Origin of the sequence: Brevundimonas bacteroides DSM 4726 (assembly GCF_000701445.1) — a bacterium.
GTDB classification, from domain to species: domain Bacteria; phylum Pseudomonadota; class Alphaproteobacteria; order Caulobacterales; family Caulobacteraceae; genus Brevundimonas; species Brevundimonas bacteroides.
Genome location: NZ_JNIX01000005.1, coordinates 1 through 56346, shown reverse-complemented (window position 1 = coordinate 56346; position 56346 = coordinate 1). Strand labels below are relative to the sequence as shown.

The 56346-nt window shown below is 68.1% G+C and carries 53 protein-coding genes and 2 tRNA genes (1 of these 55 only partly in view); 28 read left to right on the top strand and 27 right to left on the bottom strand.

The window, feature by feature from the left end; all coding sequences use genetic code 11:
* On the top strand, positions 1-844 hold the 3' portion of the coding sequence (locus Q333_RS0102130; protein WP_029415103.1) for an acyl-CoA thioesterase. 8 nt of this gene lie to the left of the window's left edge; 844 of the gene's 852 nt are visible here — the last part of the coding sequence; its start codon lies beyond the left edge, outside the window; its stop codon occupies positions 842-844.
* Between the two features lie 58 nt (positions 845-902).
* Here the strand turns inward: Q333_RS0102130 and sciP are convergent, their stop codons facing one another.
* The 4 genes from sciP to Q333_RS17805 all read right to left on the bottom strand — a co-directional run bounded on the left by sciP (position 903) and on the right by Q333_RS17805 (position 5083).
* On the bottom strand, positions 903-1187 hold the full coding sequence (sciP, locus tag Q333_RS0102125; RefSeq protein WP_029415102.1) for a CtrA inhibitor SciP: 285 nt from the start codon (positions 1185-1187) through the stop codon (positions 903-905).
* 172 nt (positions 1188-1359) lie between these two features.
* On the bottom strand, positions 1360-2799 hold the full coding sequence (locus Q333_RS0102120) for a flagellar hook protein FlgE (RefSeq protein WP_029415101.1): 1440 nt from the start codon (positions 2797-2799) through the stop codon (positions 1360-1362).
* A 12-nt stretch (positions 2800-2811) separates the two neighbouring features.
* The gene (locus tag Q333_RS0102115) at positions 2812-3567 is read right to left on the bottom strand and encodes a flagellar hook assembly protein FlgD (protein ID WP_029415100.1); all 756 of its coding nucleotides are present in this window, start codon (positions 3565-3567) and stop codon (positions 2812-2814) included.
* Between the two features lie 4 nt (positions 3568-3571).
* Positions 3572-5083 (bottom strand): flagellar hook-length control protein FliK, encoded by a 1512-nt coding sequence (locus Q333_RS17805; RefSeq protein ID WP_245591461.1) that lies wholly within the window; start codon positions 5081-5083, stop codon positions 3572-3574.
* 370 nt (positions 5084-5453) lie between these two features.
* On the opposite strand from Q333_RS17805, the gene flgK reads away from it, so the two are divergent.
* The 8 genes from flgK to Q333_RS0102070 all read left to right on the top strand — a co-directional run bounded on the left by flgK (position 5454) and on the right by Q333_RS0102070 (position 14824).
* Entirely contained in the window at positions 5454-7574 is a 2121-nt protein-coding gene (flgK, locus tag Q333_RS0102105; protein ID WP_029415098.1) for a flagellar hook-associated protein FlgK, read from the top strand.
* Positions 7574-8503: a flagellin gene (locus Q333_RS0102100; RefSeq protein WP_029415097.1), complete on the top strand. Its 930-nt coding sequence runs from the start codon at positions 7574-7576 to the stop codon at positions 8501-8503. Before flgK ends, Q333_RS0102100 begins: the two co-directional genes overlap by 1 nt.
* A gap of 57 nt (positions 8504-8560) precedes the next feature.
* Positions 8561-9802: a putative DNA modification/repair radical SAM protein gene (locus tag Q333_RS0102095; RefSeq protein WP_029415096.1), complete on the top strand. Its 1242-nt coding sequence runs from the start codon at positions 8561-8563 to the stop codon at positions 9800-9802.
* 1 nt (position 9803) lies between these two features.
* The gene (locus Q333_RS0102090) at positions 9804-11249 is read left to right on the top strand and encodes a UdgX family uracil-DNA binding protein (protein WP_029415095.1); all 1446 of its coding nucleotides are present in this window, start codon (positions 9804-9806) and stop codon (positions 11247-11249) included.
* A gap of 108 nt (positions 11250-11357) precedes the next feature.
* The gene (locus Q333_RS0102085; RefSeq protein ID WP_029415094.1) at positions 11358-12476 is read left to right on the top strand and encodes an MlaE family ABC transporter permease; all 1119 of its coding nucleotides are present in this window, start codon (positions 11358-11360) and stop codon (positions 12474-12476) included.
* Positions 12473-13276 carry an ABC transporter ATP-binding protein gene (locus Q333_RS0102080; protein ID WP_029415093.1) on the top strand — a complete coding sequence of 268 codons (804 nt, stop codon included), beginning with the start codon at positions 12473-12475 and terminating at the stop codon, positions 13274-13276. The genes Q333_RS0102085 and Q333_RS0102080 overlap by 4 nt, the downstream gene beginning before the upstream one ends.
* A gap of 10 nt (positions 13277-13286) precedes the next feature.
* Positions 13287-14225, top strand: coding sequence for an MlaD family protein (locus Q333_RS0102075; RefSeq protein ID WP_029415092.1), 939 nt, complete (start codon positions 13287-13289; stop codon positions 14223-14225).
* Positions 14222-14824, top strand: a complete 603-nt coding sequence (locus tag Q333_RS0102070; protein ID WP_029415091.1) for an ABC-type transport auxiliary lipoprotein family protein — start codon at positions 14222-14224, stop codon at positions 14822-14824. The genes Q333_RS0102075 and Q333_RS0102070 overlap by 4 nt, the downstream gene beginning before the upstream one ends.
* 5 nt (positions 14825-14829) lie before the next feature.
* On the opposite strand, the gene Q333_RS0102065 is transcribed toward Q333_RS0102070, so the two are convergent.
* The 7 genes from Q333_RS0102065 to Q333_RS0102035 all read right to left on the bottom strand — a co-directional run bounded on the left by Q333_RS0102065 (position 14830) and on the right by Q333_RS0102035 (position 21033).
* On the bottom strand, positions 14830-15390 hold the full coding sequence (locus tag Q333_RS0102065) for a hypothetical protein (protein WP_029415090.1): 561 nt from the start codon (positions 15388-15390) through the stop codon (positions 14830-14832).
* A 10-nt stretch (positions 15391-15400) separates the two neighbouring features.
* The gene (locus tag Q333_RS0102060) at positions 15401-16804 is read right to left on the bottom strand and encodes an MBOAT family O-acyltransferase (RefSeq protein ID WP_029415089.1); all 1404 of its coding nucleotides are present in this window, start codon (positions 16802-16804) and stop codon (positions 15401-15403) included.
* On the bottom strand, positions 16805-17602 hold the full coding sequence (locus Q333_RS16815) for a GDSL-type esterase/lipase family protein (protein ID WP_029415088.1): 798 nt from the start codon (positions 17600-17602) through the stop codon (positions 16805-16807).
* Positions 17599-18483, bottom strand: a complete 885-nt coding sequence (locus Q333_RS0102050; protein WP_029415087.1) for an SGNH/GDSL hydrolase family protein — start codon at positions 18481-18483, stop codon at positions 17599-17601. The genes Q333_RS16815 and Q333_RS0102050 overlap by 4 nt, the downstream gene beginning before the upstream one ends.
* A 90-nt stretch (positions 18484-18573) precedes the next feature.
* A complete protein-coding gene (locus Q333_RS17800; protein ID WP_211249682.1) occupies positions 18574-19497 on the bottom strand; it encodes a peptidase in 924 nt (307 codons plus the stop codon).
* A 79-nt stretch (positions 19498-19576) separates the two neighbouring features.
* The gene (locus Q333_RS0102040) at positions 19577-19990 is read right to left on the bottom strand and encodes a DUF2177 family protein (protein WP_029415085.1); all 414 of its coding nucleotides are present in this window, start codon (positions 19988-19990) and stop codon (positions 19577-19579) included.
* A complete protein-coding gene (locus Q333_RS0102035) occupies positions 19987-21033 on the bottom strand; it encodes an SAM-dependent methyltransferase (protein ID WP_029415084.1) in 1047 nt (348 codons plus the stop codon). The genes Q333_RS0102040 and Q333_RS0102035 overlap by 4 nt, the downstream gene beginning before the upstream one ends.
* Positions 21034-21206: 173 nt before the next feature.
* On the opposite strand from Q333_RS0102035, the gene Q333_RS0102030 reads away from it, so the two are divergent.
* On the top strand, positions 21207-22571 hold the full coding sequence (locus tag Q333_RS0102030; protein WP_029415083.1) for an NAD(P)/FAD-dependent oxidoreductase: 1365 nt from the start codon (positions 21207-21209) through the stop codon (positions 22569-22571).
* 10 nt (positions 22572-22581) lie between these two features.
* Here Q333_RS0102030 and Q333_RS0102025 read toward each other — a convergent pair whose 3' ends face one another.
* From Q333_RS0102025 to Q333_RS0102015, 3 genes are all read right to left on the bottom strand, one after another.
* On the bottom strand, positions 22582-23559 hold the full coding sequence (locus Q333_RS0102025) for a chromophore lyase CpcT/CpeT (protein WP_029415082.1): 978 nt from the start codon (positions 23557-23559) through the stop codon (positions 22582-22584).
* Positions 23559-25940: a TonB-dependent receptor gene (locus tag Q333_RS0102020; RefSeq protein WP_029415081.1), complete on the bottom strand. Its 2382-nt coding sequence runs from the start codon at positions 25938-25940 to the stop codon at positions 23559-23561. Before Q333_RS0102020 ends, Q333_RS0102025 begins: the two co-directional genes overlap by 1 nt.
* Positions 25941-26104: 164 nt before the next feature.
* Positions 26105-27151 (bottom strand): nitrilase-related carbon-nitrogen hydrolase, encoded by a 1047-nt coding sequence (locus Q333_RS0102015; protein WP_029415080.1) that lies wholly within the window; start codon positions 27149-27151, stop codon positions 26105-26107.
* A 63-nt stretch (positions 27152-27214) separates the two neighbouring features.
* On the opposite strand from Q333_RS0102015, the gene Q333_RS0102010 reads away from it, so the two are divergent.
* The 5 genes from Q333_RS0102010 to Q333_RS0101990 all read left to right on the top strand — a co-directional run bounded on the left by Q333_RS0102010 (position 27215) and on the right by Q333_RS0101990 (position 32434).
* Positions 27215-28003: a GntR family transcriptional regulator gene (locus Q333_RS0102010; RefSeq protein ID WP_084175679.1), complete on the top strand. Its 789-nt coding sequence runs from the start codon at positions 27215-27217 to the stop codon at positions 28001-28003.
* A gap of 69 nt (positions 28004-28072) precedes the next feature.
* Positions 28073-28723: a hypothetical protein gene (locus Q333_RS0102005; protein WP_211249681.1), complete on the top strand. Its 651-nt coding sequence runs from the start codon at positions 28073-28075 to the stop codon at positions 28721-28723.
* On the top strand, positions 28720-30300 hold the full coding sequence (locus Q333_RS0102000; protein WP_051651064.1) for an FAD-binding oxidoreductase: 1581 nt from the start codon (positions 28720-28722) through the stop codon (positions 30298-30300). The genes Q333_RS0102005 and Q333_RS0102000 overlap by 4 nt, the downstream gene beginning before the upstream one ends.
* A complete protein-coding gene (locus Q333_RS0101995) occupies positions 30297-31724 on the top strand; it encodes an aldehyde dehydrogenase family protein (RefSeq protein ID WP_029415076.1) in 1428 nt (475 codons plus the stop codon). The genes Q333_RS0102000 and Q333_RS0101995 overlap by 4 nt, the downstream gene beginning before the upstream one ends.
* Positions 31721-32434 carry a DUF3108 domain-containing protein gene (locus Q333_RS0101990; RefSeq protein ID WP_029415075.1) on the top strand — a complete coding sequence of 238 codons (714 nt, stop codon included), beginning with the start codon at positions 31721-31723 and terminating at the stop codon, positions 32432-32434. Before Q333_RS0101995 ends, Q333_RS0101990 begins: the two co-directional genes overlap by 4 nt.
* A 6-nt stretch (positions 32435-32440) precedes the next feature.
* Here the strand turns inward: Q333_RS0101990 and Q333_RS0101985 are convergent, their stop codons facing one another.
* The 3 genes from Q333_RS0101985 to Q333_RS0101975 are packed head-to-tail and all read right to left on the bottom strand — an operon-like array spanning position 32441 to position 36144.
* Positions 32441-32986: a VOC family protein gene (locus Q333_RS0101985; RefSeq protein WP_029415074.1), complete on the bottom strand. Its 546-nt coding sequence runs from the start codon at positions 32984-32986 to the stop codon at positions 32441-32443.
* Between the two features lie 4 nt (positions 32987-32990).
* Positions 32991-33818: an alpha/beta hydrolase gene (locus Q333_RS0101980; RefSeq protein WP_029415073.1), complete on the bottom strand. Its 828-nt coding sequence runs from the start codon at positions 33816-33818 to the stop codon at positions 32991-32993.
* A gap of 10 nt (positions 33819-33828) precedes the next feature.
* Positions 33829-36144, bottom strand: coding sequence for a TonB-dependent receptor (locus Q333_RS0101975; protein WP_084175676.1), 2316 nt, complete (start codon positions 36142-36144; stop codon positions 33829-33831).
* Positions 36145-36287: 143 nt separating this feature from the next.
* Here Q333_RS0101975 and Q333_RS0101970 point away from each other — a divergent pair, with 143 nt between their 5' ends.
* Positions 36288-36983 (top strand): isochorismatase family protein, encoded by a 696-nt coding sequence (locus Q333_RS0101970; RefSeq protein WP_029415071.1) that lies wholly within the window; start codon positions 36288-36290, stop codon positions 36981-36983.
* Positions 36980-37576: a VOC family protein gene (locus Q333_RS0101965; RefSeq protein ID WP_051651061.1), complete on the top strand. Its 597-nt coding sequence runs from the start codon at positions 36980-36982 to the stop codon at positions 37574-37576. Before Q333_RS0101970 ends, Q333_RS0101965 begins: the two co-directional genes overlap by 4 nt.
* 3 nt (positions 37577-37579) lie before the next feature.
* Here Q333_RS0101965 and Q333_RS0101960 read toward each other — a convergent pair whose 3' ends face one another.
* The 5 genes from Q333_RS0101960 to Q333_RS0101940 are packed head-to-tail and all read right to left on the bottom strand — an operon-like array spanning position 37580 to position 42110.
* Positions 37580-38482, bottom strand: a complete 903-nt coding sequence (locus Q333_RS0101960) for a polysaccharide deacetylase family protein (RefSeq protein ID WP_029415069.1) — start codon at positions 38480-38482, stop codon at positions 37580-37582.
* Positions 38469-39419, bottom strand: coding sequence for a polysaccharide deacetylase family protein (locus Q333_RS0101955; RefSeq protein ID WP_029415068.1), 951 nt, complete (start codon positions 39417-39419; stop codon positions 38469-38471). The genes Q333_RS0101960 and Q333_RS0101955 overlap by 14 nt, the downstream gene beginning before the upstream one ends.
* Positions 39416-40294 carry an isocitrate lyase/PEP mutase family protein gene (locus Q333_RS0101950; protein ID WP_029415067.1) on the bottom strand — a complete coding sequence of 293 codons (879 nt, stop codon included), beginning with the start codon at positions 40292-40294 and terminating at the stop codon, positions 39416-39418. The genes Q333_RS0101955 and Q333_RS0101950 overlap by 4 nt, the downstream gene beginning before the upstream one ends.
* Positions 40291-40803, bottom strand: a complete 513-nt coding sequence (locus tag Q333_RS0101945) for a LeuD/DmdB family oxidoreductase small subunit (RefSeq protein WP_029415066.1) — start codon at positions 40801-40803, stop codon at positions 40291-40293. Before Q333_RS0101945 ends, Q333_RS0101950 begins: the two co-directional genes overlap by 4 nt.
* Complete coding sequence (locus Q333_RS0101940; protein WP_029415065.1) at positions 40800-42110, bottom strand: aconitase/3-isopropylmalate dehydratase large subunit family protein; 1311 nt, start codon at positions 42108-42110, stop codon at positions 40800-40802. Before Q333_RS0101940 ends, Q333_RS0101945 begins: the two co-directional genes overlap by 4 nt.
* A gap of 112 nt (positions 42111-42222) precedes the next feature.
* Between Q333_RS0101940 and Q333_RS0101935 the strand changes: the two genes are divergently transcribed.
* Positions 42223-43413, top strand: coding sequence for an acyl-CoA dehydrogenase (locus tag Q333_RS0101935; protein WP_029415064.1), 1191 nt, complete (start codon positions 42223-42225; stop codon positions 43411-43413).
* Between the two features lie 4 nt (positions 43414-43417).
* Here the strand turns inward: Q333_RS0101935 and Q333_RS0101930 are convergent, their stop codons facing one another.
* Positions 43418-45400 (bottom strand): acetyl-CoA carboxylase biotin carboxylase subunit, encoded by a 1983-nt coding sequence (locus Q333_RS0101930; RefSeq protein ID WP_029415063.1) that lies wholly within the window; start codon positions 45398-45400, stop codon positions 43418-43420.
* A gap of 195 nt (positions 45401-45595) precedes the next feature.
* On the opposite strand from Q333_RS0101930, the gene Q333_RS0101925 reads away from it, so the two are divergent.
* The 3 genes from Q333_RS0101925 to Q333_RS0101915 all read left to right on the top strand — a co-directional run bounded on the left by Q333_RS0101925 (position 45596) and on the right by Q333_RS0101915 (position 48327).
* On the top strand, positions 45596-47080 hold the full coding sequence (locus Q333_RS0101925; protein ID WP_029415062.1) for a hypothetical protein: 1485 nt from the start codon (positions 45596-45598) through the stop codon (positions 47078-47080).
* 100 nt (positions 47081-47180) lie between these two features.
* Positions 47181-47666, top strand: coding sequence for a peptide-methionine (R)-S-oxide reductase MsrB (gene msrB, locus Q333_RS0101920; RefSeq protein WP_029415061.1), 486 nt, complete (start codon positions 47181-47183; stop codon positions 47664-47666).
* 73 nt (positions 47667-47739) lie between these two features.
* Positions 47740-48327, top strand: coding sequence for a hypothetical protein (locus tag Q333_RS0101915; protein WP_051651060.1), 588 nt, complete (start codon positions 47740-47742; stop codon positions 48325-48327).
* A 46-nt stretch (positions 48328-48373) separates the two neighbouring features.
* Here the strand turns inward: Q333_RS0101915 and Q333_RS0101910 are convergent.
* Positions 48374-48448 (bottom strand) — tRNA-Thr (locus Q333_RS0101910).
* An 87-nt stretch (positions 48449-48535) separates the two neighbouring features.
* On the opposite strand from Q333_RS0101910, the gene Q333_RS17760 reads away from it, so the two are divergent.
* The 7 genes from Q333_RS17760 (at position 48536) to Q333_RS0101875 (ending at position 52863) form a co-directional block, all read left to right on the top strand.
* Positions 48536-48700, top strand: a complete 165-nt coding sequence (locus tag Q333_RS17760) for a hypothetical protein (protein WP_169738139.1) — start codon at positions 48536-48538, stop codon at positions 48698-48700.
* 119 nt (positions 48701-48819) lie between these two features.
* Complete coding sequence (gene murA / locus Q333_RS0101900; protein ID WP_029415059.1) at positions 48820-50124, top strand: UDP-N-acetylglucosamine 1-carboxyvinyltransferase; 1305 nt, start codon at positions 48820-48822, stop codon at positions 50122-50124.
* On the top strand, positions 50114-50629 hold the full coding sequence (locus tag Q333_RS0101895; protein WP_035293607.1) for a DUF2948 family protein: 516 nt from the start codon (positions 50114-50116) through the stop codon (positions 50627-50629). The genes murA and Q333_RS0101895 overlap by 11 nt, the downstream gene beginning before the upstream one ends.
* Positions 50626-51090 carry a UPF0262 family protein gene (locus tag Q333_RS0101890; RefSeq protein ID WP_029415057.1) on the top strand — a complete coding sequence of 155 codons (465 nt, stop codon included), beginning with the start codon at positions 50626-50628 and terminating at the stop codon, positions 51088-51090. The genes Q333_RS0101895 and Q333_RS0101890 overlap by 4 nt, the downstream gene beginning before the upstream one ends.
* 66 nt (positions 51091-51156) lie before the next feature.
* Positions 51157-52083 carry a hypothetical protein gene (locus tag Q333_RS0101885; protein WP_029415056.1) on the top strand — a complete coding sequence of 309 codons (927 nt, stop codon included), beginning with the start codon at positions 51157-51159 and terminating at the stop codon, positions 52081-52083.
* Between the two features lie 51 nt (positions 52084-52134).
* Positions 52135-52209 (top strand) — tRNA-Thr (locus tag Q333_RS0101880).
* A 21-nt stretch (positions 52210-52230) separates the two neighbouring features.
* On the top strand, positions 52231-52863 hold the full coding sequence (locus tag Q333_RS0101875) for a TetR/AcrR family transcriptional regulator (protein WP_029415055.1): 633 nt from the start codon (positions 52231-52233) through the stop codon (positions 52861-52863).
* Here the strand turns inward: Q333_RS0101875 and Q333_RS0101870 are convergent.
* The 3 genes from Q333_RS0101870 to Q333_RS0101860 are packed head-to-tail and all read right to left on the bottom strand — an operon-like array spanning position 52860 to position 55778.
* Complete coding sequence (locus Q333_RS0101870; RefSeq protein WP_029415054.1) at positions 52860-53606, bottom strand: prepilin peptidase; 747 nt, start codon at positions 53604-53606, stop codon at positions 52860-52862. The genes Q333_RS0101875 and Q333_RS0101870 overlap by 4 nt on opposite strands.
* A gap of 9 nt (positions 53607-53615) precedes the next feature.
* On the bottom strand, positions 53616-55505 hold the full coding sequence (gene feoB, locus Q333_RS0101865; RefSeq protein WP_029415053.1) for a ferrous iron transporter B: 1890 nt from the start codon (positions 55503-55505) through the stop codon (positions 53616-53618).
* Positions 55506-55778: a FeoA family protein gene (locus Q333_RS0101860; RefSeq protein WP_029415052.1), complete on the bottom strand. Its 273-nt coding sequence runs from the start codon at positions 55776-55778 to the stop codon at positions 55506-55508.
* Positions 55779-56346: the final 568 nt, after the last annotated feature.

The following is a 56346-nucleotide window of genomic DNA, read 5'->3' as shown; positions in this document are numbered from 1 at the left end:
GCAGACGCTCGCCGAGGCGATGGCCGTGAAGCCGTCGGAAGACGGAACACTGACGGCGCGGCTGACGCGGGACTTCTCCAACGCGCCCCTGGCGATGGACCCGGACCGGGGCGCGCCGTTCGGGGGACTGATGGCGGCTCTGGCGGCGCGGGCCGCGCGGGAAGGGATGGGAATCGCTCCGCCGTTGCAGACCCTGACGGTGCAGTATCTGGCGGCCGCCCGGTTCGAGGACTGCGCCTTCCGGCCCATGCTGCTGCGCGGAGGTCGGTCGGTGGCCTTCGCGCGAGTGGACGCCGGCCAGCCGGACCGGCCGGCGCTGTCGGCGCTGGCCACGTTCGGGCGGATGTCGCCGAGCCCGGAGGTGAAGCCGCTGCCTGCGCCGGTGACGCCCTTCGCTGATCTGGACGACACGCCGGTCGATCCGAACCTGGCACCCTGGTTCACACGTTACATCGAGCACCGCTTCGACGGCGGGCCGAGGCTGGGCGGCGGCAATACAATTGCCGACCCGACGCTGCGGCTGTGGATGCGGACGACCGATCACAAGCCACTGGACGAACTGGATCTGTGCTTCCTGCTGGACGGGATCTTTCCGTCCTACATGACGGTGATGCCGGCGCCGCCTGTGATCTCGGCGAGTGTGGACCTGCGCTTTGACTTCATCGGACCCTTGACGCCCGAGACGTCGCCCGAGGGGTGGGCGGTGTTCCAGTTCACGGTCCGGGATGTGGGTGGAGGATGGGCGCTGGACGACGGCGTGGCGTTCTCGCCGTCAGGAGCGCCGCTGGCGCTCGCCCGTCAGCGGCGCAAGCTGGCCCCGACCCGGCCCGCGCGGGAGGGCTGAAACGACACCGGCCGCCCCCGTCGCCGGGAGCGGCCGTCGTTTCCGTTCGGGAGAAGCCTCAGGAGCGGTAGTTCTGGATCCGCGTGGTGCGCAGGCCCTGCATGCCCCATTTGTCGATCGCCTTCTGCCAGGCCAGGAACTCCTCGGCCGTCAGGCGATAGCGGGTCAGGGCGTCGTCGAGCGTGATGAGACCGCCGCGGACGGCGGCGACCACCTCGGCCTTGCGCCGGATGACCCAGCGGTCGGTGTTGGCTGGCGGCAGATCGCGCATGGTCAGGGGCGTGCCCGTCGGACCGACCACGTACTGTTCGCCGTCCTTGTTGACGCGACGCTCTTGCAACATGGGCTTATGCCTCACTCACCACCACCAATGAGCGTGAATGTAGCGGGCGCCCGCTAAGGCCGAGTTTAGCGGCGTGGTGAACCAAGGGATAACAACCCTCATCGGTCCAAACGTCCGTTTCATTGATCTTTGAGTAAGAGTTCATTCAGTCTAACGAGGCGTTACCTGAAGATCAGCGTTTGATGCTGATCAATTCGGCCAGCATTTCATCGGCCGTGGTGATGATCTTTGACGAGGCGGAATAGGCCCGCTGAGTGGTGATCAGGCCGGTGAACTCCGCCGACAGGTCGACGGTGGAGGCCTCCAGTTGGCCCGCACCGATCAGCCCCGCGCCGCCGGTTCCCGGGGCCTTCAGGTTGTAAGTGCCCGAGCCTTGGCTGACCCGATAAGCGTTGCCGTTGGCGGTTGTCAGGCTGTCGGCGCTGGTGAATGTCGCCAGGGCCACCTGGGCGATGCGACGCGTCACGCCGTTGTCGAAGATGGCGGTGACATAGCCTTCGTCGTCGATCTCGATGTTCGACAGATTGCCGAAGGCGGTACCGTTGGTGACCACGGCCTGAACGATGGAGTCTGAGTCATACTGCGTCAGGCCGCCGGCCGAAGCGGTCAGGTCGAAGGTGACGGTTTGGTTGTCGATGCCCAGTGCGGTCGTCCACTTGGGTGCCGTCGCGCTGGGAGCCACGGTCGAATCCGAGCCGTTGAGCGTGACGGCTGCGGTCGCCGGATCGGCAAACAGCATGGAGCCGGGCGTCGCTGTCTCAGCGGCCACCATTCCATCGACGTCCAGACGACCATCCTGGGTGAAGAGGACCAGGCCAGACCGAAGGATGCCGTTCGCCGGGGCCGAACCGTTGTTGATGTCTGTCGCGGGAATGACATGAACCTCGGCCCGCCACTCGTTGGGGTTGGCAGTCTTGAGGAAGGAGTAAGCCAGGGTGCGCTGACCGCCCTTGGAATCCGATATCGGCACGGTGATCCGGAAGTCCGGCTTGAAGCCCGTTCCCGCCTCGGCGTCGTACGTGGCCATGTTGTTCGTCGCGACGTTGTAGGTCGCGATGTCTGGCGAGACCGGCTGGCTGGACTGCAAGTTGGCGTTCAGCTGGGCGCGAGTTGTAGCCTGGGCGGTCCCCCCGACCGAACCGACATTGATCGAGCGCAGCCGATTGAGATCGGACGGGTCTGTCTCAATGAGCCCGTCGGCATCGACCGGCCAGCCTTGCAAATACAAGCCGGCGGTGTTCTTCAGATAGCCGAAGCTGTCGACACGGAAGGCCCCTGAACGCGTAAACAGGCGGGCATCGCCCGCGTCCAGGTTCTCCGCTTGTTCGGTCACGACGAAGAAGCCTTGCCCCGCGATGCCCAAATCGGTCGAGGTGTTGGTACGCTGGAGCTGGCCGCCCTGACTGATGAAGTGGCGCTGGTTGGCGAGCACGCCGCCAGCGGAATAGCCGGTGCCAGTACTTTGCGAGTTGACCACGGTCGAGAACTCGGCGGCGGTGCGCTTGTAGCCCACCGTGTTCACGTTCGCGATGTTCTGCGAGATGGCGGCGAGCGCGGCGGAGTTGGCCGTCAGGCCCGAGACGCCGGCGAGGAGGGCGGAGTTGATGCTCATGGCGGGAGCTCCTTACGAAAGCAACTTCATGGGATTGAGGGCCGAGGCGATGGAGGCGATCAGGCCCTCGTCCTCGGGGGCGTCGGTGGTGGTTGTGTCGGCGGTCGTGGTCGCAGGTTCTTCGACGCCGATGACGGCGCTGAGCGGCACGATCGAGGATCCGATCGTCAGGTAGGGCTGGCCGTCGTAGAGCTCGACGCCAGTGACGCGGCCGCGGGTCAGGACCTGGGACTCGACGTCGGCCGAGCCGTTCTTGGCCACGACTTTCAGGGTGTAGACGCCGCCGTCGGCGAGCTGGCCGCCTGCGGTGGTCTTGCCGTCCCAGACGAAGTCGTGGGTTCCCTCGGCGCGGTCCGACGCCGGGCCGGTCCAGACGACATTGCCGGTGGAGTCCAGCACCTGCAGCTCGACCGAGGAGGCCGAGGCCGCGAGTTCGTAGGACCAGTTGGCCTCGCCGTCCTCCAGCCGGGTCGCGGACCAGGCGGCGGTGGCGTCCTTGCCGATGTAGGAGGTGGCGCCGGTCAGGCCGCCGCCCTGCTGGGCCTCCAGCAGGCTGGTCAGGAGGTCATTCGTCAGCAACTGCTGCTCGACCCCGGTCATCTGCGTCAGCTGGGCGGTGAATTCGTTGGAATCGAGCGGCGACAGGGGATCCTGGTTCTTCAGCTGGGCGGTGAGCAGGCTGAGGAAGGTCTCGAAGTTGGAGACGAGGCTGGTCCGGCTGGCATTTGTGCGGCTGGTCGCCTCGGTTGTGGTGATCGCATCGACCATGGGGTCAGACCTTCACATCGACGCCAGCGGGCGTCAGGCTGAGAGAAATCCAGGCCGGCGTCTGGAGCGAGAGATCGGCCTCGGCGGTCAGGCGCGAAGCGGCCCCGAAGGCGCGGGCGTTCCTGGGGTCGGCCTCGCGGTCGAAGGCCCCGCCCTGACCGGCGGACGGATCGCGCTCGGAGAAGGACAGGGCGTCGTCGGCGACGCTGAAGCCCGCCTCGATCAGCTGTCGACGCAGTTCGTCGGCTCGCCCGCGCAGTTCGGTCGCGGCGACCGGGTTGTCGAAGGCAAGGGTGGCGTGCAGTGCGCCATCGGCGTCGATGTCCAGGATCACATCGACACGGCCGAGGTCGTCAGGCGTCAGCGCCATCTCGAAGCGGGTGGAGCGGCCTTCCAGCTTGCGCACGATCTGTGCGGCGATCTGGGCGGTGGTCTCGACGGCGGCGCTCGAGAGGGTGGACAGGATCGGTGCGGAGGAGGCTTCAGCCGGGCGCGTCTCGGGAGCGGTTGACGGGCCGGACAGCGGCGCGGCGGGGGCGTCGTCAGCCGACGCGGGCGGGAGCACCGCTGCAGGGACCTCGATCGGCGACTTCGCGATAGTCGGCTCTGACAGGCTCGGCGTGGTCTTGGTCGCCGACGCGGTGTCGGTCGGGGCCTTAACGTCGGCGCGGGCACCCTCGGTTTCGGCTGAGGCCGCGCCTTGCGCCGACGGCCGGGCCAGCGCGCGGTCGATGATGTCGCGGACGCGAGCCGTCTCGGCGGGCGGCGTCGTGGGGGTGGCTGTCGCAGGAGCCTCGTTCCCGGCGTCGACCTCCGCCCCATCGGCAGCGGGGAGGGTTTCGGCGGTCGAGGCAGCCGCAGGCTCGACGGCCTTCGCCGGACGCAGCGGCGTGATTACGGCGGAGCGGGCGTTGGCGACATCTCGGGCGCGGTCGGAGGCGACCGGCGTCAGAGGTTTCGCCTCTTCGGCAGAGGCGGGATCGGGCTTGCGCAGGGTCTCTTCGGCCTGTCCAGCGTCGACGGCGACAGGAGGGGCCTCGGCCGACTTTCCGCGCGAGGTGGTCTCGGTCGAGCGGGACGGCTGAGCCGTCTCAGCCAGCATCTGGTCAGCCGCCTCGGTCGCGTCAGAGAAGCCAGCCACTGAAGCGGTTTCGGCATCAAGGGACGGCGAGACGGCAGGTGCGACGGGAGAGGCTGTCGCTTCCGAGGTCACGCCGTCCGCCGCGAGGAGGACGGTCTGGACGGCCAGCGGCGAAGGAAGGACCGCGGTGACGGCCGGGGCGGGCGTCGCCGTGTCGTTCGCGGGCTGACCGGGTTCGGACGCGGAAGCTTGCTCGACCGGGGGCTGCGGGGCTGCTTCGGCCTTGGAAGCGGGCTCGGGGGCGGGCTCGGCCGGACCAGCCGCTTCCAATGCGGCACTGAAGGTGTCGGCGTTCGAGGCCGCGCGCGCATCGACCTTCGCGCCCTTCGCAGGGGTGGACGGTGCGACGACTGGCAGAAGGACGGCGGCGGACATGAGCGCAGGCGGCTTTGGTCTGGAGGGGTGTGGCGCCTGCTGCACCGGAACATTCGCCGGCCCCGTCGCAAGCGGCGGGCCAGATGCGGGAACAGCTCGTAAGATACGGAAAACGTGTAAGAACCGGATCGGCCTGCAGAGGCCGGGTTTCGCGCCGCGCCGATCATTCTTGCCGTGCGACGGACGGTTTTTGCCCGGCATCCCGCCGATGCGCCGGGCTGGCCCGCGGCTTGCGCGTCGTTTCCCGCATGAAGCGGTCGTCAGATCATTTATCGAATGAAATCAGCGGTGTCGTGACCGACCCCTCGCGCGCGGCTGGGCAAAGTTCGCAAGGCTGCGGGCAGGGCTTGCCGGGTGGAGGGTTAATCCGATGAGTTTGAACACCATCCTGAACATCGCCAACTCGGGCCTGCAGACCGCCCAGACGCAGCTGCGGGTGGTCTCGGACAACGTCTCCAACGTCAACACGCCCGGCTATGTCCGCAAGATCGCCGACCAGCAGTCCCTGTCGACCCAAGGCGTCGGCACGGGCGTGGAGATCGCGCGGATCCGTCTGGCCACCGACCGCTTTCTCCAGGCCGCCAGCCTGTCGGCCGGGGCCGAGGCCAGCCGCCAGGGCGTGCGCTATGAACTGTATGACCGCATCCAGTCGCTGTTTGGGGATCCGGGCGGAGACACGGGCTTCTTCTCCCAGATCGACGACATCTTCTCGTCCTTCGCCGTCGCCGCCGAAGACCCGACCTCGGCGCCGCGGCGCCAGGACGCCCTGTTCAAGGCCCAGAGCGTCTTCGACGAGGCCGAGCGCATCTCGGGCCAGATCCAGGCCGTGCGCGAGGACGCCGACGGCCGCATCGAGAGCGCCGTCGAGAAGGCCAACAGCCTGCTGCAGCAGATCGAGACCCTGAACCTGGACATCGCCCGGGCCGTGGTGCTGGACGGCGACGCCTCGGGCGCCCAGACCCAGCAGGCGCGGCTAGTCAGCGAGCTGTCGTCCATCCTGGATGTGCAGGTGACGCAGCGTTCGGTCGGCGGGGTGTCGATCCGCACCAGCGCGGGCGTGCTGCTGGCCGGCAACGGCGCCGCCACACTGGAATACAATCGTGCGGGCACCGTCAACGCCGAGACGGCCTTCAATGAAATCTGGGTCACCGAGCCTGGCGCGACCAAGCGGGCTTTGGCCGAAGGGCTGAAGTCCGGCGAGATCAAGGGTCTGCTGGAGCTGCGCGACGTCGACGCGCCGCAGACCGCCGAACGTCTGGCCGAACTGGTCACCCGAATCGCCGACGAGCTGAACCGCGCCCACAACGCCAACTCCTCGGTGCCTGCGCCGACGGCCCTGACCGGCAAGAACGTGGGCCAAGCGCTGGCGACGGCGGTCACCGGCTTCACCGGAGGAACAACGATCGCCGTGGTCAATCCGACTACCGGCGCGATCACAACCCGGGCCGACATCGTTTTCTCGGGCGGGACGTTGACGATCAATGGGGCAGCCTCGACGCCTGCGAACTTCCTGACCGACCTGAACGCCGCGCTGGGCGGGGCGGCGACGGCCAGCTTCACCGGGGGGCGTCTGTCGATCACGGCTGCGGGCGGCAACGGTGTGGCGGTGGCGGATGATCCGACCAGTCCGAGCGCAAAGGCCGGGCGGGGCTTCTCGCACTATTTCGGACTGAACGACCTGATCTCGAGCGACCGCCCGTCGCTCTACGATATGGGGCTGACGGCGGGCTCGGCCCACGGCTTCACGGCAGGTGAGACCCTGACGTTCCGCTTCACCGACGGCGACGGCTCGCGGCTGCGTGACATCCAGGTGGCGATCCCCGCCGGTGGCACGGTCGGGGACCTGGTCACTGCGCTTAACAGCACGGCAACGGGCGTCGGCCGCTACGGCTCCTATGCTCTGGATACGACGACGGGCGAGCTCAAGTTCACCGGCATCGGCGACCCGACCCCGCGCCTGTCGGTGTTGCAGGACACGACCACTCAGGTTCCGTCCGGCGTTTCGGCGACCGAGCTGTTCGGGCTGGGGGGCGGCGTGCGGGCGTCGCGCGCTGACGGATTCAAGGTGCGCACCGACATCCAGCAGAGCCCGTCCAGACTCGCGCTGGCCCAACTGAACCTGTTGGCGGCCCCCGGCACGACATCGCTGTCGACCGGAGATGGTCGCGGCGCCTTGTCTCTGGCCGACGCCGGTCAGGTGACGGCAAGGTTTTCGGCTGCCGGAGATAGTCCGGGCGGGAGCCTGTCTGTTTCGCGCTATGCGTCCGAACTGTCCGGTGAGATCGGCGGCAAGGCCCAGTCGGCCAAGACACGGCGCGACAGCGCCGTCGCCCTGTCGACCGAGGCCAACGCTCGCCAGTCGAACCATGAGGGCGTCAATCTGGACGAGGAGCTGGTGCTGATGACCACCTATCAGCAGGCCTTCAACGCCTCGGCCCGGCTGATCCAGGCGGCCAGCGAGATGTACGACACGCTTCTGAGGATGATCTGATGAGCCGCGTCTCCACCACAGGAAATTATCAGTCGGCCCTGCTTGATCTGATGGCCTCGCAGCAGCGGCAGGCCGACGCATCCGAGCGAGTATCGACCCAGAAGGTCGCCACCGACATGACCGGCTTCGGCCGGGGCGCTGAGACCCTGACGGCGCTGAAGGGCGCGGTCAGCCGGGTGCAGGGCTTTCTGGATACCGGCGAGGTCGTGGCGGCCCGTCTGGAAGCCCAGGATCTGGCGCTGAACCAGATGATCGATGGAGTCGCTGGCGCGCGCGAGGCGGTCGGCAACGTCCTATCGTCGGATTCGGCCGGCACCCTGATGCTGGAGCTGGAAGGCTACTTCATGTCGGTGTCGAACGGGCTCAACGCGCGTCACCAGGGCGGCTATCTGTTCGCCGGGGCGGACACGTCAAACGCGCCGGTGTCGGTGGGTACCCTGAGCGATCTGGCAGCCGCCGCCAGTGTCGCCTCCGTGTTTGGCAACGACACCATCAAGCCAGTGTCGCGCGTGGCGGAGAACACGTCGGTTGAGACTGGCTACCTGGCCAATGAGTTGGGAACGGACATCTTCCAGATCTTCCGCGACATCAAGGCATATCACGACAATCCCGCGACCGGCCCTCTGACGGGCAAGCCGACGGAGGCGCAGAAGACCTTTCTGACCGCTCAGCTCTCGCGGCTGGACGCGGCGAGGAACGCCACCGTCGACGTGGCGTCGCGGAACGGCTCCCTGCAGAAGCGCATCGACCAGATGGCTGTCAGCCATACGGCCCAGATCACCTCGCTGAACGAGCTTGTGTCGGACCGGACCGATGCGGACCTGGCGCAGGCGGTGACGGACCTGCAGCTGGCGCAGGTGGCGGTGCAGGCCTCGGCCCAGGTGGTCAGTCAACTGCGGGAAGTGACGTTGCTCAACTATCTGCGGTGATCGCTGCGACACGGCGCCCCTAGCCAGAGTTCTTGAATGAGAACATAATGGCAACATATGGCGCAGCTGGATCTCAGACACAAACTCGCCGTGCTGGCGGATGCGGCGAAATATGACGCCTCATGCGCCTCGTCCGGCACGTCCAAGCGCGACAGCCGGGGCGGCAAGGGGATCGGCTCGACCGAGGGGATGGGCATCTGCCACGCCTATACGCCGGACGGGCGGTGCGTCAGCCTGCTCAAGATCTTGCTGACCAACTTCTGCATCTACGACTGCGTCTACTGCATCAACCGCGTATCTTCGAACGTGCAGCGGGCACGGTTCACCGTCGATGAGGTCGTCGAGCTGACCCTGAACTTCTACAAGAGGAACTATATCGAGGGGCTGTTTCTGTCGTCGGGGATCATCCGCAACGGCGACTACACGATGGAGCAGCTGGTTCTCGTGGCGAAAAAGCTGCGCGAGGAGCATCACTTCCGCGGCTACATCCACCTCAAGCTGATCCCCGAGGCCGATCCCAAGCTGGTGGAGGAGGCGGGACTGTACGCCGACCGCCTGTCGGCCAACATCGAGCTGCCGCGCGACGAGGCGATGGGTCGTCTGGCCCCGCAGAAGGATGTCGGCGTCATCAAAAAGGCCATGGCCGACGTGCGGCTGAAGGTGCAGGCGGCGAAGTCTGACAAGAAGGCCAGGGCGCGGCCGCCGAAGTTCGCCCCGGCCGGCCAGTCGACCCAGCTGATCGTCGGGGCTGACGGCGCGCCGGACACGGAGATCATCGACCGGTCTGCGTCGTTGTATGGCGGCTATGGACTACGCCGTGTCTACTACTCCGCGTTCAGCCCGATCCCGGACGCGAGCTCGGCGCTGCCGGTGACGAAGCCTCCTTTAATGCGGGAACATCGGCTGTATCAGGCCGACTGGCTGATGCGTTTCTACGGTTTCTCGCCGCCCGAGATCGGCGAGGCGACGACAGGCGGCATGCTCGATCTCGCCATCGACCCCAAGCTGGCCTGGGCGCTGAACAGGCGAGAGGAGTTCCCCGTCGACGTCAACAGCGCCCCGCGTGAGCGGCTGCTGCGCGTGCCGGGGCTGGGCGTGAAGTCGGTCGATCGCATGATTTCGGTCCGGCGCTACCGCACGCTGCGGCTCGAGGATGTCGCGCGGCTGTGTCGGGGCATCGACAAGGTGCGGCCGTTCATCACCACCCTGGACTGGACGCCGGGCGGCCTGACCGACGCGGTCGATCTGCGCGCGCGGATCGCGCCGGAACCGCGACCGGAACAGCTGACGTTGTTCTGAGATGGCGACCGCCGTCCTGGATCACGAGACCGACTTCGACGGCTGGCGCGCGGCGGCGCGGCGGTTCCGGCTGGCGGGCGTGGAACCGGCACAGGCGCGGTTCGTGGTGCCGGGTTCGGAGGCGTCGGGGGACCTGTTTTCGGCTGAAGCGACTGAGCATTCCGGGCCAACCCGTGAAGCGGCTTTCACTGTCCCCAAGGCCTTCGTGGAGGTCGCGCAGGAGGTGATCCTGCACCGCTCGGAAGACCGCCTCGACCTGCTCTACCGTTTGCTTTGGCGGCTGCGCGACCAGCCGGACCTGATGAAGGTCGTGTCCGACCGCGATGTCGCCGACGCCCTGGAGCGGGCCAAGAACGTCAGCCGCGCCTCGCACAAGATGAAGGCCTTCGTCCGGTTTCGCCTGATCGACGACGAGGATGGCGAACTCTATGTCGCCTGGTTCGAGCCCGCGCACCGGGTGCTGGAGAAGACGTCCGGCTTCTTCGTGCGGAGGTTCACGACCATGCGCTGGTCGATCCTGACGCCGGACGGCTCTTGCTTCTGGGACGGCGAGGCCCTGACCTTCGGCCCCGGCGCCCAGCCTGAGGACGCGCCGCAGGACGACGAGGTCGAGCAGTTCTGGAAGACCTATTACGCCTCGACCTTCAATCCGGCTCGGCTGAAGACGAAGACCATGCAGGGCGAAATGGCCAAACGGTACTGGAAGAATCTGCCCGAGGCCCAGCTGATCCCGGAACTGGTCGCGGCCTCGCACGCTCGCACCGAGACGATGGTCCAAGCGGCCCCTACAGAACCCAATGCCCGCCTGGCCAAGGCGATCGCCAGGTCCGCCCGCGACGGGTCGTTCGAGGAAGCCTTCATCGCCACGACGCTGGACGAGCTCAAGCACGCGGTTCAGGCGTGTCGCCGCTGTCCGCTCTGGCGCGATGCGACGCAGGGCGTGTGCGGCGAGGGGCCGAAAGAGGCCAAGCTGATGATCGTGGGCGAGCAGCCGGGCGATCAGGAGGATCTGGCCGGACGCCCCTTCGTCGGTCCGGCGGGGCAGGTGCTGAACGAGGCGCTGGAGGAGGCCGGCATCGATCGGGAGGACGTCTTTGTCACCAACGCCGTAAAGCACTTCAAGCACGAACCGCGCGGCAAGCGCCGCCTGCACAAGACGCCCGTCGCCAGCGAGGTCAGCGCCTGCCGCTGGTGGCTGGATCAGGAGCGGCGTTTGGTGAAGCCCGCCCTCACCCTGGCGCTGGGCGCGACGGCGTCGCTGGGCGTGCTGGGCCGCAAGGTCGCGGTGACGCAGGAGCGGGGCCAGCCCCTGTCCTTGCCAGATGGATCGACGGCGATGATCACGGTGCATCCCTCCTACCTGCTGCGCCTTCCGGACGAGGCGGCCAAGGCGCGCGAGCGGGAGCGGTTCGTGGACGATCTGAAGGCCGTCCGCGCCCGGCTCTGAGGCCACAAGTCATCACCTGTTGCAGAGCGACGACGCGCCCGCTTTGATGAGGGATGGGCGCAACCTGCGGCGTTCTCGATTCGCATTCGCTCCGCTAAGGGTGGCTTGATGAGAACGGCGGAATTCCAGATCGAGGAGGCCACGGGCGGGGGAACCCTGCTGCGGCTGTCCGGCGACTGGACCACCATGACGCTGGGCAAGGCGGCGGTGCGGCTGGGCGACGGCCTGGAAGGCCGGACCGTCGATCGGGTCGATGTCAGCGACCTGGGCCGGTTCGATACCGCAGGGGCCCTGGCCCTCGTGCAGGCGTCCGGGTGCGCCATCCCGAAGGACGCCTTCGCCGCACGGCCGGAAGCGGGCCGCATCTATGCGATGGTGGAGACGCTGGAGCGCCAGTCCGCCGGTCCCTTGCCGGCCAAAAAGTCCCTGACTCGGTTCTTCGCCAAGATCGGCCATGGCGTGCATGACGCCGGCGCTGAGTTCCTGCTGTCGATGGCATTCCTGGGTCGGCTGATGGCGGCGTCGGGCCATGCCCTGCGCCGTCCGGGCGAGATCCGTTGGGCGGCGTGGGTCAGCCAGGCGGACCGAGCCGGGCTGGACGCCCTGCCGATCATCGCCGTGACCAACTTCTTCATCGGCGCCGTCATCGCCTTTCTGGGCGCCAATCTGCTGACCCAGTTCGGGGCGGGGGTTTTCACGGTCCAGCTGGTGGCCGTGGCCGTGTTGCGCGAACTGGCGGTGCTGATCACCGCCATCCTGCTCGCCGGGCGGTCGGCGTCCTCCTTCGCGGCCGAGATCGGCTCAATGCGGATGAACCAGGAGGTCGACGCCATGCAGGTCATGGGCGTCAATCCGTTCCAGGCCCTGGTAATCCCCCGGCTCGCAGCGCTGCTGGTGATGATGCCGCTGCTGACCTTCGTCGGGATGCTGGCCGGGTTCATGGGCGGGGCGCTGGTGACCTGGAGCCAGCTCGATTACGGCCCGGCCTTCTTTATTCAGCGGGTCAGCGACGATCCCCTGATGGACACCCACCTGATGGTGGGCATGATCAAGGCGCCGGTGTTCGCCATCGTCATCGCCGCCATCGGCTGTCGCCAGGGCATGGCGGTTGCGGGCGACGTCGAGAGCCTGGGCCAGCGGGTCACCGCCGCCGTGGTTCAGGCCATCTTCGCCATCATCGCGCTGGACGCCGTCTTCGCCCTGATCTTTCTGGAGCTGAACCTGTGAGCCGCCCGCCCGCCACGACGGCCGCCAACGACGCAGGTTCCGAGAACCTGATCGAGGTGCGCGGTCTGCTGAGTCAGTTCGGCGAGCAGGTCATCCATCGCAACCTCGACCTCGACGTGAAGCGCGGTGAGGTGCTGGGCGTGGTCGGGGGCTCGGGCACCGGCAAGACCGTGCTGTTGAACTCCATCATCGGCCTGAAGGAACCCGAGGGCGGGACCATCCGCGTGTTCGGCCACGACCGGGGCGACCTGACCGAAGCCCAGGCCGCCGATATCGAACGCCGTACCGGCGTCCTGTTTCAGCAGGGCGCCCTGTTCAGCTCCCTGACCGTGCTGGAAAACGTCGCCGCGCCGATGGTCGAGCACACCCGGCTGCCTCACGACACCATCCGCGAGTTGGCGGAAATGAAGATCGCCATGGTCGGCCTGAAGCCCGAGAGCCACCACCAGAAGCCGGCGGAGCTGTCCGGCGGCATGAAGAAGCGCGTGGGCCTCGCCCGCGCCCTCTCGCTGGATCCGGAACTGATCTTTCTGGACGAACCGACTGCTGGGCTGGACCCCATCGGCGCGGCCGCGTTCGACGAACTGATCCGCAAGCTGTCGGACGATCTGGGCCTGACCGTCTTCATGATCACCCACGACCTCGATAGCCTGTACGCCATCTGCGACAAGGTCGCGGTGCTGGCCGACAAGCGGGTGATCGAGAAGGCCACGGTGCAGGAGCTGGAGAAATCCGACCACCCGTGGATCAAGGAATACTTTCTGGGGCCGCGCGGACGCGCCGCCACCAAGGCCGCATAAGGGGAGCGCCGTGGAACGAGACGCACATTACGCCGCCGTCGGCATCGCCACCGTCGCCCTTCTGGCGGCGCTGGCGGTGTTCACCATCTGGCTGGCCCGGCTGCAGTTCAACGACGAGTACGACCTGTACGACATCGTCTTCTACGGCCCCGTGCGCGGCCTGTCGGAAGGCGGCGAGGTTCACTTCAACGGCATCCGCGTCGGCGAGGTGACCGATCTGAACCTGGATCCGGAAAAGGGCGATCAGGTCATCGCGCGCGTGCGGCTGGATGCGACCACGCCTGTGCGGGTGACCAGCCGCGCCCAGCTGGAACCGCAGGGCATCACCGGCCTGAACTACATCCAGATCACGGCCGGGACCGACGGCTCGGCCCTGCTGAAGAGCCAGTACGCCGAGAACGTCGTGCCGGTGATCCAGTCCCAGCCCTCGCCGATCGCCGAGCTGCTGAGCGGATCGGGCACGGTGCTGGCCCAGACCGTGGACGCCCTGAACCGCATCAACCGCGTCCTGTCCGACGACAATGTCCGCAGCTTCTCGACCAGCCTGAGAAACGTCGAGGCTCTGACCACCGAGCTGGAAGCCCGCAAGGGCATGTTCGAGGACCTGGAGAAGGCGCTGGAATCCGCCAACGCCGCCATTGCCGAGTATCAGGCGCTGGGGGCCGAGGCGCGTGCTCTCGTCGAGGGCGATGGCCGGGAGGCCATTCAGAACATCAACGCGGCCACTGCCGACGCCCGCACCGCCATCGCCTCGATCAACCGCACGGCCAATGCGCTCGAGGGACCGGTCGGCGAGGTGGCGACCACCGGCGTGCCGCAGCTGCTGGAGGCCATCCAGGGGCTGGAGGAGGCGACGCAGTCGCTGCGCGGCCTGGTCGACGATGTGCGGGCTAGCCCGCGAGACTTCATCAGCCGCCCGGCATCCGAAGAACTGGAGGTCCAGCCGTGATCCGTTCGCTCGTTCTCGCGGCCGCCGCCGTCGCCCTGTCGGGATGCGCCCTGCTGTCCAGCCCCGATCCGGTGCAGCTGTATCGCTTTGGCGAAAGCGGTGGGACCACCGCCTCGGCCGTGACGGTCGCCACTCCGGTGCAGGTGCGGCTGAGGAACGTGGAGTTTCCTGCGGCGTCGCGGGGCGACCGCATCCTCGGCACCACGGGACAGGAAGCCGCCTACATCGCCGGAGCGCGATGGGTTTCGCCCGCCCAGCAGCTGATGTCGCAGAGCATCGAGAGCGCGTTCGGCGACCAGGCGCGCACCGTACGCCTTATCGGCCAGCGCGAGCTGACGCCCGCGACGCGCGTGCTGGACATCGACGTCCGGACCTTCGAGGCGCGCTATGATTATGCGGGTGCCGTGCCGGTCGTGACCATCAGCGCGCGCGCGCGGCTGCTGCGCTTCCCGGAACGCACGGTGGTGGCCGAGGAGGTGATCTCGGTCAGCGAGTCGGCCGGCGAGAACCGCGTCTCAGCCATCGCCCAGGCCTTCGACCTGGCGTCGCGGGAGTTCAACACCCGCCTGGTGACCTGGACGGAGGCGAACGCCGGCTAAGGACCCTAGGACCCGTCGGCTGTCGTGGAGTCGCCGCTGCGCCAGTCGCTGTCGCGGGCGTTCTCGTAGGCTTCACGCACTGCCTCACGCGGTCGTTCGGCCCCGAGCAGGGCCATCTGCTCGCTCCAGACTTCGGACAGGCGGCTGACGGTCGTCGTGACCCAGCCGGGCTCCTGCTGACGGACCCAGTTCTGGACCGAGGCGATGTTGAAGGTCAGCAGGAAGACCGTGGCGATGACGATCACCCGGCTGGTCCAGCGGCGGTCCCGCGCGGCGAGGCCTTCCTCGTCTGGCGGCTCCCCGGGCGGGAAGGCGAAACGGCCGAGCGCCAGCAACGGGTTGACGGGCTCGGGACCAGGCGCGGTCGGAAGGTCGTGGGCGTCGGCCGTCTGGATCCAGTCGCTTGGCGGATCGGTGAACGGAGGCTCAGCAGGCTGAGTCGGCGATGGCTCCGGATCATCCAGATAGGGCGTCGCCTCGTCTTGCAACGGCGGGAACGGCGACGGTGGCAACGTCGTGGGAAGAGGGGCCAGGGGGATGTCCGGATCGTCGGGGCGGTCGCTCATGTCACCGGCCTCAGAACTGGAAGTAGATGAAGGGGGCGACGCCGTCGGGCCGCACCGCCTCGACCAGCAGAATGGCGGCGCCGATCAGCAGGCCCATCGTCAGCGACGGCGCGGGCTTCAGCCAGGTGGCGAAGCCTTCGACGGCGCGCGGTGGCAGCCAGTGCATCGCGAGGCCGCCGACAATCAGCGTCAAGAGGAAGGGCGTGACCATGGTCGCCGGCTCGAACCGGCCGAGGCCCGCCAGCATCTCCATCGCCATCGGGAAGGTCTCGGACCGGAACAGGATCCAGCCCAGGCAGACGATGTGGAAGGTGACGAGCACGCCGATCCAGGTCGGGATGACGCTACGGTTCTGGAAGGCGGCCCGGCCCAGTCGCTCGACCACCTGCACCCCGCCATGCAGCGCGCCCCAAGCGATGAAGGTCCAGGCGGCCCCGTGCCACAGCCCGCCCAGCAGCATGGTGATGAAGACGTTCAGGCAGCTGCGGACCAGACCCTTTCGCCCTCCGCCCAGCGGCACGTAGAGGTAGTCGCGCAGCCAGCTGGACAGGCTGATGTGCCAGCGCCGCCAGAAGTCCTGCATCGACTTCGCCCGATACGGCTGGTCGAAGTTGCGCGGGAAGGAATAGCCCAGCAGCGCCGCGATCCCGATGGCCATGTCAGAATAGGCCGAGAAGTCGCAGTAGATCTGGACCGCGTAGGCATAGACGGCCGCCGCCAGGTCGAGCGCCCCGTAGGCGGACGGATCGAAGAAGACCGGATCGACCAGCCGTGTGGCCAGTTCGGACGCGATCACCGTCTTCTTGAACAGGCCCCAGCCGATCAGGAGGAAGCCGTGCGCCGCCATCTCCCGCGTCAGGCGGGGCACGCGGTCGAACTGGGGCAGAAGGTCGGACGCCCGCACAATGGGCCCGGCCACCAGATGCGGGAAGAAGCTCATCAGCAGCATGACGTCGAGCAGCGACTTGGCCGGCGGCGTCTTTCCGCGATGGACGTCGACGACGTAGCTGATGCCCTGGAAGGTGAAGAAGCTGATGCCGACGGGAAGCACAATCTCCAGCAGCGGCAGGTCGCGCTCCCAGCCGAAGCGGGCCAAGAGCTCGCCGGCCTGCTCGACGAAGAAGCCGTAGTATTTGAAGATGCCCAGGACCAGCAGGTTGGCGGCCACGCCCAGGCCGACCAGCAGTTTGCGTCGGCCCGCCTCATCAGAATGCGCGATCAGGGCGGCGACGCCCCAGTTGAGCACCGCCGAGGCGATCAGCAGGGCGACGAAGCGCCAGTCCCACTGGGCGTAGAAGAACCAGCTGGCCAGCAGCAGAAACAGCTTTCGCCGCCCGTTCTCGCGATCCAGCGACCACGAGGTGAAATACACGAACAGGAAGAAGACGCCGAAGGCGAGCGTCGGGAACAGCACCTAGCGGCCTCCCCGTCGGGTGTGGGCCGCCATGAGATCCTCGAACAGCAAGCCGCCGATCCAGTCGCCGCCCGCGCCCGTGAAATGGACATGGTCAAGGCGCATCAAGGGCTCGGGACCGAGCGTCAGGGCGTGGGCCGAACAGTCTCCTCCCATGCGGCCCCTCCAGTCCCAGAACGCGACGCCCATCTCGGCCGCGACCCGGTGCTGCACGTCGCGCACCACGGCGAGCATGTCCGGCGCACGCCAGCGGCCCTCGGGATCTTCCGGACAGCGGCCGCCACCCTCGCCGCGCATGGCCTCGGGCGCGCCTAGGATCAGGAGCGAGGCCGAGGGGGCCGCCTGGCGCACTCGTTCGATCTGCTGACGCAGGCGCCCCTCGTAGGCGGCCGGGTCGAGCAGGTCGTCGAAACCCTCATTGGTGCCGTAGGCCAAAACGATCAGGTCGGGCGTCGGACCGTCAAACAGAGGACTATAGCTCTCAAGCCCTCGCAGCGTGGCGCCGACGACGCCGTGCGCATCGAGCCGGATGTCGCGGCCAGGGAACTGCGACTGCAAGCGCCAGAGCAGGGAGGCGGTGATGACACCCCCGGCTGTATGGCTGTCGCCGAACTGAAGGACGCGGACCGGCGCGCGGCCATCCAGCGCCGTGAAGAAGGATTGCAGCGCCTCGGCCTGGCAGAGGCCTCTGGGGCAGGTCGCGCTGACCGGATCGGGCAGGGGGGTCCAGGGGCGTTCCTGGGCCGTCGCCCCGTCCGCCGTCGCACATGCTGCGGCGACGACCAGCGCGCGGATCATTCCCCGGCCGGCTCCGAAGGCCGCACCAGGCCGGCGTCGCGTCGGATATGGTCGGCCACGGGCTCGGCAATGCGAATGTATCCCGCCATCGTCATGTGGATGCCGTCGTTGGCTCGCATCAGGCGGCGGCGGCCCGTGCCGGTCTCGGCCAGATAGGCGTCGTATTCGCCTGCCTCGTCGCGTGTCAGGGTCTCGGTCTCGATGAAGGGCACGCCCAGCGCCGCCATGCGGACCGAGACCACCTCGTTGATCAGGTTCATCTTCGCATCGAACCCGGCTCGCTTCATCTCGGGCAGGCCGACCCAGTAGACGGCGATCCCCTGACCGCGCAGCAGGGCGACCAGGTCGTCGACCCGGCGGGCATAGGCTGCCTTCCAGCCGTCGCTGCCGAAATGATGGATCACGCCGTCCAGCTCGATGGCCTGGCCATCGTTGGTGCCGAACAGGATGACGGCGGCGTCGATCGGCTCTTCGGCGATCTGGCGGGCGGTCTTGGCCTGGATGTCGACGTAGTCGTAGCGGGACAGGCCCGTGGAGACCTCGCTGAATTGGGTCACCGTCACGCCGGGCTGGCCGCGCAGGTCGCGATAAAGAGCCGCCCAGACGCCGTCGGCCATGGAGTCCCCGAAGACGCCGATGCGAAGTTGGCCCTGCGCGGCCTTGTCCCGCAACGTGCTGACAGGATGCGCGACCGGGGCGACGGCTGTCATGGCCAGCGGCGGGGCATCGACGGCGGACGGGGGAGATGCAGAGGCGTTGGCGGCGTCGCCCAGCATCAGCGTCGGCCGGGCCAGCCACGCGCGGCCGTCCGGCGTCAGGGCCAGGCCGATCCCGACGCCGACGACGAGGGCGGCAGTGACTGCATTGACCCCTGCGCGCACGCGGCGACCTCAAACGCAAACGACCCGGCCACCATAGCCGGGTCGCAAGGCGTCTCGCCATGACGCACGCGCCACGGGTGAGAAAAAGGGTTAAGGCGCGTTGCCTTCCAGTTCGGTGACATAGAGCGTCGCAGGCGCATTGCCCTGGCTGAAGGTGCCGACCCAGACGCGGTAGGTCCCGCTGCGCGGATTGCTCAGATAGACTTGCGGGTTCAGGCCCTCGTTGCCGCCGTCATCATCGCACCAGTAGCGGTCGTTCTGGTCGGCGACGACCAGGGTGGTGTCGCGATCGGAATCGACGCCGAAGATCAGCGGGAAGCTGCCCGAGGTGTAGTTGACGACATAGTCCGGGTAGTCGGCGACATTGCCAGAACAGCCGTCGCCCAGCGGACCGGAATCAACCTCGCCGCCGGCGGTCAGGCGCACAGTGTGAGGGTCCGGAGAGAAGCCCGCCCGGAGCGTAATCTCGCCGAAAGTGCCGGCCGAGTCACTGTAGTTGTTGTTATCGTTGTAGTTATTATCGTTGGTGTTGGTGGAGTCCAGTTCGCTGATCTGAAGTTCGGCGCGGGCGACACCGCCGCCGAAGGTGCCGACCCAGATGTCGTAGACGCCCGACGGCGGGCTGCCCCAGCGGAGCTGGGCGTTGAGGTTTCCGCCGGAATCGTCGTCGCAGTACCAACTGCCGTCCGGCCCGTTGACCAGAAGGGTCGTGTCAGTGTCGGAGTCCGTCCGGATGATGAACGGCAGGCTGCCCGCGCGGTAGGTGACCTGTGCGTCCGGTGCATAGGACACCATGCCCGCGCACCCGCTGGCGACGTTGGAGGCGTCGATATCGCCGCCAGCATCGACGTAGATGATGTAGGGGTCATCCGGGAACCCAGCGTTCAGGCGATAGTCGCCGTAGGTGGCGCGGGCGGACGGGTCCACCTGCTGAACACTCTTGCTCTGTACGGCGGCCACGGCCGGTGCCGCCGCGACGATTAGGGCCAACAGGGCCGCGGATGTGGTCTTCAACATGATCTCTCCCCCAAAAAGCGTTGTGGGAAGATGAGATATCATCGGCTGGCCAAAGACAACCGGCGGTCGGGAATCGTCAGGCCGCGCGACCGCTCGCCGCTGCGGCCGCGAAATAGCCCGCCGTCGCCGCGAGCAGCGTCAGGGTCGTGCCCCAGGCGATGTCGATGACCGTCAGGCGGACCGACCAGTTGGCCAGCGTCGCCTGGTTGGTGAGGTCATAGGTCGCATACGCCACGAAGCCCAGAACCGCCCCGTTCAGCGCCGCCCGTGTCCAGCCGCCGTCCTTCAGCGCTGGCGCGATCGCCAGGAAGACGATTCCGAAGATGTAGATAGCGTAGAAGGCAACAGCCGCGACCATGTCCGGCTTCGCCGCCATGATGGGGCCGATCACAGGCCGATAAAGTCGGTCGGTCATGTTGGTCAGCCAGACGAAGTCGATGGCGGCGAAGGCGACGGCGGTGCCGATATAGGCGGCGATCCACTTGATCATGGGCGAGCTCCGACAGGGGCGAGGAGGTAGTGGCTGACGGCCCAGGTGCGACCGTCGTCGTTTCCGAACAATCCCGCCGTGGCGAGATAGAAGCGACGCCAGCGCCGCGTCCACAATCTCGCGTTCGCAGGGCCATAGGTCCCGCTCATCAACTCGAAAACCCGGTCCTTGTTCAGATCCATGTTCTGGAGCCAGTGCTCGGCGGTGCGGGCGTAGTGGACGCCGTTCCAGGTCCATTCGCGCGTGACGGCGAACAGGTCCGGGAACTGACGGATCAAGTCGTGGCTGGGCATGACCCCGCCAGTGAAGAAATGCTGGGCGATGAAGTCGCCCGAGTCGGTGTGGTCGAACCGATAGGGAGCGTTGCGGTGCGTGAAGACGTGGATGAACATCCGCCCGTCCGGCTTCAGCCAGCCGCGCGCGCGGGTCAGCAGGGCCCGCCAGTTGGCCATGTGCTCGAACATCTCCACCGAGACGATGCGGTCATAGGCACCCGGCGAGGGTGGCTCGAACACGTTCATGTCCTGGGTGATGACGGTCAGGTTGGTCAGGCCGCGCGCCTTGGCCTGGGCCTCGATGTGGCCCCTCTGGCCGTGGCTGTTCGACACCGCCGTGATGCTGCTGTTGGGATAGTGCTCGGCCATCCAGAGCGACAGCGAGCCCCATCCGCAGCCCATCTCCAAGACAGTCTGGCCATCCTCCAGCTCGGCGTGGGCGCAGGTCTCGGCCAGCGCAGCCTCTTCCGCCTCGTCCAGCGTCTCGGTGCCCGTCGGGTAGAGGCAGCAGGAGTACTTCAGCCGCTTGCCAAGGCACAGGCGGAAGAACTCGGACGGCAGTTCGTAGTGTTGATCGTTGGCGGCCTCGGTGTGCTCGGCGATGGCGCGTACGGCCATGTCGCGGGCGAATGCGGCGGCGTCGTGCGGGCCTGCGCGGTCCAGCTTCTTCCGAGCCTCGGTCACAAGGCTACGGATCGCCGGGCGAGTGACGAAATCCGGGAAGGGCGCGTCCTGGAGCTGGCGAATGGCGACGTTGGTGAGGTTCATGCGACGATCCTGACATTGCGGGTCGGCCCTGCGAAGCCTAACCGTTGCCGCACGCAACGGCCGCGCTTGGGGCGACCCGGCAGTTACGCACGACCCTCCGAGCTGGATGACGTCATCCATCGCCGCAGCTGGGTCGTAGTTCACCGGTCTGCCCACGACGACCCGGAGACCGCATGAGCCCGTATCTCGCCGCCTCGAACCAGACGCCCGGCAAGCGCCAGAGGATCGCTGTGGTCGGCTCGGGCATATCGGGGCTGTCGGCGGCCTGGCTTTTGGCCCACCGCCGCGACGTGACCCTGTTCGAGGCCGACGACCGCATCGGCGGCCATTCCAATACGGTGGAGGCCCCCAGCCCCTCGGCTCCCGTCGCGGTCGACACCGGCTTCATCGTCTACAACGAGGACAACTACCCGAACCTGAAAGCCCTGTTCGAGCATCTGTCGGTGCCGACCAAGCCGGCGCACATGTCCTTCGCCGTCTCCATCGACGACGGGGCCTTCGAGTATTCCAGCCACGGCATCCCCGCCCTGTTCGCCCAGAAGCGGAACTGGGTCAGCCCCCGGTTCTGGCGGATGATCTCGGACCTGCTGCGGTTCCAGAAGCAGGCCCCGAAGGATCTCGCCGAGATGGAGCGGACCGGCGAGACGCTCGACGCCTATCTGACCCGCAACGGCTATGGCGACCTGTTCAAGGAGGCGCACCTGCTGCCCCAGGCGGCCGCGATCTGGTCGTGCTCGATGGGTCAGATGTCGGCCTATCCGGCGGCGTCGTTCGTGCGGTTCTACATGAACCACAATCTGCTGACCTATGACCTCAAGCCGACCTGGCGCACCGTCGACGGCGGCAGCCGGGAGTACGTGCAGCGCCTGCATGGGGACTTTGCGGGACGCACGGTTCTCAACGCGGGCGTGGCCGGGGTCTCACGCGACGGCTCGGGCGCGACGCTGCGGTTCGCCGACGGCAGAACCGAGCGGTTCGACGCCGTCCTGCTGGCGACCCACTCCGACCAGGCCCTGCGACTTCTGGATCAGCCTACAACGGAGGAGCGGCGTCTGCTCGGCGCCATTGGCTATCGTGCCAACAAGGCGATCCTGCACCGCGACGTCTCCGCCATGCCCAAGCGGCGCAAGGCCTGGGCCGCCTGGACGCACAAGGGCTATTCGGATCGTTCTGGCGAGGGCGGCGTCACCTACTGGATGAACGAGCTCCAGTCCCTGCCGGGCCCGCCGCTGTTCGTCAGCCTGAACCCGGCGAAAGAGCCAGATCCTTCGCTGGTGATCGGCGAGTGGGACTATGAGCACCCCGTGTTCGACCGGGCCGCTGTCGCCGCCCAGTCGGAGCTCTGGTCGCTCCAGGGCCAGGGCGGTGTCTGGTTCGCGGGGGCCTGGTTCGGCTCTGGCTTCCATGAGGACGGCTTGCAGGCGGGGCTGGCGGCGGCGGAGCAGATGGGCGGCGTACGGCGACCCTGGACGGTGGCCAGTGAGAGCGGGCGGATCGTGGTCGGGCCAGCGCCCGCTCCGGTGGCCGAGGCCGCCTGACGCTGGATGGCTAGGTTCCGCGCGAACAGCTGCCCTGCAGCGTGCGCAGGTTGATGCCTATGCGCGTGGCGTCGGGGCTGGCCCAGGCGTAGCTGATTGCGGGAGAGCCGCGCTGGTCGTGGATGTACAGCGTCAGAGCGTCGGCATTCTGGCCGGTCGGCCAGCGCACGTTCCTCATGCGAAAGCCGAAGGTGCGAGGCGTCGTCTCGTCGGTGGTGACCCAGACCTCGCCGCCCTGGTCGTGAATGGCCAGGTCGCGGGCGTAGAACCAGCCCTCCTGCGGGGCCTGACGTGGCACGGCGATCCAGCAGGTGAAGGCGGTCGCGCGGCGGTACTGCACGGGAGCGTCAGGCTCGTCGGGATAGGCGTCGCGGCCGCGGGCGTCGCGCGCCGTTTCGATAATCCAGAGCTGGTCGGTCGACAGAGCGATGTCGGCGCCGATAGTGAGCTCCGGGCCCGAGCCACCCTGGGATCGCACACGGCATGCCCCGTCCTCGATCCAGGCGACGAACTGGTCGGCGCTCCTGCGCCACAGAGTCTCGCAACCGGGATTGGAGCGCATGCCCTCCCGCGTAAGGGCGGCATGGTCAGCGTCGGCGGGCAGGCGGTCGCCGAGAGGTGTCAGAACGTCCATGCGGATCGCCATCTTCGCCGGATCGACAGCGAAGGAGTAGAAGCGCTGGCGACCGACATCGGCGGGGTCATTGTTGCGATATTCGTCCAGCCGCAAGACCAGCGGGCCAAGGCCGGGCGCCTCGACACGTCGGATCGTGACGTGGCGGCGCGTTGGCGGGGCACCGTCGGCGAAGCCCAGTTCCCCGGCGAAACCAACCTGCTCGGCGTTGTCCCACACGCCCTGAAACATCTCAACCAAAGGAGGCAGGTCGCGTTCCAGAACGGCGACCGCCATCGGCGCGGGTGGCGGGTCGCCCGCCGCCGCCCACGGCGCAAGGACCAGGGCGACAGCGGCGAGCAGGACCGCTCGCATCAGAAGCGGGCGCTGAGCGTCACACCGTAGCTGCTCAGTTCACCCGGCGTCACGCCAAACGCGCGGGGGCGGACACCTGCCGGTCCATTGGGAGCAATGAAGTCGACGTAGCGCAGAACGCCCACGGGCGCGTCGTCGTCGCCAACGTTTTTGCCCCAGATTGACAGCCGCAGATGGTCGTTTTGCACCCCCACCTGCAAGTCAACTCGGGTCGAGGCCGGGATGGTGATGTTGTTGTGGACCTGTTCGAAGAACTCGCCGCGATAGGTCAGATCCGCCGAGGCAAACAGGTTCCAGCCGTTGTCCATCGTGTCCCCGTCCCAACGAATGCCTGCGCTGCCCAGATGGCGCGACACCAGTGGCGGCTCCTTGCCCGAGATGTCGCCCGCGGCGCGGCAGCCCGGACCGTCTAGGTTGTTGGCCGTACCCAGCAGGCAGGTGCGACCCAACAGCAAAACCGCCTGGTCGCCGTCAACGCCTTCGGTAATCTCGGCGTCGATGTAGGAATAGGTAAAGCGGGCACGGATATTGTCCGTCAGACTGTAGCCACCCTCCAGTTCCAGCCCTTTGAGCTCCGTCTCGCCGATGTTGGCGCGATAGCTCTGGATCGCCGTGAGGGCCACGAAGGTGTTGGTCAGGACCTGATCTTCGTAGACGTTGTAAAACAGCGAGGCGTTCAGATAGTCGAACCCGAACAGCCGGGTCTTCGCCCCTATCTCGTAGTTCGTGAGGGTTTCTTCCTCATATGTCGTCACGGGCGCGGCAAGATCGTTGAAACCGCCGGGTGAGTTACCCTGGGCGTACTGGGCGTACAGCGTCAGGTCCGACGACGGCTCCCATGTCAGGGTCACGCGCGGCAGAGTGGCGTCGAAGCTGGTGTTGCGCGTCCCCGGCGTTCCGACCACTGCATTCGGATTGGGGCTGCGCACCCGGGCGAAGACTTCGGGCCCGAAGTACTGCGAGGCGATATAGGTCTGGTTGGTCGAGGTGATCTGGTCCTCCTGGTGCCGCACCTCGAGCGTCAGGGTGAGGGCGTCGGTCAGGTCGAAGTCGGCGCTGGCGAACCAGGCCTCGGTCTCCACCAGGTTGATCGCGCCCAGAACGTCGAAGCCCGTCTCGGTGACCTCCAGGTATTTGGCCAGCGGGGTCAGCTCGTCTTCGGCGGTGTAGTATCCCAGGCTCCAGCGGAAGCGGTTGTCGCCGGGGCTGGAGATGCGCAGCTCATGCGTCTCGGTCGAACGGTCCGAGGCCGCCGTGTCGTAGAAGGCCGAGCGGGCGCAGAAACGGTTGGCGATCGGGATGAAGGGGCAACCCGTGCCGAGCACGAAGAAGTCGCGGGCGTCATAGCTGCCGTCATAGCCGCTGGACTCATAGACGTCGTTCTTGCCGCCCAGATAGGACAGCACATAGCCTGAGCCGGCGATGTCCCAGTTGACGTCCGCCACCCAGCGTTCGGCCTCGCGCACGATGCCGGGCACCAGGATCTGGTCGGTGTTCAGTGCATAGCTGGTCGGCACGGGAATCTCGCCGCAGTAGTAGGGGCGGGTGGTCAGGAAGCAGTTGTTGGCTGCTGCCGGCAGCAGCGAGATGGGGAAATGCGAATCGCGATCGTCGTTGCGGAAGTAGCGGACGGAGGCGTCGATATCCCCGGCCTCAAAAAACAGCCCGCCGTAGAAGCCGCGCGTCTCCTGGCTGCCCAGACGTTCACGCAGGCCGACGGTGTTCTGATACTGGCCCTCCACCTCATTGCTGGAGAAGCCGAACATTCCGCCCAGGTTCTCGGTGATCGGACCCGAGATGACGCCCGAGATGTCCAGCCGCTGGTCGGTGCCGACGGTGAAGTTCATGCGTCCGGTATAGTCATCGCCCGGACGACGGGTGACCACATTGATGGCACCCGACAGTGTGCCGCGACCATAGACCGCCGACTGCGGTCCCCGGACCACCTCGACCCTCTGGGCCAGGTCGAGATCCAGCGTCGAGAAGTCGCCGAACCACGGAACGCCGTCCAGGAAGATGCCGACCTTGCCGTCGCCGGTCAGGATGTTGGAGGCCCCCCGAATGACTGGCCGGTCTCCGTCACGGCCGAACGCCTGTTGCAGCTGTACGCCCGGCGTATAGCGCGCCACATCGGACAGATCCTCGATCTGCTGGTTCTGAAGGCTCTCCTCGGTGAAAGCGGTGACCGCGATCGGCACATCCTGCAAAGCCTCCTCGCGTCGGCGAGCAGTCACCACGATGTCCTCCACAGCGGAAGCCTCAGGATCGCCGCTGGCGGCCTGTTGGGCCGATGCGGGCGCGGCGGCCGAGGCCAGGGCCGCGAAGGCGACGCCCGCGAGAATGACGCTGCGCGTCCGGATAACACCGTGAGTATGCGACATTGGGTCCAGCCCCTCCGATTGGCCAAATGATATACTTATAGACCATTTGACTATGGACGAGCGTCAGCGCGCGTCAACGCTGCAATGTAACGATGCCGCATGGCCGGGCGCGTGTGCGCTGCGATCGTCACCATGACGACACGGTGACGATCGTTCAGTTGGCGTCAGATCACGCCGGCGTCCGCCAGCTTGTCGATCACGGCCCGCTGCCGCTGGGCGTAGAAGGCCGGTGTCGGGACCGTCAGGCCGCCGGAGCCGTCGAGCAGGGTGTTCCTCGGCTGGATATCCACCCCCGCATAGGCCTGGCTCCAGAGGTGCATGGGCTGGCGCGACAGGATGTTGGGCATGCCGGGGCGGCGGCGGTAGCGGCGCAGGTCCCCGACGTCGATCTCGGCGTATCCGGCCATGCTCTCGCCGTAGCCCGCCTCTGCGAGCACGAGCCCGCGGAAGTCGATCACCTTGGACGAGGCGTCGGTGGAGGCCTTGGGGATGGCGATGCCCTCGATCCCCGCCGAATTGGCGCTGACGACGTAGGCGAGGTTCTCGATGGCGCGCGCCTGTTTGGCGACGTTCTTGGGCGTGGCCAGCGCCGCCGCGATCTCGCTCGAGGAATGCACGAACACCTCAGCGCCGCGCACGGCGTGGGCGCGGGCGATCTCGGGATAGAGGATCTCTTCCGAGGCGATGGCGGCGAGGCGGCCGATCTCGGTGTCGGCGACCGGGAAAACGCCGTCCAGGCCATAGCGGGCGATATAGTGGTCCCAGACATCGTAAGGGCTGGGACCGAACAAGGTCACCAGACGGCGATAGCGCAGCACGACGTCACTGGAGGGGGCGATGACGAAGCTGCACTGGAAATAGAGGCCGGGGAAATGCTCGTCCGTCTCATAGGCGTTGCCGGCCAGGAAGACGTCATGGGCGCGCGCGACCTCGCCGAGCGCGCGGTATTCGGCGCCATCAGGTTCCAGACAAGCCTTCTCTGCCCAGACGGCGGTGGGCTCACCCATGGGAAAGCCGGTCAGGAAGTATTCGGGCAGGACGACCAGCCGCACGTCCGGACCGATGAAGCGTTTGGAGGCTCCGATCTGGGCGCCGATCCGGCGGATCGCCTCGGCCATGCGCGGCCGACTGGCGCGGGCGTCGGCGTCGCCGTTGACGGCGAAGCAGGTCGTCTGCAAGGCGAGGGCGATGTAGGGCGAAGGGTCGGACATTGCGCGCTCCGGGCGGATCGTCCTATGCCTAGCGCGGACTGAGTTGGTATAGGAATAGGTCATTTGGCCGACGGCGCATCGGACATCCAGGCGGACGACGCGGGACTTCTGAACGGGACCCTGCCGACGCCCCTGTATCATCAGGTCTATCTGGTGCTGCGCGAGCGCATCCAGTCCGGTGTCTATGCCGACGGCGAGACCCTGCCAGGCGAGCAGGAACTGGCGCGCGCCTTCGATGTGTCGCGCATCACGGTGAAGCGGGCGCTGAACGAGCTGGCGGCGAACAACCTGGTGTCGCGTCATCGCGGGCGGGGCACCATCGTTTCGACCGGCGGTGTGATCCCGCTGGTCTCGGGTTCGTTCGAGACGCTGATCTCGTCGCTCAAGTCGATGGGTCTGACGACCGAGGTCGAACTGCTGGAAGTCGCCGACGAGCCAGCCGACGCGTTGGTCGCCGCGCGGCTGAAGTTGGAACCGGGCGCGACGGTCCAGAGGGCGGTGCGCCTGAGAAAGCTCCAGGGCGAGCCCTTCTCCTACCTGACCACCTATGTGCCCGCCGACATCGCGGCGCGTTATTCCATCGACGAGCTGCGCTCGACGCCGTTGCTGACTCTGCTGGAACGAGCGGGGGCAGGGGCCGTGGAGGCTGAGCAGTGGATCACGGCGGCGGCGGCCTCTCCCACCGTGTCAGCTTGTCTGGACGTACCGTCCGGCGCCCCGGTGCTGAAGATCGAGCGCATCATGATCGGCGCAGACGCCCGGCCAGTGCAGATGATCGTGGGCCATTACCGGCCTGATCGCTTCCAGTATCACATGACGTCCCAGCGCCAGGGGACCGAGGGCTGGACCTGACGCCCCTTTGGGCTTGCCAACAGGGTCAAGACCAAATGATATAGACTTATATCATTTGCGGACGACGCCTTGGCCGACGCGCTTCTCCTGATGCTGCATGTCCTGATCCTGGTCTACTGGCTGGGAGGCGACCTCGGCGCGTTCGTCGCGTCCTTTCTGATCTCCAATCCGAACAAGGATCGGGCGGCGCGACTTGGGGCTGCCGGTCTGCTGGCCGATGTCGACATGGCCCCCCGGACGGCCTTGATCCTGGCCTTTCCGACGGGGTTCACCCTGGCGGTCACGCGCGGCTGGCTGGCGCTCGATCCGCTGTGGATCGCGGTGGCCTGGATCACAGGGCTGATCTGGCTGTCCATCGCCTGGCGCATCCATCTCAGCCACGCCGGACCGGCGTCGGGCCTGAGACGCTTCGATCTCGGCCTTCGCTGGGTCGCGGCGGCGGGGCTCGGCGCGGCTGGGGCGGCGGGTCTGGCGGGCGCGACGGGCTGGCCTCTGTTCCTGAACCTGAAGCTGCTGATCCTGGCCGGGTGTGTCCTGACCGGCCTGCTGGTCCGCCGCCTGACCGCTGATCTCGGCCCGGCGCTGGGCGCGCTCGCGGCGGGACAGGCCGACGCGGATGCCCGCATCGCCCGCTCGCTGGCGGTCACGCGCCCGGCTGTCCTCCTCATCTGGTTGCTGCTTCTGGCGGCGGCCCTTCTCGGTCTGTGGAAGCCCCAATGAGCCCTGCCGACGACCTGTCCCGACCTTCGCCCGCCGACGCCCTGAAGGCCGCGCTCGGCCCCGAGGTCGTCTCGACCGATCCAGCCCTGCTGGAGCTCTATGGCCAGGACATCTGGAAGGTCGGGCGCCGTCCGATCGCGATCCTGCGCCCCGCCGACACAGCCGGCCTGTCTCGCGCCCTGGCCGAGACCGCGCGGCTGAAGCTGCCCGTCGCGCCGCGCGGCGGGGGCATGAGCTATACTGGCGGATACGCCTCGAACGCCGGGCCGGTCGCCCTGATCGACCTCGGCCGCATGGACCGGGTGCTGCACGTCGACGCCGAGGCCATGACGGTGACCGTCGAGGCGGGCTGCACCTGGAAGACCCTGCTGGAGACGCTGAAGCCCAAGGGCCTGCGCACCCCCTTCTGGGGGCCGCTTTCGGGGGTCTCATCCACCATCGGTGGCGGCCTGTCCCAGCTGAACGCCGTCTTCGGCGCCGGGCATTGGGGCACGACGTCGGAGAGCGTGGTCGGCCTGACGGTCGTGCTTGCCGACGGACGGCTGGTCACGACCGGTGCGCGGCGAAAGGCCGACGGCCGCGCCTTCTACCGTCACTACGGCCCCGATCTGACCGGCCTGTTCTGCGGTGACTGCGGGGCGCTCGGCGTCAAGGCAGAGATCACGCTCCGGCTGATGCGAGCGCCCGCGCACGAGGCCCACGGGTCCTTCGCCTTCGACACGGCGGATCAGGCGCTGGCGGCGACCGCCGAGATCTCCAGAGCGGGCGTGGCGGCGGATATGTTCGGCTTCGACCCGGCCCTGTCGGCCATGCGGCTGAAGCGGGCGTCGCTGGTTCAGGGGGTCAAGGCGCTGGGGGCCATGGCGACGTCGGGCGGACTGAAGGGCGTGGCGGCGGCGGCGCGCACGGCCATGGCGGGACGCGGCTTTCTCGGCGCGGATGATTGGTCGATCCACCTGACCGCCGAGGCGCGCTCGGCCGCCGGAGCCGACGCCGATCTTGCCGAGGCGCGGCGCATCTGCCTGGGTCTGGGTGGACGCGAGGTCGAGGCATCGATCCCCCGCGTTGTGCGGACCAGCCCGTTCACGCCTCTGAACAATGTGCTCGGCCCCGACGGGGAGCGGTGGGTGCCGGTCCACGGCCTGGTCGCCTTGCAGGACGGCCCGGCGGCCTATCGCGCCATCATGGCCCGGTTCGAGGCGCTGAAGCCCCGGTTCGAGGCCGGCGGAGTCCAGACAGGAATGATGCTGACGGCCCTGTCGACTAACGCCCTCCTGATCGAGCCCGTCTTCGTTTGGCCCGAGGAGCGGCGCCTCTTGCACGAGGCGACGGTCGAACCGCACGTCCTGTCCAAGCTCCCCCGCCACGGCGAGGACCCCAAGGTCACCGCTCTGGTCGCCGAGGCTCGCGCCGCTTGCATCGACGCCTTCACCGAGATCGGCGCCGCCCATTTCCAGATCGGCCGGACCTATCCCTGGTTTGACAGTTTGGACGAGGGCGCGCGCCGCCTGATCCACGCGATCAAGGCCGAGGTCGATCCGACCAACCGCATGAACCCTGGCGTGCTGGGCCTGTGAGAACCTTCACCGCCCGCGACCCGAGGACCGGCGTTCACGATTGGCGCGGCCAGGCGCTCGATCCAGCCGAGGTGGCCGAGGTCGCCACTCGACTGCGCGCCGCCCAAGCCGCGTGGGAGGGCAGGGGGGCGGCGTCCCGGCTGGAGGTCTTGCGCGCCTTTGGCCAGTCCCTGCGCCGCCACGCCGAAGCCATCAGCGCGGCCCTGGAAGCCGACACCGGCCGTCGCCGCATCGCCCGGCTGGAGATCGACAGCGTGGTCGCCTCCATCGAGGCTTGGGCCCGCGTGGTCGCCGCCGACGCAGAGCCGCAGTGGGTCCAAGGCAGGGGCCTCCCGTCCGTTCGGCATACGGCCGCGTGGAAGGCCTATCCGCTGGTCGGAGTGGTCAGCCCGTGGAACTTCCCCCTGCTGCTCGGGATGATCGACGCCGTCCCGGCCCTGCTGGCCGGATGCGCGGTCCTGGTGAAACCGTCGGAAGTCACGCCCCGCTTCATCGCCCCGGTCATGGCCGCCGTGGCGGAGGTTCCGGACCTGGCCGCCGTCTTCGCTATCGTTCCCGGCGACGGCGCGACGGGTCAGGCGGTGGTCGATGTGGCGGACTGCGTCTGCTTCACAGGCTCTGTGGCGACGGGGCGCAAGGTCGCGGTTCAGGCCGCGGGTCGCTTGATCCCCGCCTACCTCGAACTCGGCGGCAAGGACCCTCTGATCGTGCTGGAGGGGGCCGACCTCGAAGCCGCCACCGACGCGGCGCTGCGCGGTTCGGTCCTGTCCACGGGCCAGGCCTGCCAGTCGATCGAGCGCATCTATGTCGACCGGCCGATCCACGACGCCTTCCTCACCCGTCTGGTCGAGAAGGCCGAGGCCGCGCGCCTGAACTGGCCCGACATCACCGCCGGAGAGATCGGCCCCATCATCTTCGACCGCCAGACCGACATCCTGGCCGCCCAGATCGCCGATGCGAAGGCCAAGGGCGCCCGCGTCCTGACCGGCGGCGAGATCGAGACCCACGGCGGCGGCCGCTGGCTGCGCCCCACGGTGCTGTCCGGCGTCACCCCGGACATGGCCGTCATGCGCGACGAGACCTTTGGCCCCCTCCTGCCGGTCGTCGCCTTCGACAGGGTGGACGAGGCCGTCGCCCTGGCCAACGACGGCGAGTACGGCCTGTCCGGGGCCGTCTTCGCCGCCACGCTGGAGGAGGCCGAGGCCGTCGGCCGGCGGCTGGAGGCGGGCGCCATCAGCCTGAACGACGCGGCCCTGACCTCGATCTTCTACGAGGCGGCCAAACAGGGCTTCAAGGCCTCAGGGCTTGGCCCGTCGCGCATGGGCGAGGACGGCTATCGCCGCTTCCTGCGTCGCCAGGCGCTGATCGCCAACACCGCCCGCCCCCTGCCGCTGGCGGCCTTTTCCGAAGAGGGTTCGACGTGAAGCACCGCTCCATCACCGGCACCATCCTCTACACCTCCAAGAAGCCCGAGCGGCTGGATCAGCCGCGCGGCATCGAGCACTTCCGCTTCACCCATCACACCGATGGGAAGGTCACGCTGCGGGCGCACTGCGAGATCGAGGACCCGCATCCCACGGTGCTGCGCGATATCGTCTATTCGCTGGATGAGCATAAGCGGCCGATGGACTGCCATGTCCGGCTGACGGTCGACGACCGCTTCATGGGCTCGGGCTGGTTTCGCTTCGCCGAGGACGCGGTCGAGTGCGAAAGCTACGGTCCCGCCATCGGCCGTCTGTCTCAGCGCGTGCCGTTGAACGGCCCGATCGACGGCATGGGCACCCATCCGGTCGTGGCCGACGGATACCTGCTGGCCCTCTCGGACTGGACGGACGGCGAGAAACGCAAGCTGCGCGTCATGCTGCCCAGCCCCGACCATCGCGGCGCGACGCCGCCGATGATCTCGGAGGTCAACATCGACGTGCTGTTCCTGGGTCGGGAGACGGTGACGGTGAAGGCCGGGACGTTTGCGGCCAAGCATTTCCAGTTCATCGACGACGGCACGGCGGGCATGGGTGGCCAGCACCCGCCCTACGACGTCTGGATCACCGACGACGCGGACGGCGTGATGCTGCAAGGCGGGGTCGGTGGCTACATGCAGACCTGGTACGAGCTCGTCGCGCTGGAGCGTTGATCGGCATCAGGCGCGTTCGATGATGTTGATCAGGACGCCGTCCGGGTCACGCAGCATGACCTCGCGGTCGGTGCGGCGCTGGGGCGTGTCGACCAGGCGTTCGGGACCGCTGAGGAAGCTCTGACCAACAGCCGCCAGCCGGTTGGCGATGGCGTCGAGGTCCGGACGATGAAACACTAGGACTCCCTCACCGATGTTCACGGTCCCCTCCGTCTTCTGGACCCGCGTCAGCGTCTGTCCCGTAACCTGGAACAGGGCGATCATGCCGTAGGGCGGGCCCTCGGCCTTGAGGATGCGGAAGCGGACACCGACACCCTCGGCGAGGCCCAGCAGACGCTCAAGCGGCGCGCCTTGCAAGGCGCCTTCGAACAGGAGTTCCGGCAGGCCGATGATGTCTCGGTAGAAGAGGGTCGACGCCTCGACGTCCGAGACGAACAGGGCGCAGCGCACCAGTTGGCCGGTCGAAGGCGGCGTCTGGGCGACAGCCGCCGTGGCGAGCGCGGCGGGGGTCAGGGCAGAGCCGATCAGGAGCGCGCGGCGGTCGGTCGTCATGGGATCATCCTTGAACGATCTGGGAGAGCAGCAGGTCAGTCATCGCGGCCGGAGCCGTGATCATGGCGTCATGGCCGGTCGCCAGCGTCGAGACGCTCCAGCTCGGATCGTCCCTCAGGCGGGCGTGGTGCGCCGGGAAGGACGCCATCGGCAGGACGGGATCGACGCAGTGGACATAGGCGCGGCGCAGGCCGTCGGAGCCGCCGTTGGTCAGACGGATCGGGTCCAGCCAGGTCTTAAGGGGGTGGGGCGTCAGGCGACGCTTGAGCCAAGCCTCGTCCTCGCCTCCGGCCGCGACGCCGAAGATCGTCACGTCGGGGAAGACCTGCATGGCCACGCCATCGGGGGCCAGCGCCCGCAGGCCCGCCTCCGTCGCGGCGGCCGCTTCGGGTGTGATCCCCGGCGACTGGGTGATCATGGTATGGCCGTCCGACGGCACGGCGGCGTCAAGATAAAACACCGAGGTGATCCGGTCTTTCAGGCGGTCGCAGACACCCGTGATGACCATGCCGCCGTAGGAATGGCCACAGACGTGGACCTGGGTCAGTTCCTCGGCCTCGATGACAGCAACGACGTCCTCGATGTGGGTGTCCAGCCCCACGTCGGGTCCCATCAGGTGGGCACGTTCGCCGCAGCCCGTGAGTGTTGGCGTCAGCACTCGCGCCCCGGCTGCCTCCAGCCGCCCGGCGACCGGCCGCCAGCACCAGCCCCCGTGCCAGGCGCCGTGCACCAGTACGAAGACGGGGCGCGAGCTTGCTGCTCGCGCCCCGCTGTGGGTGGCGTTCAGGACCGCCCCCAATGCGCCGCCGGCCAGGAGCGTCCGGCGGCGCAACTCCTCGGCCTCAGAAGTTCCGGCGCACGCGGAAGGTCACCCGGCGCGGATCGTTCGGATAGGCGAGGCCGACCAGCGAGGAGGTGGTGTAATACTCCTCGCCGCAGTTGGAGCAGTCCAGCGATGCCACCCAGGCCCCGTCATTGCTCTCATAGCGGATGCCCAGGTTGTAGACCGTGGTCGAGGGCGTCAGCGACAGCGGCGCCGTAATGGCCGTGGTCCCACCGAACGGAACACCCGTCGCGGTCGGCGTGTCGTTGTAGGTCGAGGTCCAGTACTCGTCCGAATAGCTGATCGAACCGTTCAAGGACCACTCGCCGTCCAGGAAGGTCGTCGGCAGGGTGTAGCGAGCGCCGAGCGTGCCCTGGGCCTCCGGGAAGCGGACCGGTTGATCGCGCGTGGTGACGCAGTTCAGAGGCTCCGGCGTGGAAGAGCAGGGCACACCCCCCGCGCCGTTGACGGCGGGAATGTCGACGTACTCCCGGTCGGCGACGGAGCCGGTGGCGTAAATCTCGAGCGCGTCGGTGGGACGCCAGGTAATCTCCGCCTCCAGGCCTGTGGCCTCCAGCCCGCCGGCGTTGCGGGTCACGAAGTCGATGCCGCCACCGGGGCGCGGTTGCCCTGACAGCAACTGCAGATCCTCGACGTCCAGCCGATAGAGCGTCAGGTTCAGGCGCAGGCTGTCGTCGAACAGGTCGGACCGCATGCCCAGTTCGTAGGACCAAGCTTCTTCAGGGCCAAAGGCGGAGTTGGTAATCGCCGTGGTGCCGCGCGCGTTCCAGCCGCCCGACTTAAAGCCGTTGGTCGCCGACGCGAAGAACATGATGTCGTCGCTGTATTCATAGGCGAGTGCGACGCGCGGGGTGAACTTCGACGTCGACTGTTCGACGGGTATGCCCGCTGCGACAAGATTGGCGGTCGTGGGGCGGACGTTGGCGGCGCCGGTCGCGTTGATGAAGCCGGCCGGATATGTGGCCCGGGTCCGGTCAATGAACTGGATGTCCTTGTCCTCGTCGGTATAGCGACCGCCCAGCGTCAGGATCAGCTGATCGGTCAGCGAGATGTCGGCCTGGGCGTAGACTGCGAAGCTGTCGGTTGAGTTGTTCAGCAGGCGGTCCCCCAGCACCAGAGAGGTGGTCGCCGTCGGAGTCGTGGCGAAGGTATCGACCTGGTAGGTTTCGTTGTCCTCGGTGAAGTAGAACAGGCCGGCGACCCAGTTCACGCGGCCGGTCTCGCCCGACAGCTTGATCTCCTGGGTGAACTGCTCGCTCTCGACCTCGTTGGAGATGGTGAAGCCGCCGAACGGCGAGGGACTGCCGCCCAAGCCGAAATCGAGCGAAAAGTTCTGGTCCGTGGTGATGTAACCGGTGATGAAGTTGATCGTCGCCCAGTCCATGTCGTAGCGCAGGTTCGAGATCAGGGTCCCGACCTTGGTGCGCGCGCAGTTGCCCTGGCGCTGGTTCAGGAAAATGTCGATCGCGCCCTTCGTGCAATCATAGGTGCGCAGGCCGGTACGGCTGGTGTACTCAGGATCGACGGGATTGACGCCGATGGTGGTCTTCAGCTGATCGACCCAGTCGCCGGACAGGTTCCATTCCCAGTCTTCGTTCGGGGTGACGCGCAGGGCCCCACGGATGCCCCAGGTTTCTTCCCCGTTCAGGTCCTCGCCCGTCGTCAGGCTTTCCGAGTAGCCGTCATCGTCGATGCGAAGCAGCGTCAGACCGCCCGCGACCGTCTCGGAAATCGGGCCGGAGATGGCCCCGCGGAGGGTGCGCCGCTCGAACGAGCCGTAGGAGCCCTCCAGGCTGGCGCGGAAGTCCTGATCGGGCTTGCGCGTTGTGATCGAGATGGCGCCGCCCGTGGTGTTGCGGCCGAACAGCGTGCCCTGGGGCCCGCGTAACACCTCGATCTGGTCGACATCCAGCAGGGTGATGTTGTTTGCGATCTGGCGCGCGACATAGACCTCGTCGACGTAGGTGGCGACGGGCACGTCAAAGGTGGCGACCTGCTCGGTCGAGCCCAGGCCCCGGATGAAGTAGCTGACCGCGCCGCCGGTGCCGGTGTTCAGGCCGCCCGTCAGGCTGGGCGTGACCCGCACCAGATCGGTTGTGTCCTCGACGATCGCGATTTCCAGCTGGGTATCTGTGAAGGCCGTAACGGCGAGCGGCACGTCCTGGATGTTCTGCTCGCGCCGCTGGGCGGTGACGACGATGTCGTCCAGGCGCGAATCCTGTTCGGCCTGTGTCGCCGTTTGGGCGAAAGACGGGCCCGAGGCCATGAGAACAAGGGCGGATACGCTCGAAAACAGCAACGCGGACCTACGCATGGACGGCTCTCCTGCATCTGAATGACGGCGGACCCGACTCTGATCGGTCGGTGCTAATGGTATATCCTTATATCATTTGCGGCGTCCCACAAGCGTCGCTACCCTGTCGCAGGAACGTCGTGTTGTGAGGGTCACGGTCCGAAATGAGCCAGCTTCGCTTCGAGTCGACGATGACGCGCGACGACCGCCCCGCACGCGCGATCTATGAGGAGGTTCTGGCCAATCCGGCCCGCAAGGGCTTCGGCTTTGGCAAGAGGGCGGCCGTGGTGAACATCGACGTGCAGCAGGCCTACACGCGGCCTGACCTGTTTCCGAAGTCGGCCTATGTCACCGACCCGGACCAGATCGACTGGATCAACCGGCTCAGCGATGCCGCGCGCGCAGCGGGATTGCCGGTCGTCTGGACCCGCGTCTGCTACAAGCCCGATGGCGGCGACGCGGGTGTCTGGGGCACGCGGACCGACACGCCCGACAGCCTGCAGAACATCAAGTTCGGGTCCGAGCGCCACGCTTTCGACCCTCGCGCGCGGCCCGACTGCCATGTCGACCTGATCTTTGACAAGCGCATGCCGTCGGCGTTCCACGAGACGCCGCTGCAGAGCTATCTGATCTGGCACCGGGTCGACACGGTCATTGTCACCGGCGGCTCGACCTCGGGCTGCGTGCGAGCCACCGCCGTCGAAAGCGTGTCGCGCGGATACCGCACCATCGTCCCGGTCGAATGCGTCGCCGACAAGCACGAGAGCTACCACTACGCCAATCTGACGGACCTGCTGCTGAAGTACGCCGACGTCCTGCCGGCGATCGAGGTCCTGAGGCACCTGGAGACCACCCGATGATCCGCGCCCTCGCCATCGCCGTCTCGCTCGCGATCTCGGCCTGCGCTTCGACCGCTATCGCCGAGCCGTCGCCGGACCGCGTGCCCGCCGATCAGCGCGTTCCGTTGGACCTGCGCCGCACGACGCTCGTGGTGCGCGACATGGAGGCGTCGCTGGCTTTCTATCGCGCCATCGGGCTGGTGCCCATCTATGACAACATCATTCGGACGCCGCGAGACGCGCGGACGGATGAGGCGGCGGAGCGGTCGTTGCGCCTCGTCTTCCTGCGCGCCAACGACGACTACATCGGCATCCTTGGCCTGATGGAATACACCAAGCCCGAACGCGAGCCACGGCCCGAGCGCGCGCCAGACGACAACGTGCTGCACCCCGGCGATATCGTGCTGGTCTTCAACGTCGAGAACCAGGAAGAGGTCTTCGCCCGCGCCGTCGCCTCACCGGGCGTGCGGGTGGGGGACACGCCGCATGTGGTAACCTACCCCGGCTATGACGGGACCAGCGTGATCCGGGTGAACTTCTCGTCCGTCTATGACCCCGACGGGCATTACGTCGAGCTGAACCAGGTGCTGAGCGATCTGCCGGTGGGGGAGTGACGATCAGGTGTTCGCGAGCTCGCTCGCCGTCGCGCTCCAGGCTCCGCCGTCCGCCAATCCCGCCAGTATCCGCCGCACCGCGCTCATCCGGAACGGCTGGCCGGCGACATAGCTGGTCAGGGTGAAGCCCAGCACCCGACGATCATCGACTCCCGCGTCAGCCTTCAGATACGCAGCCGCCTCAAGCACCTGATCGGCCCAGGCGTCCTCGGTCTGGCGGCGGTCGATCAGCAGGGTGCGGTCGTCGAGCTCGTTCATCAGCGGCACGGCGTGGACGACGCCTGCATCGGTGGTCATGGCCACCGGCACCTCGTCCTGCTCCCAGTCCAGGCAAACGTCAAAACCCGCCTCGGCGATGAGGGAAAGGGTGCGAAACGACTGCTGGCGCGCCGGGCTCATCCAGCCGCGTGGCTTCAGGCCCGCGGCGTCGAAAGCGTCGCGGGTGCGGGCGACCAGGGCGCGCTCCTCGTCCCCGGACAGTCCGGAGTGGTTGATGGCGTCCGTCGACCAGCCGTGGGCCGCGACCTCATGCCCCTCCTCGAGCGCCGCCTCGACCAAGGGCCGATAACGGTCCAGCGCGATGCCGTTCACCGGCACGGTCGCCTTCAGCCCGGCGTCCTTCAGCGCTCGCAAAAGGCGATAGGCCCCCACACGCGGGCCATAGTCGCGGGTCGTGTAGTGCCTCAGGTCCGGCCACGTCGTCTGCATGGCGCCGGGGTGCTTGAACGGCTTTCCGGACGGGTCGAGCATGTGCCACTCGACCGGCAGGACGATCATCACCGCCAGCCCCCGGTCGCCCGGCCAGCGCCCCTTGGACCGCGCCGTCGCCGGTCGCCAGTCGTAGAGCGACTGGTCCATGCCGCGTCGCCGATGCGGATAGATCAGATGCTCCTCAGGCAGCGGCATCGTCGAACCCGTATCCGCCCGTCGCCAGCCCGCGCCGCTCGATGTCCGCCACCGTCTGGTCCCAGCAGTGCTCGCGATAGAAGGCTGCGATCTCCGAGCCGGTCGCGAACCAGACCTCGTCGCGGTGTCCCATGATGTGCTCCAGCGCACTTTCGAAGGCCCGAATCCGGTTCGGCTGGCTGACCAGATAGGCGTGCAGCGGAATGCACATGACCGTGCCACTCTCGCGTCCCTCGGCCAACAGCTGGTCGAAGTGCCGCTTCAGGATGTCGGCATAGCGCCACGGATCGAGCCCCATCACCGAATAGCCGATGACGTCGTTGACCTCGAGCGAATAGGGCATGGAGACCAGCCGTCCGGTGCGGGTCTTCAGCGGCTGGGGCTGGTCATCCTGGAACAGGTCGCAGGAGTACCAGAAGTCACGCTCGGCGATCAGGTCCAGCGTCCGCGCCGTATGCGTCAGGGCCGGCGCCAGATAGCCCCGGATGCGCTGGCCGGTCGCCGCCTCGACCGAGCGGATCGAGTCCTCCAGCACCGCCCGCTCCTGGGCCTCGTCCATGCCGTAGGAATAGCGGGTGTTGTAGATGCCGTGGCTGAAGAACTCCCAGCCGCGCGCGTTCGCCGCCTCGATGATCTCCGGATGATGGTCGATCAGGCCGATCGACAGGCTGACCGATCCGCGCAGCTCGTGCCGGTCCAGCAGGTCCTGCAGCCGCCAGTGCCCCACCCGGTTGCCCCAGTCCCGCTGTGAGTATCCAACCACATCGGGCGCGGGCCTTGGCCAGCCGGGCCGCGACGGATTCACCGGCGGATCGAACTCGTAGAATTCGATGTTGGGCGCGATCCAGAAGGCCAGCGCCTTGCCGCCCGGCCAGACGATCTTCGGCCGGTCGCGATAGGGCCAGTGGTCGTAGAGATTGGGGTCGGATCGGTTCACTCGGCCGCTTCCCGCCGCTCCGGCTCATAGCGGTCGCCCAGCGCCAGCATTTCCTCGAGGCCGATGCGGGCGTTGACCCCGGCCAGGTCCGTCATCTTCTCCTTGTAGCCGACCGTGGACCCCTCGGCCTTCAGGGCGCGCAGGAAGCTCTCGGCCGCCGGGATCAGGGCGCGGACCAGGGCACCGGGGCTAATCACCAGCCTGAAGCCGATCTCGCCGAGCGCATCGCGGGTCAGGATCGGCGTCTGGCCGCCCTCGACCATATTGGCCATGGCGGGGGTGCCCTTCAGATCGGCGATGATCCGCCTCATCTCGTCCTGGCTGCGGGGGGCTTCGACGAAGACCACGTCGGCCCCGGCCTCGGCATAGGCGATGGCACGTTCCATCGCGGGCTCGAACCCTTCGACCGCGATGGCGTCGGTGCGCGCGATGATCAGGGTCTCGTCGGAGCGCCGCGCGTCCAGCGCGGCGTGGACCTTGCCGATCATGTCGTCGACGGGCGCGACGCCCTTGCCCGCCAGATGGCCACAGCGTTTGGGGAAGGTCTGGTCCTCTAGCTGAATGGCGCGGGCCCCGTTGCGCTCGAAAACCTTGACCGTGCGGGCCACGTTCAGGGCGTTGCCGAAGCCGGTGTCGGCGTCGACGATCAGGGGGATATCCACCCGCTCGCAGATGCGCGCGACCACATCCGCGACGTGGTCGAAGCTGACCAGCCCCAGGTCCGGTCGGCCCAGCTGGGTGTAGGCGATCGAGGCGCCCGACAGATAGACGGCCTCGAACCCGGCCTGTTCGATCAGCAGGGCCGATAGGGCGTCGAAGGCGCCGGGGGCATGGACCGGCGCGCCGGGCTGGGTCAGGCGGGCTTTCAGGCTCACGCGGCGGCTCCGGTCTGGGAGGCGGCGGAACGCTTCAGGTGGGCGATCAGCCCCCCGTCGCGCATCATCGCCGTCAGATGGTCGGGGAAGGGGGCGAAGGCGTAGGTCCGCCCCGGGGTCTGGTTCGTCAGGCGACCGGCCCCCAGATCGAGGCTCAATAGGTCGCCGGCGGCGATCTGGTCGGCTTCCGGCAGGGTCACGGCAGGCAGGCCCAGGTTTATGGCGTTGCGCCAGAAGATCCGCGCGAACGACCGGGCGATCACCGCCCGCACCCCCAGACGCTTCAGGGACACCGCCGCCTGCTCGCGCGACGATCCGAGGCCGAAGTTCAGGCCCGCCACCACGAAATCGCCGGGCCGGACCGTGCTCGCGAAGGTCGGATCGATGGCCTCCAGGCAATGGGCGGCGAGCGCGTCGGGGTCGAGCTTCATCAGATGGCCGGGGGCCAGCAGATCGGTGTCGATCTGATCGCCGAAGACGAAGGCGCGGCCGCTGTCGGGCAGGGTCATGCCGCCGCCCTCCGCTGGTTCAAGTAGCCGCGCGGATCGACGATCCGGCCCTCGACGGCGGCGGCCGCCACGCTGTAGGGCGAGCCCAGATAGACTTCCGCCCCCGCATGCCCCATGCGGCCCTTGAAGTTGCGGTTGGTGGTCGAGATGCAGACCTCGCCGTCCGCCAGCAGCCCTGCCCCCATGCCCGCGCAGGCCCCGCAGCCCGACGGCATCAGCGTCGCCCCCGCCGCCATCAGGATCGCCAGGGTGCCTTCCCGAGCCGCCGCCTCGGTGACCCTCGACGAGGCCGGGGCGACCAGCAGCCGAATGCCCGGCGCGACGCGATGGCCCTTTAGCACCCGGGCGGCCATCCTCAGGTCCTCCAGCTTGGCCCCCACGCACGCGCCGATGTAGGCCTGATCGATCCGGCGCCCCTCGGCCTCGGCCACCGCCACGCTGTTCGCGGGCGAGTGGGGCAGGGCGATCATGGGCTGCAGCTCGACCGCGTCGAGGCGGTGCACCGCCTCGTAGTCCGCGTCCGGATCGGAGGCCCAGGCCCTGGCCGCCGCCTCGTCTTCGACCGGCGCTCCGGCGTCGCGCAGCCAGGCGAAGGTGGTCGCGTCTGGAGCCACGACGCCCGTCTCGGCCCCCAGCTCGGCCGCCATGTTTGTCAGGACCAGCCGCTCGGGCATCGACATGGCCTCGACCGTCGGCCCGGCGAACTCGACCGCGCGGAAGCCGTTGTCCATGCCCAGTTCGCGGCACAGGAACAGCATCATGTCCTTGGCCGTCACGCCGTCCCGGAGGGTGCCCCGCCAGTCGATCCGGATCGTCGCGGGCACCTGCAGCCAGGTGCGGCCTGTCGCCGCGATGGCCGCCATGTCCGTCGCGCCATAGCCCGCCGCATAGGCTCCAAAGGCGCCCGCCATCGGCGTGTGGCTGTCGCCGCCCGCCACCAGCATCCCCGGCCGGACCAGCCCCCGCTCGGCCAGCAGCATGTGGCCGATGCCCTCCATGTCGTAGAAGCGGCCGACCCCATGCTCGGCCGCGAACCGGCGTGTGAGCGACAGGATCGCCGCGCTCTCGGCGTCCACGGCCGGGACGTAGTGGTCCGAGGCGATCACGACCTTCGACGGATCCCATAGCCCCCGCCCCAGCTCGGCCAGCATCGGCGCCCAGCGGCGCGGGCCGGAGCTGTCATGGGCGAAGCACAGGTCGACCTCGGCGGTCACCAGATCGCCCGCCCGCGCGTCGGCGCGGCCCGAAGCCTTCGCCGCGATCTTCTCGACGAGCGTGCGACCCTTTATGGCGTTGGCCCCGGCCATCCGAATCCCGCAGCGGCGCGGGTGGACCGCGCAAAAGATATAATCTTATATCATTTGCTCTCGCGGACTTGCCAAGGCAATTTCGCCGATGAAACGACGAAGGACCGACCCGATGGCCGACGGCAGCCCCCATTCGACGCAGACCTATCGCTGGGACGACCCGTTCGATCTGGACGGCCGCCTGACCGACGACGAGCGGATGATCCGCGACGCGGCCCGGTCCTACGCCCGCGACCGCCTGCTGCCCCGCGTCGTCGAGGCCTTCCGCGACGAGGTGTTCGACCGCGCCATCATGACCGAGCTGGGCGAGATGGGCTTCCTCGGCGCCATGCTGCCCGAACAGTACGGTGGGGCCGGCGCCAGCCACGTCGCCTATGGCCTCATCGCGCGCGAGATCGAGGCGATCGACAGCGGCTATCGCTCGGCCATGAGCGTGCAGTCGTCGCTGGCCATGTATCCGATCTACGCCTTCGGGTCCGAGGAGCAGCGTATGCGCTTCCTGCCCCGGATGGCGGCGGGCGAACTGGTCGGCTGTTTCGGCCTGACCGAGGCCGACGGCGGCTCCGACCCCGCCTCGATGAAGACGAAGGCCGTCAAGGTCGACGGCGGCTATAGCCTTAACGGCGGCAAATACTGGATCACCAACTCGCCGATCTCGGACCTGGCCATCGTCTGGGCCAAGCTGGACAACGTGATCCGCGGCTTCATCGTCGAGCGCGGCATGGACGGCTTCACCACCGGTAAGATCGGCGACAAGCTGTCGCTCCGCGCCTCCATCACCGGCGACATTGGCCTGAACGACGTCTTCGTGCCGGAGGAGAACCTGCTGCCGGGCGTCAAAGGGCTGCGCGGGCCGTTCAGCTGCCTGAACAAGGCCCGCTACGGCATCGCCTGGGGGGCGATGGGCGCCGCTGAGTTCTGCCTGCACGCCACGCGGGACTATGTCGCCGAGCGCATGCTGTTCGGCCGGCCGCTGTCGTCGCGCCAGCTGGTGCAGAAGAAGCTGGCCGACATGTCGACCGACATCGCGCTCGGCTTCGAGGGGGCCTATGCCCTGGGCCGCCTGCTCGACACCGGCGCCTTCGTGCCCGAGGCCATCTCGATGATGAAGCGCAACAACTGCGGCAAGGCGCTGGCCATCGCCCGCGAGGCCCGCGACATGCACGGCGGTGCCGGCATCACCGGCGAGCTCCACGTCATGCGCCACGCCATGAACCTGGAAACGGTCAACACCTACGAGGGGGCGCATGACGTGCATGCGCTGATCTTGGGCCGCGCCATTACCGGCGAGAGCGCGTTCTAGGCGATCAGCCGAACTCAACCAACACGTCGTCTGCCGCCACCGGATCGCCCGCCTTCGCCGCCACGGCCTTCACCACGCCGTCGCGCTCGGCCTTGAGGATGTTCTGCATCTTCATGGCTTCGATGATGGCGACCGTCTCGCCGGCCTTGACCTCCTGGCCGGGCTCCACGGCGATGGAGACGACCAGTCCTGGCATGGGCGACTGGATCAGTTTGGACGTATCCGCCGCCGCCTTCTCGGGCAGGCGGGCGAACAGCTCGGCCTGACGCGGGCTGAAGACGCGAACGCGGGCTTTGGCGGCGCCGGAACGCATGGTCCAGCCGTCGGCTTTCCGGGCGACCTCGGCGGTGAAGGGCTCATCGTCCAGCACCGCCCGGAACTGGGCCATGCCGGGGCGCCAGTCGATGTCGGACAGGCGCAGCGTCCGGTCTTCGCCCGCCAGGTCCAGCGCCAGCACCTCGTCCTCGTCATAGCCGAGCGATACGCCGTGGGCCTCGCGGTCCACGAGCACGATCCAGTCAGTACGGTCGGACGGGTCGCCGGACTGTTCGGCGGCGATCTCGTTCATGGCGCAGGCCGCCGCGATCATGATGTCCAGCCGACGCCGGTCGGGCTCGGCGCCTTTGAAGCCGTCGGGGAATTCGTCCTTGATGTAGCTGGTCGACAGGGCGCCCGAGCGGAACCGCTCCTGATCCATCACGGCCGCGAGGAAAGGCACGTTGTGGCCAACGCCCGACAGATGCGTGTCCTCCAGCGCCCGGCGCATGCCGTCCACCGCCGCGATCCGGGTCGGGGCCCAGGTGTTCAGCTTGGCGATCATCGGGTCGTAGAACATCGAGATCTCGTCGCCCTCGCGCACGCCGGAATCGTTTCTGACCGTGTAGCCGTCCTGCTCGCCTTCCTCTGGCTGCTCGTAGCGCACCAGACGGCCGATCGAGGGCAGGAAGCCGCGATAGGGGTCCTCGGCGTAGATGCGGCTCTCGATGGCCCAGCCGTTGATGGCCAGCTGGTCCTGGGTGAAGGGCAGGCGCTCGCCGGCCGCCGACCGGATCATCTGCTCGACCAGATCCACGCCGGTGATCAGTTCGGTCACCGGGTGCTCGACCTGCAGCCGGGTGTTCATCTCCAGGAAGAAGAAGCTGCGGTCCTGACCCGCGACGAACTCCACCGTGCCCGCCGAGTCGTAATTCACGGCGCGTGCCAGGGCCACGGCCTGGGCTCCCATGGCTTCGCGCGTCGCCGCGTCGAGAAGGGGGGAGGGGGCCTCCTCGATGACCTTCTGGTTGCGGCGCTGGATCGAGCATTCGCGGTCGAACAGGTGGACGATGTTGCCGTGCTTGTCGCCCAGCACCTGGATCTCGATGTGGCGCGGATCGACGATGAACTTTTCGAGGAAGACCCGATCGTCGCCGAAGGCCGTGAGCGCCTCGGCCTTCACTGCGGCGAAGCCCTCGGCCATGTCGGCGTCGGAGTGGGCGACGCGGATGCCCTTGCCGCCGCCGCCGGCCGAGGCCTTGATCATGACCGGATAGCCGATCTGGCGCGCGATCTCGACGGCGTGTTCGGTCGTCTCGATCAGACCCATGTGGCCGGGAACAGTCGAGACACCCGCCTCGGCGGCGAACTTCTTCGACGTGATCTTGTCGCCCATGGCCTCGATGGCCCCGGGGTTCGGGCCGATGAAGGCGATGCCCTCGGCCTCCAGTCGCCGGGCGAAGACGGGGTTTTCGGACAGGAAGCCGAAGCCGGGGTGGACGGCCTGGGCGCCCGAGCGGCGCACGGCGTCGACGATCTTGTCCTGGACCAGATAGCTTTCGGCGGCGGGCGAGGGGCCAATGTGGATGGCCTCGTCGGCCATTTCGACGGCCATCGATCCGGCGTCGGCGTCGGAGTGGACGACCACGGTCGCTATGCCCATCCGGCGGGCGGTCTTGATGATGCGGACGGCGATCTCGCCCCGGTTCGCGATCAGGATCTTGTCGAACATGGGCCGGTTCGTAGGCGGTGGCGCGCCGTCGGTCCATACCTGTGCGGGGCCGTCCGTCCGGAGCCAAGGTGAACGTCGGCGCCATTCGCCGTTCAGGCGAAGCGTCACACGTTCGCCGTTCTGGCTTGGCAAGGTCGGTCCTGATCGGCTTTAACCCTCGCCGACCCTTGATTAGCCGCCTGGAGCGCCCCCCCGATGAACCGTTTCCTGACCGCCGTCTCGGCCGTCGCCGTCATGATCTCGGCCACCGCCGCCTCCGCTCAGGACTTCCGCGCTCTGGCCCAGACGGACCTGAACGCCGCCCGCGACGAACTCCGCGCCAACCATCCCGCCGCCGTCATCCCCGGCGCGGCGGGCGACACCTTCCGCAGCTGGATCGACGCCGGTCTGGCCGATGCGCAAGGCCGCGTGGGACAGGTGAACTCCGGCGACGCCCATGCCTATCTGATGCGCTACTACGCGGCCGGTTTCCGCGATTCCAACATCTCGATCACCCCGACCTACGAAGGCCTCGGGCCGTACTTCGGGACCAGCTGGCCGGGCGTGGCCACGGGCTGGCGCAACGGCCGGTACGAGGTCACCTACGTCAAGCCGGGCGTGCGCAATGCCCCGCGCGCCGGCGATGTGGTGGTCAGCTGCAACCTCACGCCCATCGAGGAGTACGCCCGGGCCAAGCTGGACCGGTGGGAGGGCAACCTCGATACCGAGGCTGGCCGCGTGACCTCGGCACCCTATCTGCTGTGGAACCGAAACAATCCGTTCGTGTCGGGCCTGCCGTCGACCTGCGAGTTCCAGCGCGGTCGCGGCCGTCCCCGCGCGGTGGACCTGCGTCCCGTGCCGATCACGCCGGGTGATCTGGAAGCCGCCTATCGCGCCACGGTCTACATGCCGCCGGCCACGCCGCTGAACATCGAGACGGTCAACGGCCGTCCGTGGGTGCACGTCCACTCCTTCGCCGACAGCGCGGGCTGGGACGCCTTCAACAGCCTCGTCGAAGGTCAGGCAGCGGCGCTGCGCGGGCCTCAGGGCTTCGTGCTCGACCTGCGCGCGGCCGCCGGTTCGTCGGCCTATACCTCGACGGCGCGCGGCTATGGCCTGGCCAACCGCATCTGGACGCCGGAGTTCACCGTCAGCCGCCAGCCGGCCGCCGGCGAGATCACCTACCGCGCCACCCCGGGCAACCGGACCTGGTACGCCGAGACGCTCGGCCGCATGCAGGCCGACCCGCGCTTCGTTCAGGAAGCCGGCCCGGTGATCCAGCAGACGCAGGAGATCGTCGCCGCTTTCGACGCCGCGCTGGCTTCGGGTCAGCAGACCTTCACCCTGCCGGGCCGCGCCGCCGTGGCCGACACGGGTGCCGCCAACCCGGTGCAGGGCCCGGTGGTGGTTCTGGTCGACGCGGGCTGTTCGGGCGGCTGCCTGGATACGCTCGACCTGCTGACGCGCCTGCCGAACGTCCGGATCGCCGGTTCGACCACGGCGACCGACTCGATCTTCATCGAGCCGACCGTCGAGCGACTGCCGTCGAACTATTCGGACCTCAGCTACGGTCACAAGGCCTGGACCAGCCGCCAGCGCGGCAACAACCAGCCCTTCACCCCCGCCCAGGGCCTGACCTATACCGGCAACCCGGCGGACGAGACGGCGGTGCGGGCCTGGGTCGCGACGCTGTTTCAGTAGGGCGCTAACGCTCGCGACGCGGTCGCTCGCGGCTTGAGCGCGATCAGAGTTGGGGCCGGGCGGGGTGGAAGCCTCGTCCGGCCTTTCCTATTTGCGATCCATGACCGACACCGCCACGCCCCACCGCTCCGCCGCCGGCTATGACCTGACGCCACCTTCGGAGGGCCAGCGCGTCGCGCTGGAGGCCGACCTGAACGCCGAGGAAAAGCGCGTCCTGCTTTCCCACGGCACCGAGGCCCCGTTCTGCGGCGTGCTGCTGGGCGAGAAGCGGCCGGGCGTCTACGCCTGTCGCCAGTGCGGCCTGCCGCTGTTCCGCGCCGGGACCAAGTTCGAGAGCGGCACCGGCTGGCCCAGCTTCACCCAGCCGGTCAGCGAGGATCACGTTCGCGCCATCGCCGACCGGTCCTACGGCATGGTCCGCACCGAGACGGTCTGCGCTCGCTGCGGCGGCCATCAGGGCCACGTGTTCCCGGACGGTCCGCCCCCGACCGGCCTGCGCTACTGCATCAACTCGGTCGCCCTGACCTTCGTGCCGGAGGGCAGCCCGCTGCCGGACCCGCTGGGTCGCGGCGACGGCGTGGCGTGACGCCGACGAAACGGCTGGGTCGCGGTTGTGCCGCAATCGCGTCTAGACTGACGCTTCGTCCGGAGTATCGCCCATGTTGATCGCGCTTGGCCTTGCCGCCGCCCTGACCGCAAGCGATCCCGAGGGCGTGGTCACCACCGCGCCTGTCGGTGCGGGGGCCGTGGTGCTGGGGGCCGAGAGCCCGACGAGCGACGCCCGGCTCGATGGCCAGGCCACCGCCATCACCCCGCACAATCTGACGACCCAGCAGCAGATCGATCGCTGGCTGGTCGCCCGAGCGCCCGAGACCGAAGCCTTCGCCGAGAACGACGGTCCGGTCGATGACCGCCGGATGCATGGCTTCGTCAGCGGATCGATCGGCACTAACGACTTCAGTCAGGTCGCCGTGGGCGTCTCAATCCCTGTCGGCGAGACCGGGCGGCTCGACCTCGCCTACAGCCAGACGAGCAACGGCTGGTTCGGCTATGGCCCCTACGACGGCTATGGCCGCTGGGACATCGACGGGCCGTATCCCCATCTGGAGCACAGCTATCCGGTAGGCAGCCCGTGGCCGGGTTCGACGCTGGTCTATCCCGGTGAGGCAAAGCGGCGGGGACAGTCCTTAAGCCTGTCCTATCGATCCGACGACGACAGGCCCCGTCGACCGTTTGACCGTTGGTAAGACAAGGAAAAAGGCCCGGTCTCTCGACCGGGCCTTTCGCTTTGGATGGTGCCGCCGGGCAGGATTGAACTGCCGACCTCAGCCTTACCAAGGATGCGCTCTACCACTGAGCTACGGCGGCGAAATCTGAGGAAGCGGCCGTATAGCCATTGAACCCGCAGGGGGGAAGCCCCTTGCCCGGAAAGTTTTCTGAGGGCTGATAGGCGTCATGACCGAGCCGCCCGAAACGCCCGCCGCCGAACCCACGCCGGTTCCGAAGGCGAAGACGCCCGAGCAGCAGGCCAAGGCCGATCGGGCCGCCCGACTGGCCAAGGCGCTGCGCGACAACCTTCGCCGCCGAAAGGCGCCCAAGCCGCCGCGCATCGGCAACTGACCGGGCGCTGACGAAAGCGTCACCGAACGTGACCTTGCGCGGCCCTTTCGCACTGCGGCACGGTCGCGCTAGATAGCCGGCTCGCCGGGACGGTCGATCCTTGCGGCTTCAAGGACGACATGGACAGCATCACGGTTCACGGCAACGGCCCGCTTCACGGCGACATCCCGGTCTCGGGGGCGAAGAACTCGGCCATCAAGCTGATGGCGGCCGCCATCCTGACGGACCAGCCCCTGCGCCTGACCAATATGCCGCGGCTGGCCGATACGCGGTTCCTGGGCAAGTTGTTGCGGTCCTTCGGCGTCGAGGTGACCGAGAGCGGAGAGGGCGCCGATCAGCAGACCCTGTTTCATGCCGCGACCCTGACCTCGACCTTCGCGCCCTATGATCTGGTCCGCCAGATGCGGGCGAGTTTCAACGTGCTGGGGCCGCTGCTGGCGCGGACGGGGCACGCCAAGGTGTCCCTGCCGGGCGGTTGCACCATCGGGGCGCGGCCAGTCGATCTGCACATCGACGCCCTGACGCGGCTGGGCGCCGCCATCGAGCTGGAGGAGGGCTACGTCTCCGCGACGGCGCCCAAGGGCCTGCGCGGGGCCGAGATCGAGTTTCCCTTCGTCTCGGTGGGCGCGACCGAGCACACCCTGATGGCGGCCGTCCTGGCGGAAGGCACAACGGTGCTGAAGCGCGCGGCGCGGGAGCCGGAGATCGGCGACCTGGCGCGCTGCCTGGTCATGATGGGCGCCCGGATCGAGGGCATCGATACCGACACTCTGACCATCCACGGCGTGACGTCGCTGAACGGCGGCGAGTGGTCGGTGATCCCCGACCGGATCGAGATGGGCTCCTATGCCTGCGCTGCCGCCATGGCGGGGGGCGAGGTGCGCCTGACCCGCTCGCGGCCCGAGCTGATCCAGGCCCTGACCGACAAGCTGGTCGAGGCGGGCGTCGAGGTCGAACCCACCGCCGACGGCGTGATCGTGCGGCGCGATCCGGCCCGGCGGCTGAAGGCGGTCAACGTGGCCACCGAGGTCTATCCGGGCTTCGCCACCGACTTGCAGGCCCAGTTCATGACCCTGATGACGACGGCCGAGGGCGTCAGCGTCATCCACGAGAACATTTTCGAGAACCGCTTCATGCACGCGCCGGAGCTCGGCCGCCTGGGCGCCGACATCTCGGTCCTCGCGGGCGAGGCCCACGTCACGGGCGTCGAGAAGCTGAAGGGCGCGCCGGTCATGGCGACCGATCTGCGGGCCTCCGTCAGCCTGGTCATCGCGGGCCTGGTCGCCGAGGGCGACACGACCATCGGCCGCGTCTATCATCTGGATCGCGGTTTCGAGCGTTTGGAGGAGAAGCTCGGGGCCTGCGGCGCCAACATCCGCAGGGTGAAGGGCCCGCCCGTCGAAGGACCGGACGATGACCACTGACGATCTGGCCACCCGCCCGATCACGACCGAGGAAGGCGAGGCGATCCGCAAGGCGTCGGGCGGCTCGAGCGCGCCCCTGCGCCTGCTGGCTGAGGACGGCGAGGACCTGGCCATCATCTCCGCCGCTTTGCAGGACGCCATCCTGCGGCCGGCCGACATCGTCTGGGAGAAGGGCGCGCGGCGCCTGACGATCGAGCTCAGCCGCTTCTGCTGGGAGTGCGGCGGCACCTGGGTGCGGGCCGCCATGCAGTTCGGCGACGTCGAGGCGGTCAAGAGCCGGGGCCTGCCGCGCCTGCCCGACGCCCCACTGGAGCTTCTGGCCATCCACTTCGTCGAGGGCGAGCCGCCGGGCGGCAAGGTCATCCTGATGTTCGCGGGCGGTGGTGATCTGCGCATTGACGTCGAGTGCCTGGACGCCGTCGTCGCCGACCTGTCGGAGCGCTGGCAGGCGCGGGTGGCCCCGACCCACCTGGACGGCCCGCTGTCCAGCAAGGACGCCGAATGACCGATCAAAGGCTGGCCTCTGTCGAACTGGACGAGGCGACCCTGCCGTCCGCCACCGCAGAGATCGAGCACGAGCGTCGCGTCGCCATCTTCGACCTGGTCGAGAAGAACGCCTTCGCCCCCGACGGCGCCGACGCCGGGCCCTACGGGCTGAAGCTGTCGCTACAGGACAATCGCCTGGTGTTCGACATCACCGGCGTCGATTTCGCCCGCACTTACGCGCTGTCGCTCACGCCGCTGAAGCAGGTTTTGCGGGACTACCTCCTGATCTGCGACAGCTACTATGAAGCCCTGCGCGGCTCCTCGCCTAGCCAGATCGAGGCCGTGGACATGGGCCGACGCGGTCTGCACAACGAAGGCGCCGAGCTGCTCAAGGCCCGGCTCGAGGGCAAGGTCGGGATCGACCACGAGACGGCGCGGCGTCTGTTCACTCTGGTCTGCGCCCTCTATCGCCGCGGCTGAGATCGGTCTGAACATTCGCCGTTTGGCGAGACGGGACGTTAACTCGGCCGTGCCATGCTCGCCCGCATGGAAACGCTCTCGAACACCCAAGTCGCGGCGTTCAACGCCGTGCGCGCCAAGCTGACGCCCGACGAACGGGCGCGGGTCGATATCGCCTCTGTGGAGGCCGTCGATCCCGCCGTGACGTCCGCGCCGCACTGGAACTTCGACCTGCCGAGCCATGCGGCCGACAAGGCTCTGGGCGAGGACGCCACCGACGCCATGCGGCGGGCCCTGGTCGCCACCTGGGCGCTCGAGCTGCCGGGACGGGCGAAGCAGGCGGCGCTGCCCGGCGAGGTGATGGAGCTCTATCCCTACTGGCTCGACAAGATGGCCGAGTTCCTGACGGCGGCGGCGGAGGCCGATGCCCCGTATGGTCGCGATCACTGGGCCAAGGACGTGCGAATGGCCTTGGTGCTCAGCGTGCCGGGGGCACGAACCCAGACGATCGACCTGAGCTCGCCGGTCGGACCCGGCCAGATCGTCAAGAACGGGCGTGACGGCTATGGCTGGGGGCAGTTGATCCAGTATGTCCGGGCGCAGGGCTGGAAGCGGCCGTGGCTGGAGGTGCACACCGAGGCGCGCCAGCTGGAGGACTTCAACGAGGCCGGCTGGGACCGGGCCTGGGCGACGGCGGCGGCGATCTGCAAGACGCGGCCGGAGCTGGGCGGCATGATCGGGTCGAGCTGGTTCTACGATCCGCCGCTGGAGACGATCAGCCCGCGGCTGGCCTATCTGCGGCTCAATCCGCTGAAGGGCGGGGCCTTCATCATCCATCAGGGGCCGGGCGAGATCCACACCGAGCGGGCGGCGACCAGTTCGCCGACGCGGAAGGCCCTGATCGACAGTGGCGAATACCTGCCGCGGTCGTGGCTGGTGGTCTGGCCGCGTGCGACGTTGGTTCCCTGGGCCGAGCAGCGGGCCGCCTCGATGGAGATGGCCGAGGCGGCGTGAGCTTCGGCGGCTTGCGTCCGGTCCGTTTCGCCCGCTAAAGGCCAACCCCGAGCCGGCGTAGCACAGCGGTAGTGCAGCGGTTTTGTAAACCGAAGGTCGGGAGTTCGATCCTCTCCGCCGGCACCACTCAATCGCGGCCGCTCCTGCATGCCCGACCGCCCGATCAACAAGCTGGGTCACCGCATCGGGGCGCGGGGCGGGCGGACGCGCGGCGCGATCCTGGAGGCGACGCGGCGGCTGCTCGACCGGCGGCATCTGGGCGAGATGCGGGTGGCGGACGTGGCGGCGGAAGCGGGCGTGTCGCCATCGAACTTCTACACCTACTTCAAGACGGTGGAGGAGCCGGTTTTGGCGCTGTGCGAGGGCGTGGCGGCGGAGTTCCAGCCTCTGTCGCGGCATCTGGAGGGCGACTGGTCGGCGGAGGCCGCATTCGGCGCGGCGCGGGCCTATGTGATGGATGTCCTCCTGATCTGGCGCGACCACGGGCCGGTGCTGAGGATCGAGCACATGCTGGCCGACAAGGGCGAGGCGGGGTTCGTGGAATCGCGGGTGCGGCGGTTGCGGCGGGCGCACCTGGCGTTCGAACGGCGCATCGCGGTGGCGCATGCGACCGGGTACCATGCGCCGGGGCTCGATCCCCGGCTGGCGTCGTATGAGGTGGCCAATCTGGTCGAGTCGGTCGCGGCGGGGTTCGAGCTTCTGAGGCGGGGCGAGACGCCGCCCGAGGCGATCATCGACACCACGGCCCATATCGTCGTGAAGCTGGTCACGGGGCGCTAGCTTCCCAGCGGGCCGTAGAGCCAGGTCAGCCAGAGGCCGATGGCGAGGAAGGTTCCGAAGGGCAGGCGGTCGGTCGCTGCGACCCTGCGGCGGGTGATGAGGAAGGTCAGAACAAGGCTGAACCCGGCGGCGCAGGCCCAGAGCAGGGTGGTGGGCAAGCCCTGCCAGCCGACCCAGGCGCCGACGCCCGCGAACAGGATGGGATCGCCCGAGCCCATGCCCTCGCGGCCCAGCAGGCGGCGATAGGCGAGGGCGATGAGCCAGAGGCCGGCGAAGCCCGCGACGGCGCCGATGATCTGGTCTACCGGCCAGCCGGAGACGAGGACGGCAGAGGCGATCAGGCCGGATGCGATCAGCGGCAGGGTCAGTTCGTCGGGCAGCCAGAAGTTCTCGGCGTCGATCAGTGCGATGAGGAGCAGCTGCCAGCCGAGCGCGGCGGTGGCGATCGTTCGGATCAGGTGGTCGGGGAAGGCGAGGGCGGCCCACACGCCGATCGCGGCGGCGGCGCATTCGATGAGGATGTAGCGGGGCGAGACGGCGGCGTTGCACATGGCGCATCGCCCGCGCTGGGCCAGCCAGCTGAAGACCGGGATCAGATGCCAGGCCTTCAGCGGTTCGCCGCAGCTCATGCAGCGGGAGCGGGAGAGGACGATATCCTCGTCTCGGGGCATGCGGACCGTTACGGCGGCGATGAAGCTGCCGAAGATCAGGCCGAGCAGGCCGAAGACGAGCGCGAGGGTCACGCCCGATCCTTAGCCGCCCCCCAGCGCCACCGCCACGCGGTAGGTGATGAAGGCCGCGAGGTAGGCGAGGGCGAACATGTAGACGACCATGACCCACATCCATTTCCAGCTGTTCAGCTCGCGCTTCACGACGCCGAGCGTCGCCACGCACTGGGGGGCGAAGACGTACCAGGCGAGGAAGGCGAGACCCGTCGCGAGCGACCACTGGGCGGCGATGGTGGTGGCGAGCAGCCCGCCCGCGCTCTCTGCGTCGGCGATGGCGTAGACGGAGCCGAGCGCGGCCACGGCGACCTCTCGCGCCGCCATGCCGGGGATCAGGGCGACGACCATCTGCCAGTTGAAGCCGATGGGGGCGAAGACGGGCTCCAGAGCATGGCCCAGCCGGCCGGCGAAGGAGTAGTCGATGGCCGGGCCGATCGCGCCCTCGGGCGGATAGGGGAAGGTCGAGGCGGCCCAGACGAGGATCATGAGCGGCAGGATGATGCGGGCCGCGCGCTGCATGAAGATCTTCGCCCGGAGCCAGAGATTGAAGAGGACGTTCTTCGCGTCGGGCAGCTTGTAGGCCGGGAGCTCCATCATGAAGGGCTCGACCGCGCCGCGCCAGAAGACCTTGCGGATGACGAATGAGACGGCGAGCGCCGAGACGATGCCGGTGGCGTAGAGGCCGAACATGACCAGGCCCTGCAGCGAGGCGAAGCCCCAGACGGTCTGGTTCGGAATGAAGGCGGCGATGATCAGGGTGTAGACCGGGATGCGCGCCGAGCAGGTCATCAGCGGCGCCACCATGATGGTGGTCAGGCGGTCGCGCTTGGCATCGATCACGCGGGCGGCCATGACGCCGGGGATGGCGCAGGCGAAGCTGGACAGGAGCGGGATGAAGGCCCGGCCGTGCAGGCCTGCGCCGCCCATGATCCGGTCCATCAGGAAGGCCGCCCGCGCCATGTAGCCGAGGTCTTCCAGCAGGATGATGAAGGCGAACAGCATGACGATCTGGGGCAGGAAGACCAGAACGCCGCCCACGCCCGCGATCAGGCCGTCGACGATCAGGCTCTGGACCAGCGGCCAGACCGAACCGGTGTCGGGGACGACGGCCGCGACGCCGGTGCCGAGCAGGACGAAGCCCGCCTCGATGGCGTCCATCGCGGGCGTGGCCCAGGCGAAGACGGCCTGGAACATGACGAACAGCAAAGCGAGCAGGATGACGAGGCCGCCGACGGGGTGCAGCAGGACGGCGTCGATGCGTCCGGTCGTGGTGTCGGGGCGCTCGGGCGGGCGCACGCAGTCGCGCATGATCTGCTCGGCGCGACGGTGGGCTTCGCGAATGGCCGCGGCGTCCGGGGCCGACCAAGCGCCCTCGGCGGGCTCGGCCCAGGCGGGTGCGGCGGCGGCCTCGATGGCGGCGATCAGGTCGGGGATGCCGCGCTTGCGGGTGGCGGTCGTGGTGACAATGGGCACGCCAAGCGCAGCGGAGAGGCGCTCCAGGTCGATGCGCAGGCCCTGGCGTTCCGCGATGTCGAACATGTTGAGCGCCAGGACCATCGGCCGGCCGACGGCCTTGAGCTCCAGGATCAGGCGCAGAACGAGCCTCAGGTTGGTGGCGTCGGCGACGGCGACGATGACGTCGGGCGCGGCCTCGCCCTGGAGACGGCCGAGCACCGCGTCGCGGGTGACCTCCTCGTCGGGACTGCGGGCGCGGAGCGAATAGGTGCCGGGCAGGTCGAGCGCGGTGATGGAGCGGCCGGACGCGCCCTGGACGCGGCCTTCCTTCCGCTCGACCGTGACGCCGGCGTAGTTGGCGACCTTCTGGTGGGCGCCGGTCAGGGCGTTGAACAGGGCGGTCTTGCCCGAGTTCGGATTGCCGACCAGGGCGACCCGCAGGGGCCGAACAGCGACGTCCATCTATTCGGCGGCTTCAGGCAGGAGCTCGACGGTCAGGTTCGCCGCCTCGTGACGGCGCAGCGCCACGCGCATGTCGTCGACCTTGAGCGCCATGGGGTCGCGGCCGAACAGGCCGTTGTGCAGAAGCTCGACACGGGCGCCTTCGACCAGGCCGAGCTCCAGGAGGCGGCGCTCCACCTCGGCCGCATGGTCGTCCGCGCCGCCTGCGCGGACCCCGGTGATGACGCCCCGGTCGCCGAGGCGCGCGTCGGACAGGGAGATGACGGTGCTCATGTTGCGAGTGCTTATCAGGTGCGGGGTGGGGCGCAAAGAGCGTGGGTGTCGCGTGGGTGGTCACTGGCCCGCCTCTGGCGGCTCCGCCGCCTGTCTCCGCCCAGGGGGCGGAGAGCTGGAGACACGCCTCATCGTTCTTCCGCTGTGAACGGGATGGGGAAGCGACGGAGCCAGGGCGGTTGCCCGGAACCGATGTGGCCCCCTGCTTTCGCGTTACGGGGACCGGTGATGTTTTTCGGCTCGCGCCGAGGCTCCGTCGCGATCGGTGCTCGTGAGCAGTCGGACGCGGGCTTCGTGCGACCTGTCGGGTTTGTGTCGTTGTCGACCCCGAACCTTTGCGCCGCTTAGACCCTTTCCCAACCGAGGCCCACGGCGGGCGGAGGGTCTCAGGTCCCTCCGGGCTCCGCGGTTTCAGCCCCGCGGACAATCCCGCGCCGCCCCGACCCGATTTCCACAGTCCCAGCCTCCAGCCGGAAAGGGGAGCGTGGCCGTGAACGACGCGCTGTGACGACCGGTCGCCCGGCCATCCCCCGCTTCGATCGCGCCCCGCCGCGCGTCCGGGTCCTGG

Bases quoted from the DNA above. Each gene is read 5' to 3' on its own strand.
- sciP (WP_029415102.1), bottom strand. From the start codon at position 1,187: ATGTTGCAAGAGCGTCGCGTCAACAAGGACGGCGAACAGTACGTGGTC.
- Q333_RS0102120 (WP_029415101.1), bottom strand. From the start codon at position 2,799: ATGAGCATCAACTCCGCCCTCCTCGCCGGCGTCTCGGGCCTGACGGCC.
- Q333_RS0102115 (WP_029415100.1), bottom strand. From the start codon at position 3,567: ATGGTCGATGCGATCACCACAACCGAGGCGACCAGCCGCACAAATGCC.
- Q333_RS17805 (WP_245591461.1), bottom strand. From the start codon at position 5,083: ATGTCCGCCGCCGTCCTTCTGCCAGTCGTCGCACCGTCCACCCCTGCG.
- flgK (WP_029415098.1), top strand. From the start codon at position 5,454: ATGAGTTTGAACACCATCCTGAACATCGCCAACTCGGGCCTGCAGACC.
- Q333_RS0102100 (WP_029415097.1), top strand. From the start codon at position 7,574: ATGAGCCGCGTCTCCACCACAGGAAATTATCAGTCGGCCCTGCTTGAT.
- Q333_RS0102095 (WP_029415096.1), top strand. From the start codon at position 8,561: ATGGCGCAGCTGGATCTCAGACACAAACTCGCCGTGCTGGCGGATGCG.
- Q333_RS0102090 (WP_029415095.1), top strand. From the start codon at position 9,804: ATGGCGACCGCCGTCCTGGATCACGAGACCGACTTCGACGGCTGGCGC.
- Q333_RS0102085 (WP_029415094.1), top strand. From the start codon at position 11,358: ATGAGAACGGCGGAATTCCAGATCGAGGAGGCCACGGGCGGGGGAACC.
- Q333_RS0102065 (WP_029415090.1), bottom strand. From the start codon at position 15,390: ATGAGCGACCGCCCCGACGATCCGGACATCCCCCTGGCCCCTCTTCCC.
- Q333_RS16815 (WP_029415088.1), bottom strand. From the start codon at position 17,602: ATGATCCGCGCGCTGGTCGTCGCCGCAGCATGTGCGACGGCGGACGGG.
- Q333_RS0102040 (WP_029415085.1), bottom strand. From the start codon at position 19,990: ATGATCAAGTGGATCGCCGCCTATATCGGCACCGCCGTCGCCTTCGCC.
- Q333_RS0102035 (WP_029415084.1), bottom strand. From the start codon at position 21,033: ATGAACCTCACCAACGTCGCCATTCGCCAGCTCCAGGACGCGCCCTTC.
- Q333_RS0102030 (WP_029415083.1), top strand. From the start codon at position 21,207: ATGAGCCCGTATCTCGCCGCCTCGAACCAGACGCCCGGCAAGCGCCAG.
- Q333_RS0102025 (WP_029415082.1), bottom strand. From the start codon at position 23,559: ATGCGAGCGGTCCTGCTCGCCGCTGTCGCCCTGGTCCTTGCGCCGTGG.
- Q333_RS0102020 (WP_029415081.1), bottom strand. From the start codon at position 25,940: ATGTCGCATACTCACGGTGTTATCCGGACGCGCAGCGTCATTCTCGCG.
- Q333_RS0102015 (WP_029415080.1), bottom strand. From the start codon at position 27,151: ATGTCCGACCCTTCGCCCTACATCGCCCTCGCCTTGCAGACGACCTGC.
- Q333_RS0102000 (WP_051651064.1), top strand. From the start codon at position 28,720: ATGAGCCCTGCCGACGACCTGTCCCGACCTTCGCCCGCCGACGCCCTG.
- Q333_RS0101985 (WP_029415074.1), bottom strand. From the start codon at position 32,986: ATGACGACCGACCGCCGCGCGCTCCTGATCGGCTCTGCCCTGACCCCC.
- Q333_RS0101975 (WP_084175676.1), bottom strand. From the start codon at position 36,144: ATGCGTAGGTCCGCGTTGCTGTTTTCGAGCGTATCCGCCCTTGTTCTC.
- Q333_RS0101970 (WP_029415071.1), top strand. From the start codon at position 36,288: ATGAGCCAGCTTCGCTTCGAGTCGACGATGACGCGCGACGACCGCCCC.
- Q333_RS0101965 (WP_051651061.1), top strand. From the start codon at position 36,980: ATGATCCGCGCCCTCGCCATCGCCGTCTCGCTCGCGATCTCGGCCTGC.
- Q333_RS0101960 (WP_029415069.1), bottom strand. From the start codon at position 38,482: ATGCCGCTGCCTGAGGAGCATCTGATCTATCCGCATCGGCGACGCGGC.
- Q333_RS0101945 (WP_029415066.1), bottom strand. From the start codon at position 40,803: ATGACCCTGCCCGACAGCGGCCGCGCCTTCGTCTTCGGCGATCAGATC.
- Q333_RS0101940 (WP_029415065.1), bottom strand. From the start codon at position 42,110: ATGGCCGGGGCCAACGCCATAAAGGGTCGCACGCTCGTCGAGAAGATC.
- Q333_RS0101935 (WP_029415064.1), top strand. From the start codon at position 42,223: ATGGCCGACGGCAGCCCCCATTCGACGCAGACCTATCGCTGGGACGAC.
- Q333_RS0101930 (WP_029415063.1), bottom strand. From the start codon at position 45,400: ATGTTCGACAAGATCCTGATCGCGAACCGGGGCGAGATCGCCGTCCGC.
- Q333_RS0101925 (WP_029415062.1), top strand. From the start codon at position 45,596: ATGAACCGTTTCCTGACCGCCGTCTCGGCCGTCGCCGTCATGATCTCG.
- msrB (WP_029415061.1), top strand. From the start codon at position 47,181: ATGACCGACACCGCCACGCCCCACCGCTCCGCCGCCGGCTATGACCTG.
- Q333_RS0101915 (WP_051651060.1), top strand. From the start codon at position 47,740: ATGTTGATCGCGCTTGGCCTTGCCGCCGCCCTGACCGCAAGCGATCCC.
- Q333_RS17760 (WP_169738139.1), top strand. From the start codon at position 48,536: ATGACCGAGCCGCCCGAAACGCCCGCCGCCGAACCCACGCCGGTTCCG.
- murA (WP_029415059.1), top strand. From the start codon at position 48,820: ATGGACAGCATCACGGTTCACGGCAACGGCCCGCTTCACGGCGACATC.
- Q333_RS0101895 (WP_035293607.1), top strand. From the start codon at position 50,114: ATGACCACTGACGATCTGGCCACCCGCCCGATCACGACCGAGGAAGGC.
- Q333_RS0101890 (WP_029415057.1), top strand. From the start codon at position 50,626: ATGACCGATCAAAGGCTGGCCTCTGTCGAACTGGACGAGGCGACCCTG.
- Q333_RS0101885 (WP_029415056.1), top strand. From the start codon at position 51,157: ATGGAAACGCTCTCGAACACCCAAGTCGCGGCGTTCAACGCCGTGCGC.
- Q333_RS0101875 (WP_029415055.1), top strand. From the start codon at position 52,231: ATGCCCGACCGCCCGATCAACAAGCTGGGTCACCGCATCGGGGCGCGG.
- feoB (WP_029415053.1), bottom strand. From the start codon at position 55,505: ATGGACGTCGCTGTTCGGCCCCTGCGGGTCGCCCTGGTCGGCAATCCG.
- Q333_RS0101860 (WP_029415052.1), bottom strand. From the start codon at position 55,778: ATGAGCACCGTCATCTCCCTGTCCGACGCGCGCCTCGGCGACCGGGGC.